Source organism: Thermogutta hypogea, from assembly GCF_055386265.1.
On record NZ_AP042425.1, the window covers coordinates 3,114,263 to 3,171,933 of the forward strand.

General features: G+C 64.3%; 43 protein-coding genes and 1 riboswitch (2 of these 44 running past the window's edge). Of the genes, 30 read left to right on the forward strand and 13 right to left on the reverse strand.

Annotation, left to right across the window (positions count from 1 at the left end; all coding sequences use genetic code 11):
• A protein-coding gene (locus ACZ5B4_RS11205; protein ID WP_464911317.1) for a DNA topoisomerase VI subunit B crosses the window boundary here: on the reverse strand, positions 1-1,949 show its 5' portion. Its footprint begins 172 nt before the window's first position; 1,949 of the gene's 2,121 nt are visible here — the first part of the coding sequence; it begins with the start codon at positions 1,947-1,949; the stop codon falls past the left edge of the window.
• 334 nt (positions 1,950-2,283) lie between these two features.
• On the opposite strand from ACZ5B4_RS11205, the gene ACZ5B4_RS11210 reads away from it, so the two are divergent.
• The 5 genes from ACZ5B4_RS11210 (at position 2,284) to ACZ5B4_RS11230 (ending at position 11,933) form a co-directional block, all read left to right on the forward strand.
• Positions 2,284-4,788: a S1C family serine protease gene (locus tag ACZ5B4_RS11210; RefSeq protein ID WP_464911318.1), complete on the forward strand. Its 2,505-nt coding sequence runs from the start codon at positions 2,284-2,286 to the stop codon at positions 4,786-4,788.
• 135 nt (positions 4,789-4,923) lie between these two features.
• Positions 4,924-6,291: a HEAT repeat domain-containing protein gene (locus ACZ5B4_RS11215; RefSeq protein WP_464911319.1), complete on the forward strand. Its 1,368-nt coding sequence runs from the start codon at positions 4,924-4,926 to the stop codon at positions 6,289-6,291.
• 237 nt (positions 6,292-6,528) lie between these two features.
• Positions 6,529-9,594 carry a secretin N-terminal domain-containing protein gene (locus ACZ5B4_RS11220; RefSeq protein ID WP_464911320.1) on the forward strand — a complete coding sequence of 1,022 codons (3,066 nt, stop codon included), beginning with the start codon at positions 6,529-6,531 and terminating at the stop codon, positions 9,592-9,594.
• Positions 9,595-9,903: 309 nt separating this feature from the next.
• Positions 9,904-10,803 (forward strand): acetyl-CoA carboxylase, carboxyltransferase subunit beta, encoded by a 900-nt coding sequence (gene accD, locus ACZ5B4_RS11225; protein WP_464911321.1) that lies wholly within the window; start codon positions 9,904-9,906, stop codon positions 10,801-10,803.
• Positions 10,804-11,036: 233 nt separating this feature from the next.
• Positions 11,037-11,933 carry a serine/threonine protein kinase gene (locus ACZ5B4_RS11230; RefSeq protein WP_464911322.1) on the forward strand — a complete coding sequence of 299 codons (897 nt, stop codon included), beginning with the start codon at positions 11,037-11,039 and terminating at the stop codon, positions 11,931-11,933.
• Between the two features lie 122 nt (positions 11,934-12,055).
• Here the strand turns inward: ACZ5B4_RS11230 and crcB are convergent, their stop codons facing one another.
• Positions 12,056-12,523, reverse strand: coding sequence for a fluoride efflux transporter CrcB (gene crcB / locus ACZ5B4_RS11235; RefSeq protein WP_464911323.1), 468 nt, complete (start codon positions 12,521-12,523; stop codon positions 12,056-12,058).
• Between the two features lie 122 nt (positions 12,524-12,645).
• Positions 12,646-12,712: riboswitch (Fluoride riboswitch) on the reverse strand.
• Positions 12,713-13,111: 399 nt separating this feature from the next.
• On the opposite strand from crcB, the gene rdgB reads away from it, so the two are divergent.
• The 6 genes from rdgB to ACZ5B4_RS11265 all read left to right on the forward strand — a co-directional run bounded on the left by rdgB (position 13,112) and on the right by ACZ5B4_RS11265 (position 19,577).
• Positions 13,112-13,750, forward strand: a complete 639-nt coding sequence (gene rdgB, locus ACZ5B4_RS11240) for an RdgB/HAM1 family non-canonical purine NTP pyrophosphatase (RefSeq protein ID WP_464911324.1) — start codon at positions 13,112-13,114, stop codon at positions 13,748-13,750.
• Between the two features lie 80 nt (positions 13,751-13,830).
• Positions 13,831-14,391, forward strand: a complete 561-nt coding sequence (locus tag ACZ5B4_RS11245) for an HIT family protein (protein WP_464911325.1) — start codon at positions 13,831-13,833, stop codon at positions 14,389-14,391.
• A gap of 126 nt (positions 14,392-14,517) precedes the next feature.
• Positions 14,518-16,050: a phytoene desaturase family protein gene (crtI, locus tag ACZ5B4_RS11250; protein ID WP_464911326.1), complete on the forward strand. Its 1,533-nt coding sequence runs from the start codon at positions 14,518-14,520 to the stop codon at positions 16,048-16,050.
• Between the two features lie 74 nt (positions 16,051-16,124).
• Positions 16,125-17,645 (forward strand): phytoene desaturase family protein, encoded by a 1,521-nt coding sequence (locus ACZ5B4_RS11255; RefSeq protein ID WP_464911327.1) that lies wholly within the window; start codon positions 16,125-16,127, stop codon positions 17,643-17,645.
• Positions 17,646-17,649: 4 nt separating this feature from the next.
• Entirely contained in the window at positions 17,650-18,435 is a 786-nt protein-coding gene (locus ACZ5B4_RS11260; protein WP_464911328.1) for a lysophospholipid acyltransferase family protein, read from the forward strand.
• Complete coding sequence (locus ACZ5B4_RS11265) at positions 18,432-19,577, forward strand: glycosyltransferase family 2 protein (protein ID WP_464911329.1); 1,146 nt, start codon at positions 18,432-18,434, stop codon at positions 19,575-19,577. Before ACZ5B4_RS11260 ends, ACZ5B4_RS11265 begins: the two co-directional genes overlap by 4 nt.
• Positions 19,578-19,641: 64 nt before the next feature.
• On the opposite strand, the gene trpC is transcribed toward ACZ5B4_RS11265, so the two are convergent.
• The 5 genes from trpC to queF all read right to left on the reverse strand — a co-directional run bounded on the left by trpC (position 19,642) and on the right by queF (position 24,241).
• Positions 19,642-20,457, reverse strand: a complete 816-nt coding sequence (trpC, locus tag ACZ5B4_RS11270; RefSeq protein ID WP_464911330.1) for an indole-3-glycerol phosphate synthase TrpC — start codon at positions 20,455-20,457, stop codon at positions 19,642-19,644.
• A gap of 59 nt (positions 20,458-20,516) precedes the next feature.
• The gene (locus ACZ5B4_RS11275) at positions 20,517-21,281 is read right to left on the reverse strand and encodes a DUF434 domain-containing protein (protein WP_464911331.1); all 765 of its coding nucleotides are present in this window, start codon (positions 21,279-21,281) and stop codon (positions 20,517-20,519) included.
• A 13-nt stretch (positions 21,282-21,294) separates the two neighbouring features.
• Positions 21,295-22,125, reverse strand: a complete 831-nt coding sequence (locus ACZ5B4_RS11280) for a YbhB/YbcL family Raf kinase inhibitor-like protein (RefSeq protein WP_464911332.1) — start codon at positions 22,123-22,125, stop codon at positions 21,295-21,297.
• Positions 22,126-22,165: 40 nt separating this feature from the next.
• Positions 22,166-23,629, reverse strand: coding sequence for an RtcB family protein (locus ACZ5B4_RS11285; RefSeq protein WP_464911333.1), 1,464 nt, complete (start codon positions 23,627-23,629; stop codon positions 22,166-22,168).
• Positions 23,630-23,863: 234 nt separating this feature from the next.
• On the reverse strand, positions 23,864-24,241 hold the full coding sequence (gene queF, locus ACZ5B4_RS11290) for a preQ(1) synthase (protein WP_464911334.1): 378 nt from the start codon (positions 24,239-24,241) through the stop codon (positions 23,864-23,866).
• A gap of 63 nt (positions 24,242-24,304) precedes the next feature.
• Here queF and queC point away from each other — a divergent pair, with 63 nt between their 5' ends.
• On the forward strand, positions 24,305-25,066 hold the full coding sequence (queC, locus tag ACZ5B4_RS11295) for a 7-cyano-7-deazaguanine synthase QueC (protein ID WP_464911335.1): 762 nt from the start codon (positions 24,305-24,307) through the stop codon (positions 25,064-25,066).
• Positions 25,067-25,198: 132 nt separating this feature from the next.
• On the forward strand, positions 25,199-25,954 hold the full coding sequence (locus ACZ5B4_RS11300; protein WP_464911336.1) for a 7-carboxy-7-deazaguanine synthase QueE: 756 nt from the start codon (positions 25,199-25,201) through the stop codon (positions 25,952-25,954).
• Positions 25,955-26,054: 100 nt separating this feature from the next.
• Here the strand turns inward: ACZ5B4_RS11300 and ACZ5B4_RS11305 are convergent, their stop codons facing one another.
• Positions 26,055-27,548, reverse strand: a complete 1,494-nt coding sequence (locus ACZ5B4_RS11305; protein ID WP_464911337.1) for a sulfatase — start codon at positions 27,546-27,548, stop codon at positions 26,055-26,057.
• Between the two features lie 354 nt (positions 27,549-27,902).
• Between ACZ5B4_RS11305 and nrfH the strand changes: the two genes are divergently transcribed.
• From nrfH to ACZ5B4_RS11330, 5 genes are all read left to right on the forward strand, one after another.
• On the forward strand, positions 27,903-28,370 hold the full coding sequence (nrfH, locus tag ACZ5B4_RS11310) for a cytochrome c nitrite reductase small subunit (protein ID WP_464911338.1): 468 nt from the start codon (positions 27,903-27,905) through the stop codon (positions 28,368-28,370).
• A gap of 12 nt (positions 28,371-28,382) precedes the next feature.
• A complete protein-coding gene (locus ACZ5B4_RS11315; RefSeq protein WP_464911339.1) occupies positions 28,383-29,882 on the forward strand; it encodes an ammonia-forming cytochrome c nitrite reductase subunit c552 in 1,500 nt (499 codons plus the stop codon).
• 362 nt (positions 29,883-30,244) lie between these two features.
• On the forward strand, positions 30,245-31,642 hold the full coding sequence (locus ACZ5B4_RS11320) for a DUF1598 domain-containing protein (protein WP_464911340.1): 1,398 nt from the start codon (positions 30,245-30,247) through the stop codon (positions 31,640-31,642).
• Positions 31,643-32,059: 417 nt separating this feature from the next.
• Positions 32,060-33,187 carry a DUF1559 domain-containing protein gene (locus ACZ5B4_RS11325; RefSeq protein WP_464911341.1) on the forward strand — a complete coding sequence of 376 codons (1,128 nt, stop codon included), beginning with the start codon at positions 32,060-32,062 and terminating at the stop codon, positions 33,185-33,187.
• 63 nt (positions 33,188-33,250) lie between these two features.
• On the forward strand, positions 33,251-33,718 hold the full coding sequence (locus ACZ5B4_RS11330) for a hypothetical protein (protein ID WP_464911342.1): 468 nt from the start codon (positions 33,251-33,253) through the stop codon (positions 33,716-33,718).
• Between the two features lie 166 nt (positions 33,719-33,884).
• Here the strand turns inward: ACZ5B4_RS11330 and ACZ5B4_RS11335 are convergent, their stop codons facing one another.
• Complete coding sequence (locus ACZ5B4_RS11335) at positions 33,885-34,994, reverse strand: glycosyltransferase (RefSeq protein WP_464911343.1); 1,110 nt, start codon at positions 34,992-34,994, stop codon at positions 33,885-33,887.
• 175 nt (positions 34,995-35,169) lie between these two features.
• On the opposite strand from ACZ5B4_RS11335, the gene ACZ5B4_RS11340 reads away from it, so the two are divergent.
• From ACZ5B4_RS11340 to ACZ5B4_RS11355, 4 genes are all read left to right on the forward strand, one after another.
• Positions 35,170-36,546: an MgtC/SapB family protein gene (locus tag ACZ5B4_RS11340; RefSeq protein ID WP_464911344.1), complete on the forward strand. Its 1,377-nt coding sequence runs from the start codon at positions 35,170-35,172 to the stop codon at positions 36,544-36,546.
• Positions 36,547-36,768: 222 nt separating this feature from the next.
• Entirely contained in the window at positions 36,769-37,896 is a 1,128-nt protein-coding gene (amrS, locus tag ACZ5B4_RS11345; protein WP_464911345.1) for an AmmeMemoRadiSam system radical SAM enzyme, read from the forward strand.
• Positions 37,897-38,043: 147 nt separating this feature from the next.
• The gene (gene amrB, locus ACZ5B4_RS11350) at positions 38,044-40,113 is read left to right on the forward strand and encodes an AmmeMemoRadiSam system protein B (protein WP_464911346.1); all 2,070 of its coding nucleotides are present in this window, start codon (positions 38,044-38,046) and stop codon (positions 40,111-40,113) included.
• Positions 40,114-40,197: 84 nt separating this feature from the next.
• The gene (locus tag ACZ5B4_RS11355) at positions 40,198-40,827 is read left to right on the forward strand and encodes a J domain-containing protein (protein WP_464911347.1); all 630 of its coding nucleotides are present in this window, start codon (positions 40,198-40,200) and stop codon (positions 40,825-40,827) included.
• Here ACZ5B4_RS11355 and ACZ5B4_RS11360 read toward each other — a convergent pair.
• Both ACZ5B4_RS11360 and ACZ5B4_RS11365 read right to left on the reverse strand, forming a co-directional pair.
• On the reverse strand, positions 40,799-42,352 hold the full coding sequence (locus ACZ5B4_RS11360; protein ID WP_464911348.1) for an O-antigen ligase family protein: 1,554 nt from the start codon (positions 42,350-42,352) through the stop codon (positions 40,799-40,801). The genes ACZ5B4_RS11355 and ACZ5B4_RS11360 overlap by 29 nt on opposite strands.
• A complete protein-coding gene (locus tag ACZ5B4_RS11365; protein WP_464911349.1) occupies positions 42,321-44,006 on the reverse strand; it encodes a GumC family protein in 1,686 nt (561 codons plus the stop codon). Before ACZ5B4_RS11365 ends, ACZ5B4_RS11360 begins: the two co-directional genes overlap by 32 nt.
• A gap of 417 nt (positions 44,007-44,423) precedes the next feature.
• Here ACZ5B4_RS11365 and ACZ5B4_RS11370 point away from each other — a divergent pair, with 417 nt between their 5' ends.
• The 4 genes from ACZ5B4_RS11370 to ACZ5B4_RS11385 all read left to right on the forward strand — a co-directional run bounded on the left by ACZ5B4_RS11370 (position 44,424) and on the right by ACZ5B4_RS11385 (position 51,753).
• Entirely contained in the window at positions 44,424-45,785 is a 1,362-nt protein-coding gene (locus ACZ5B4_RS11370) for a GNAT family N-acetyltransferase (protein ID WP_464911350.1), read from the forward strand.
• 58 nt (positions 45,786-45,843) lie between these two features.
• Positions 45,844-46,851, forward strand: a complete 1,008-nt coding sequence (locus tag ACZ5B4_RS11375) for a polysaccharide deacetylase family protein (protein ID WP_464911351.1) — start codon at positions 45,844-45,846, stop codon at positions 46,849-46,851.
• Between the two features lie 22 nt (positions 46,852-46,873).
• Positions 46,874-49,909 carry a glycosyltransferase gene (locus ACZ5B4_RS11380; protein ID WP_464911352.1) on the forward strand — a complete coding sequence of 1,012 codons (3,036 nt, stop codon included), beginning with the start codon at positions 46,874-46,876 and terminating at the stop codon, positions 49,907-49,909.
• A gap of 203 nt (positions 49,910-50,112) precedes the next feature.
• Complete coding sequence (locus tag ACZ5B4_RS11385) at positions 50,113-51,753, forward strand: GGDEF domain-containing protein (RefSeq protein ID WP_464911353.1); 1,641 nt, start codon at positions 50,113-50,115, stop codon at positions 51,751-51,753.
• Here the strand turns inward: ACZ5B4_RS11385 and ACZ5B4_RS11390 are convergent.
• Together ACZ5B4_RS11390 and ACZ5B4_RS11395 are read right to left on the reverse strand one after the other, a co-directional pair.
• Positions 51,708-52,451 (reverse strand): CPBP family glutamic-type intramembrane protease, encoded by a 744-nt coding sequence (locus ACZ5B4_RS11390; protein WP_464911354.1) that lies wholly within the window; start codon positions 52,449-52,451, stop codon positions 51,708-51,710. The genes ACZ5B4_RS11385 and ACZ5B4_RS11390 overlap by 46 nt on opposite strands.
• A 90-nt stretch (positions 52,452-52,541) precedes the next feature.
• Positions 52,542-53,549: an alpha/beta hydrolase family protein gene (locus tag ACZ5B4_RS11395; protein WP_464911355.1), complete on the reverse strand. Its 1,008-nt coding sequence runs from the start codon at positions 53,547-53,549 to the stop codon at positions 52,542-52,544.
• Between the two features lie 268 nt (positions 53,550-53,817).
• Here ACZ5B4_RS11395 and rpmG point away from each other — a divergent pair, with 268 nt between their 5' ends.
• The 4 genes from rpmG to ACZ5B4_RS11415 all read left to right on the forward strand — a co-directional run.
• Positions 53,818-53,988 (forward strand): 50S ribosomal protein L33, encoded by a 171-nt coding sequence (gene rpmG, locus ACZ5B4_RS11400; protein ID WP_460185476.1) that lies wholly within the window; start codon positions 53,818-53,820, stop codon positions 53,986-53,988.
• 58 nt (positions 53,989-54,046) lie between these two features.
• Positions 54,047-55,789 (forward strand): single-stranded-DNA-specific exonuclease RecJ, encoded by a 1,743-nt coding sequence (gene recJ, locus ACZ5B4_RS11405; protein ID WP_464911356.1) that lies wholly within the window; start codon positions 54,047-54,049, stop codon positions 55,787-55,789.
• Positions 55,790-55,919: 130 nt separating this feature from the next.
• Positions 55,920-57,383: a sulfatase gene (locus ACZ5B4_RS11410; protein WP_464911357.1), complete on the forward strand. Its 1,464-nt coding sequence runs from the start codon at positions 55,920-55,922 to the stop codon at positions 57,381-57,383.
• 140 nt (positions 57,384-57,523) lie between these two features.
• Positions 57,524-57,671, forward strand: the 5' end (the start) of a protein-coding gene (locus ACZ5B4_RS11415) for a sulfatase family protein (RefSeq protein WP_464911358.1). It continues 1,313 nt past the right edge of the window; only the first 148 of its 1,461 coding nucleotides appear in the window; its start codon is at positions 57,524-57,526; the stop codon falls past the right edge of the window.

Sequence of the window (57,671 nt, forward strand, 5' to 3'; positions counted from 1 at the left end):
ACGCGCTTGGCCACTTGCATCAAATGGGCATGGATTTCGTCGCGATCCACGCCGCGGATGACGGCCACGGCATCGGCGACTTCGCGGAGATAGCGGAGGAAGATGTTGCGGCGTTCGCCCTGCGTCTTTACCCGGTCTCGCCGGCGGAGATACATTCCCAGCCGCCGTCCCACCGCCTGAAAAGCCAAACGCAGTTCCTTTTGAATCTCGGGATAGCCGGCCACGGCCTCCTTGGATTCGCTGGTGAAGGGAACCCAGACGCTGGCGATGTGGACCATCAGGGTGACCGGACCGGAGGGCAAGGCATTGCGCGACTGCGTCAGCCCGTAGGCCCGCCAATTCGTGCTCATCACCGTTTGCGTAATGGCGCACGCGCCGGCCTGGAACAGCAGCGGCACCCGATTGGCGTAGCGCAAGACGTTCATGGTCTGGCCTTCGCTGAGGTTGACCCGCCGCAGGGCCTCGAGGAGTTGCTCCCGTTCCCGTGCCTTGAGCCGGCCGGGCGACATCCTGGCCCGCAGCCGCGCCTCCCGCAAAAGTTTGTCGGCTCCCTCCGGACCCACGCCGTCGAAGGTGGTGGTAAGGAATTGCCGCAGCGTGCGGGCATCGGTCTCCGCCAAAAGTTCCTCCAGCAGTTCCTTGGAAACGCGGTAGGTCGCCGGTCCGCCCCCGTAGCTCAGCCCGACCTCCACTTGGAAGGGGTTACCGCGATAGACGGCGGGCGGCCGCGTCACCGCCGTGTAGAACTCCCCCGGCACCATCTGCCGCATACCCCGCAGAATCAGCTCCTCGCCGATGGGCGACAGGCAGTCCACGGCGGGCGACTGCACCTTCTCATTCTGGAGGGCCTGGAATAGCGATTCCGCCTGGGCGCGTCCCAGCCGTTTGGGGTTCGTGCGAATGCTCAGCGACGCCGCCTGGGCGATTCGCTTGGCGACGGCGGGGCTGATGCGTGAGAAAGACTCCGTCAAGAACCGCCCCAGCGTTCCCGACTTGGAGTCCTTCAGCATCGTGATCAGCGTGCCCAACTCCACGCCGTAAGGGTGCGGTTTGATTTCCTTCGGCTCGGCGGGAAGGACCTCCGCCACCCGAGGATAATCGTGCACCCTGCCCTCAGGATCGAGATAGTGCAAGGTCACGTGCGGGTTGGCGATGGCGGTCTGTTCCAGGTACTCGTCCACGCTCCCCCGGCCGCGCTGGTACTTGGCCTCCAGCTCGATGGCCACGAGTGTGCCGTGATCGACGTCCTGCCAATGGAGCTGATGCTCGCGGAGGAATTCGGCGGCCCCGTCGTTGGGAGGAATGTCCACGCCCTCGCCCTTGCCGTTGACGATTTCGGGCCGATTGTGCTTGGTGTCGATCTGGATCTGATAGAAGTGCACGGGCTTTTTGGAGCCGGTGCGGCTGACAATACTCACCGGTCGGCCGGTGGTAAGCAGGCCGTACATCCCCGCCGCGCTGATGCCGATCCCTTGTTGACCGCGGCTTTGACGCAGCCGGTGAAACTTGGAGCCGTAAAGGAGCTTGCCGAAAATCAGGGGAATCTGCTTTTTGACGATGCCCGGTCCGTTGTCTTGGACGCTGACGCGGAATCGATTCTCGGCCAGGGCCTCGATTCGGACCCAAATCTCCGGCAACAGGCCCGCCTCTTCGCAAGCGTCCAACGCGTTGTCCACCGCCTCCTTGACCGTGGTCAGCAGCGCCTTGCGGGGGTTATCGAATCCCAAGAGATGCCGGTTCTTGGCGAAGAATTCGCTGACCGAGATTTCCCGTTGCTTGGAAGCCATGGACTCCGCGGTGACGCGGATCCGCCGCGGCGTACCGTTACCGCCGTCGGCACGCGGCACGGCTGCGGCTTCTCCTTCGCTCGGCAAGGATGACGTTGCGTCTTGATTCTCAAAGATCAGTGTGGCCAAGGTGGGTAACTCCCAGCAAACATCCGTGCCCACGAACGGGCCGCCTCATCCGGACGCCGCTGCGCCCGTTAAACCATGCAAAACGACGGCAGGCGATGTGGCAACGATACCGGCGAACCAACCGTCGGCGAGGGTCCGGACGCCGATCGGCGGGCGCATCACCCCGGCGTCCAGGTCTCCCGCCGTTGCCGGCCGCCTTCCTTGCGAAGGTACCAGATAGCCGCACGCGGGAAAAGGTCGCCCGAAATCGTGCTCCCCTTCCCACGCCGCCTTTGAACTGCTTGCACGGTGATTCACGGTGTCATAATATGTAGGGGCGCACCGAGAGACGCACCAAGGGGCAAGCCTCGGGAAGAGGATGCGTCGTTTGCCGCGACCCAAATCGCAGTCGCTCAAGCGCTTCGCCGACGACCGAGGCCGCCTTATCGAAGATCTCATTTGGGGAATTCGCCTGTTTCAGTCGGGCATTTCAAGCTACGTCCTGCTTGAACCCGCAAGACTGGAGGGCGTTATGATGGTCCGGTTCGCGATTTGTAGGCTCTTCGCGGCTGTTTTGGCACTTGGGGGCGTGATCGGTTGCAACCCCGGGGCCGGTTCCGGGGGGAATTCCCGGACGGTCGACCGGTTCATCGTCCAAGAGAACGCTTCCCCGAACCCGGGCGGCGAGACGCCGGCGGCGGCGGAAAGCACGCCTGCGGAGAGCAGCGTTCCGGCCCAACAAGCGTCTCCCACGGCCGGCGGGAGCGGCGGCGCGGCAGAACCGCCGACGCAAGGCACGGCCTCGTCCGGCCCCGCTTCGCCCGTGCAAGGCGCGAACACACAGGCCGTCGGCGGTCTGAACGTTCCGATATCCAATCCGATGACGGCGACGCCGCCCGCGGCGCCGGTGACCCAGCCCGCCGATGCTTCTCCGGAAACGATTCCCACCGGTACGACGGCGTCCGCGCCGACCGACCAAGTCGTCGATTTGCTGGCGATGGTGGTTCCGGAACGCGATTCCCGAAACGGTGTCTGGCAGCGAGAAGGGAATGCGCTCGTCTCTCCCCCTCAGGCATTGACCGTACTGACGTTTCCGCATCGCGTGCAAGGCCGATATAGAGTGACCATCACGGCCGAGCGCATCCAGGGAAACGAGGCCCTGAATTTGGTGGTGCCGTATTTCGGGCGACCGGCCATGTTCGTTCTCGAAGGGTTCGGCAAGAAGGTCATCGGGCTGAATCTCATCGAGGGAAGAACGGCCGACCAGCATCCCAGCTCGGTTCGGGGAGACGTGTTCGTGTCGGGACGGGCCACCGAAATCGCCTGTTCCGTGCACGGTTTCGGGCTGACGCTATCGTGTGACGGCAGCCGGATCCGTTGGTCGTGGAGCGGATCGCCCGCCGTGGTTCGAATCGATTCCCGCTTCTGGACCGATATTCCCGGCGATCGAATCTCGCTGGCGGTGTACTCGGCGGAGACGCGCTTTCGGGTTTCCCGGGCGGTGCTGGAACCGTTGTCGAGCGACGAAATCGCGGCCTCGCGGATGCCGCCGCCGCAGAGAGCCCCGGGGTTTTTCGACGAGCGATCCTGGCCGGGCGGTTTCGGCGGACCTCCGCCGGCAAATGCGTCGCCGGGAAGCCCCGGCGGTCCCGACCGCGGGTCCGTGCCCCGGCCGGGCGAGCAATCCGGGGCCGCGGAGGATTTCCCCCCGCCCCGATTCGCTCCCGCGGAACCCGCCCCGGAAGAGGCGCAACGGCGTAAAGAATCGGTTTGTCTGGTCGAATCGCCGCTGATATCCGGTTCGGGGTTCGTGCTGGGAGAAAACATCATCGCGACCAACGCCCATGTCACGGCCGAGGCCTTCGTGGATGAGATCAAATTGGTCTTCGGCTCGCAGCGATCCCAGACCTTTCGTCCGAAGCGGATCTTGTATGAGGACGGCTTGCGAGATATCTGCCTGATGGAGGCCGACGTCGCCGCGCCGCCGATCCCCTTCTTGCCCGATTACGAACTGCAAAAGGGGGACAAAGTCGTGGTCATCGGGAACCCGTCGTTGGGCGAAACGGGGTTCGTTCTGCGGGACGCCGTGACGACCGGCCGGATCAGCGCGCTGGTCCACACGGGCGGCTGCGATTTCTATCAAATCCATGCCGAAATCAGCCCGGGAAGCAGCGGCGGCCCGGTCCTCAATTGGGCGGGCGAGGTGATCGGCATCATCGCCATGAAGGCCACCGCCAAGGGCGAGGACGAGATACGCAAGGCGATGATGCGGTTGGATCGGAGCGTCGTCGCGCAGGCCGGCTTCAGCACCGGTCGCGGGATTGCCTTCGCGGTACCCGCCCCGGTAGTCGCCGAGGCGCTCACGCACGCCCGGTCGCCCAACCCGACCGAATTGCAAAAAATCGCGGATTGGCACGATGCCCGCGTGATCCTGCGGCGGTCCGCCGCCCTTTGGGCGATTCACTTTCTCAAGTTTTGCGCCAACGTGCCGTCCGCGGTGCGGGAACAAGAGATGAATATCCGTTTGCGGCGCCTGCCGGCCGCGACTCTGCGGCAAATCAAACAGGTGGACCTCATGCCGCCTACGGAAGCATGGGCCTTGCTGTCCGTTTTGGAAGGCCCCGAGGTTTCGCGGATGGTGCGGGCGTGCTCCAATCAATTGGACGAACGGTTCGAGGCACTCCGTGGGAGCAGCCACCTGCCGCAAGATGCCCTCAAGTCGCTGGACGAACTGCGCCGGGCCGTCACCCGGGCCAAAGGTCTGGCCGAAAACCCGCCCAACAATTATCAGTACTACGCGAAGGCTTTCTACGATCAGAAGGACTCCGTGAAACAGTTGGTGGAACGGCTGGCCGAGCAGCTTCAGGTCGAAGAGGCCGGCTACGGCGATTGAGTTTCTCGGAGGGGGGGCGGGCGTACGAGTCGCGGAGGGCTTGCCCTTTCGCTACGATGAGACTGCGTGGCGTCGGTGCCGCGCGGCGGTGCCTTTTTCACCCCACCCGTTCCTCGTTCACGGAGAACTGCCATCGTGCCTTATCACCCGACGTATCTAGATCGACCGTCCTCACGTCTTTCGGCAGCCCGAGCTTTTCCCAAGGGCATGTTCATCGGGAAACTCGTCTTCGGCGTGGTTGCGTGCTGTGTGGGCTTAGGGCTGCTCGTTCCGCCCCTCCGAGTTCCGGTTGCGGCGGCCGCGGAGCCGGCTCCGCCCGAGACGGCGGACGCAACGGAGACTCCCGCCCCGGCCGAAGACCCACGCACGGAGGCCGAGCGGCAAGCGGCGGCGCGGCGGGCTGCCGCCGTGGCGGAGCTGGCAAAAAAGGGGGCCGACGCCGTGCCCGAACTGGTCCAGTCCCTGGCAGATGAGGACCCGGACGTCCGCCGCGCGGCGATTCAAGGCTTGGCGGCGACGGCCCCGGCCCACGCCGATGTCGCCGTGCCGGCCTTGATCCAGGCTATGGACGACGACGGCGGGCGGTGGCAAAAGCCGAATTGGATCCTGGCCTCGCAGGCCTTGGGACGGTACAAGGAGGCCGCGGTGCCCGCCTTGATGGATTTGTTGAAGGCGGAGGACCCCAAGCAGGCGGCCTACGGTTGCCTGGGAATCTATGAGATCGGCCCGGCCGGTGCTCCGGCGGTACCTCGCTTGATCGAGCTGTTGGAAAAGGACGATCCCCGCTATCGCCGGGCGGTAATTGGGGCGCTGATGAGCATCGGGCCGGCCTCCGCTCCCGCCGTGCCGCTGCTCCGCAAGCACCTTTTCTCGGAAGACTTCCACACGCAGTACTGGTCGTGCCGTGCGCTGGGCGCGATCGGCGCCCCTGCCGCGCTGGAGGCGGTCCCCGACCTCATTGATCGGCTGAAAAACGGGGCGGCCTCGGTCAAACGCAACGCGGCGGCGGCCCTGGGAAGGCTGGGACCGGACATCGGCACCGGCGCCGTCCAGGCCCTGATCGAAGCCGTGGACGATCCGGTCCAGCCCGTCCGCGAACAGGCCGTCCAGGCCCTGGGGCGAATCGGTCCGGCGGCGGGTGAGGGGGCGGCAACCGCCATCCTCGAGTCCCATCAGAAGCGACCGGTCTTTCCGGCCTCGGTCGTCTACTGGGCCTTGTGGCGCATGCGGGGAGAAGCGGAGCCGGCCGTCGACGCCATTCTCCGAGACCTCCGCGAGGGCACGTACCGCGATGAAGCCATGGCGTTGCTGCTCGAAATGGGACCCGCCGCGGAGGCTGCCATACCCGCCCTCCGCGCCGCACTGAGCGAGCAACCGCAGGACTTCCCGGACTGGCCGGGCCGCGCCGCCTGGGCCTTGCGCAAACTCCAGGCCGCCGGTTTCCCGAATACCGACTTGCCGCCCGAGTTGAAGCTCCCGCTGGAAGAGGAAGAAGAAGAGTAACCCAGGGGAACCGCGCGGCGTCGGTGGAATCGGGATGCCCAGTCTCGGCATCATTTTGCCGAAGAAAATTCGCTTTTCACGTGGACAACCCCTCTTCACCGGTTGACAATGAAATGAAGGGGCGAAGACTCGGAAGCCGCGATGATGCGGATTGCCGTATCTTGACGTGCCCGGCGAGGCCGGACGCGATCAGCGGCTTTGCCTTCGATGCATAGCGGGGGTTGCGGAAGCAAAACCATGGGCACGGCTGAAATCGACATTTTGGCCGGCGATTTTTGCGGACGGCGAAAGCTGAGGCCGCTTTTGTTGCGGCTGGTGCTGGCGGGCGCGACTTGGGCGGCAGGGCAAACGGCGTTCGCACAGGCGGCGGTCGACGCGCCGTCCGAGGAAAAGCGTGAAGTCGCCGTCGCCGGCCCCGGCGGATCCGCCGGTCCCGCAACGGTCGTCCAGGGGCTGGAAATCAAGGCCGCCCCGTTGTCAGGCGAAGCGAAGCCCGCGGTCGCCCCCGGCTCGCAGCCCTCGTCCCAGCCGCCCACTGCAAGTTCCCAGGAGGCATCGCCGGGAGGTCCCGCCAAACCGCCGGAGCAGTCGGGCAAGAAACCGGAAGAACCTGCTCCCGGAGGCGTCGTCAATCGGCCGACGGAGCCGGAAACCCCGCCGGACCCCGAGGAATTGAACGTCCGCCCGGATGAGATCGGCAGGGTCCGCGTCAACTTCCGCAACCAGCCTTGGCCCAAGATCATGGAGTGGCTGGCCGACATCTCCGGGATGAGTCTGGATTGGCGGGAGCTGCCCGGCGACTATCTCAACCTGGTAACGCGCGAAAGCTATTCCGTCGAGGAAATGCGCAACCTCATCAATCAGCACCTTTTCCAACGCGGTTTCACCATGATCCGCCGCGGCGAGGTGCTGATGGTGGTGAATCTGGAAAAGGTGGATCCCGGTTTGGTGCCGCGCGTCACCCTTGAGGACCTGGATCGTCTGCCGGACTTCGATTTCGTGCGGGTATCATTCGCTCTGGATTGGATTTTGGCCGACAAGGCGGCGGAAGAATTCAAACCGTATCTCAGCCCGCGCGGAAAGCTCGTCCCGCTCCCGACCACCAACCGATTGGAGGCCATGGACGCGGTGGTCAACCTGCGAGACTTGGCTCGCCTGCTGCGCGAGGAGCAATCGCCCAAGGGACAGGAGCGGCTGGTTCGCGAGTTCGTCTTGCAGTATGCCCGGGCGGAAGAGACGGCCGAACAACTCAAGGACCTCATGGGGCTGAAGCAGAGCGGCTTTCCGATACCGCCCGGCATGAACCCGCAGCAGATCCAGCAGATGCAACAGGCCATGATGGCGGCCCAACAACAGATGCAGCAGATGCAGGGAGGCCCCGGCGGACCGCAACCGGGCGGCAAGGGACCGCCGGGTTTCAAGACTTCCTCCGACGTCAACTTCGTGGTCAACAAACGTCGCAACTCGATCGTGGCACAGGCCCCGCCCGACAAAATGGCCGTCATCGAACAGGCCGTGAAAATCCTGGACGTGCCTTCGGAGACCGGGGCGTTTCTCGCCGGGATGTCGCGCTGGCAGGTGTATCGCCTGGCGGCCGTCGATCCCGAACCCCTGGCCAAGACGCTGCAAGAGCTGGGCGGGCTGGACCCCTCCGCGCGGATCGAGGTCGACAAGGCCAACAACGCCTTGATCGTCTACGCCCCCTTGGCCGATCACGTGACGATTCGGGCGGTGATCGAGCGTTTGGACGGCAGCGGCCGACGCTTCGAGGTGATCCAGCTACGCCGCCTGCCCGCCGATTACGTGGCCGGGACGATCGACTTCATGATGGGAGGCCAGCGCGAGACGGCCTCCTCCACGCCTTCCTGGCTGCCGCCCTGGGAGCGGGATCGCCAGAGGCAGCCGAAGAAAAACCCCAACGAATTCCGCGTGGACGCCGACGTGGAGAACAATCGCCTGCTGCTGTGGGCGAATGAGATCGAGATTCAGGAGGTGCAAAACCTGTTGGTGAAACTGGGAGAGATGCCGATCGGCGAGACGGCATCCAATCGCGTCCGCATCCTCGAGGGTCTCTCTCCCGAAGATGCGGCGGCGGTCTTGGATGCTCTGCGTCGCCAATGGCCGGCGATGGCGCCCAACCCCATCCGCATCGAGCAGGCGCCGGGGCCGACCGCGCCCCATGCTCCCGACAAGGACGAACAGGAATCCCGGCCGGAGAGCGATCGGCCTATGGAGTTGCGGCGGCAGATCGACGCCGAAGCGAGCGTGCCCCGGCCGCTTTGGGCGCCCCGCGGCGAGCCGGGTGCGAAAATCCCGGCTTCGACGGCGGTTCTCACCCTGACCGAGCCCTCGGCGACGGAACCACTGCCGCCCGCCCCCGATGCCGGTCCGCCCCCGCCCGAAGCACCGCCGCTGATCGTCACGCAAACCCCGGACGGAAGGATTGTGATTACCAGTCAAGACCCGCGGGCGATGGAGCTGGTGGATTTTCTGCTCCGCGACGTGGTGCCGCCGAAGCCCGATTACCGCATTTTTCGCCTTCGCTATGCCTGGGCCGACAACGTCGTAAAGGTCCTGGAAACGCTGTTTTCGGAGAAGAAGACGGAGTCTCGATTCCCGTCTTGGTTTTATTACGATCCGTGGATGTCTTCCCAGAACGAGACGAAGGAACCGTCCCGCCTGTCCAGCCGCCGACCCGTGAAATTCGTGGCGGATTTGGACACGAATTCGGTCCTGGTCCAAAATGCCGACGCCCGGCAATTGGCTCAAATCGAGCAGATCATCCAGTTCTACGATCAGCCGCCGCCGCAAGATTCCGAATCGGTACGGGTAACCGAGATATTCCGGATTCGCTATTCGAAGGCGTCCCAAGTGGCCGCCGCCGTAAAGGAGGTCTATCGCGACCTGCTCAGTCCGGAAGAAAACCGCCGCGACGGTCGGGGTGGAATTCTCCTCTTTCTGGACGGCGGTCAGGGTGACGCTAGAACCCCTCGATTTAAGGGTTTGCTTTCCATCGGGGTGGACGATCTCTCCAACACGCTGCTGGTGTCGGCTCCCGTGTACCTGATGAACGACATCCGCAAGTTGATCCAGGAATTGGACCAGGCGGCGGAACCGGTTCAGGAGACCGTGGAGGTCATCCAGCTCGGTCCGGGCATCAGCGCCGAAAGCGTGCGACGCTCGTTGGGCGATTTATTGGGGGCGGGAGGAGGCGGAAAAGGAAAGCCGGGAGAGGGCAAGCCGGGCCCTGCGACCACACCCCCTGCAAGCGGTAACCAAAGGGGTGCGGCAACGCCCCGTTAGCCGGTTCAAGAACGCCGTTTATTTTTTCTCATTCAGCGCATTTTATCACCGAGACGCGCGGAAGTCTGGGAAAGATACCCAAGAAGATAGCCAATCTGGCAGGCTGAAATCCGGCGCAATTTCACTCTAATGGGTGGTGTGAGGCTATTTTGTGCCTAGACTTAAGCTGCGAAGTCGGGCAGAATAGAGCTAAATTCATCGTTGATGCCTGACCGAAACGAGTAAGACGGGCGTCTGCGCCGAATCCTTCTGGTTATTCAAGCCCACGCAACATCCCCACCCGTCCAATTGACCATTTTGAGGCGACACATGAGCGAAGGCAAACTGGAAAGCCCTGCGGGTTCCGCCGCTCAAGAGAAGTCCTCTCCCTCCGGAGAATACAACGGCTGGCAAAATGTCGCGAAGCGTCCCAAACGCGGCGTGCCCGCCGGATTGTGGATTCGCTGTCCCGGCTGCAACAGTACGGTCTTTCGCAAAGACGTCGACCGGTTGATGGGCGTTTGCCCCGAGTGCGACTACCATTGGTACGTTTCGGCTAGGGATCGCATCGCGCAGCTTTTGGACGACGGGACCTTCGAAGAGTGGTTCGCCGATCTGGAACCGTGCGATCCCATCGAGTTCGTGGACAAGATTTCGTACAAGGAGCGAATCCGGCGGGAACAGCAGCGGACCGGCTTGAAGGATGCCGTGCTGGTGGGGATGGGCATGATTCGCGCTCGCCGCGTGGCCATCGGTGTTACCGACTCGGCCTACATGATGGGGAGCATGGGCTCCGTGGTGGGGGAGAAATTGGCCCGGCTGACGGAACGCGCGCAAGATTTGGGGCTGCCCCTGATCATCGTCTCCGGTTCCGGCGGCGGCGCTCGCATGCAGGAGGGCATGCTTTCCCTCATGCAGATGGCGAAGACCTCGGCGGCGCTAGCGCGGTATAGCGCAGCGGGCGGGCTGTATATCTCGGTCCTTACCAATCCCACCATGGGCGGTGTGGCCGCCAGTTTCGCCTCCCTCGGCGACATCGTGATCGCGGAGCCGAAGGCCCTGATCGGGTTCGCCGGGCCGCGGACCATCATGGCCACCATCCGCATCGAACTGCCCAAGGGATTCCAAACCAGCGAGTTCTTGCTGGAGCACGGGTTCATCGACCGGATCGTCCGCCGGCCCGATTTGAAGAGCGAGCTTGCCCGGCTGATCGACTATTGCGGCAAATGACGGAGGGCGGTCGGCATTCGCCGCTCGCTCCTCGGATGGGCGACGGCCGGGAGCGTTCCCGCGGCGGCCTGCCCGCGGCTCGGGGCGGCTTCCTCGCCGCACAACGCCGGACGCGGCGGTCATCGCCGGGTCTTGCCGGTCGACCTTAGGATTGGGAGAAGAGTGCGGCCGAGCGACGCTTCTCTCACGTGAAGGGGCAAGGGGACGAGCCTGCGGCAGCGGCGAGAGCAACCATGGTATGGCAATTCTGGCAGTCTCTCTTCGGCGGCAAATCCGTCGCGCGCGGCGCGGCTCGCCGCAAATTGGACGTCCGCAAGCGATTCGAAATCCTGCGGGAAGGCGTGGCCGGGACGATGTCGAAGTTCTACGTCGCCCGGGACCGCGAACGCGGCCAAGTGGTGGGCCTGAAGATCGCGGATCCCGCCAAGTTGGCCGCCCACGAAGCCCGCTTCCGCGGACTCCACAAGCCCAGCGAGGGCGAGATCGCCACGCAATTGATCCATCCCTTCATCGTGGAAACCTACGAGTACGGTTGGACCACCGCGGATGAGCCGTATTTGGTGATGGAGTATCTGTCGGGCGGGATTTTGAACGCCCACATCGTGTCGAACAGCCCCGTGTTGCACGAGCGGCCGCTGTTGCCGTACATTCGCCAATCCGCGGAGGCGGTGGCGGCGGTCCACGAGATGGGTTACATCCATCACGACATTTGCCCGCGCAACCTCATGTTCACGGGCGATATGCGGATTCTGAAACTGACGGATTTCGGCCTGACGGTCCCCGCCACGCCGCCCTTCATGCAACCAGGCAATCGCTCCGGAACACCCAATTACATGGCCCCGGAAGTGGTGCGACGCTATCCCAAGGACCAACGGCTGGACGTCTTTTCCTACGGCGTCTCGATGTACGAGCTGCTGACGCAGGAGTTGCCGTGGGAGCGCGGTACGACGGGCATGGCGGCCATGAGCCACAACACCCCGCCCGCCGATATCCGGCGCCGCCGCCCGCAAATTCATCCCGATCTGGCTGCGGCGATCCATGCCTGCATCGAGCCGGATAAGGAAAAACGCTGCCCGTCGATGCGGGAATTCTTGGCTCGTATCAGCCAATTGCAATCGACGGATCTTTGACGTACGGTAGGCCTGCGGAGGCGGTCGGCGCTCGCTAACGGCTCGCGCCGGGGCTTCACCTGCGATCAAATCCGATCACCAAGGAAGCCGTGCTCGGCTCCCTCGCGGGGCGTGGGCGGCCGTCATCGAACAGGCCGCAGCCAAATTCCCAAGGCCACCCCCAGTGCGATGCCCACAAACCCCACCGCGATGCTCCCCCCGACGTTGACCAGGGCGACCATGTGTTGACCCCGCCGAGCCAAATCGAGCGTCTCCCATTGCAACGTCGAAAAGGTGGTAAAACCGCCGCAAAAGCCGGTCCCCAAGAAGCTGAACCAGCCGGCCACGGAGTGGGGCTGCCGCTCCCAGACCAGGCCCATCAGAACGCCCAGCAGGAACGACCCGAGGAAATTGACGACGAAGGTGCCCAGCGGAAAATGGTGGGTCCAACCGTTTTCGTGAATCGCGCGACCGATGACGTATCGTGCGGCGGAGCCGAGTCCGCCCCCGAAGCCGATCAGCGTGACATGGCTGGTGACAAAACCCCAGACCAACGCGGAAGCGATTTGCAGCATGCCCATGGCCTCTTGGCGTCTCCGTAAAGCCTTCATGGTGCCGACTCACAAGCGGAACGAGTTCCAGGATCGCCTTGGGGGGGGGAGACTCAAAGAAAAAACCCCGCCCTAGCCGGAGCCAGGCGAGGTCTTCATAAGGAAAGACCCCTACCCGGCTGAACCAAGTAGGGGTCATTAGCAGCATCACAACTGCGGTTTGAGGCGAACCCCATCGCCTTTGAACCAAATTCTAGTTTACTATCGACCCGAAGTCAAGCGGCACTTGAGTTTCACGGCCGCGATCTTCCGTGCCGCCTTTCCGCCTCGCCGAAGGGTGCTGGGGGCTTCCGCCTGCTAACCCCGTTGGATCGGACGGCGCCAGCGGGGACGCGGCTTAAGGCCAGGAGGCTCGGTCGGCGAACCGACGACCTCATGATCGGAATCCGGAGCCTCCACGAGCCGAACGAACGTGAGCAAGCCTGAGCGACCGCGTCGGGCGACCCTGACACCGCCGCCCGGTCGGTCTATACTGAGAAAATGGCAAAGAGAAAACGGCAACGGCCGGCGGGGACCGCCTACGCCCGTATTGTCGCTCCTGTTTTTCAACTCGTGAATTTTTCAATTCCCGAAAAGCTCATATCGGCGATGGAACCGTTCGCGATCGTCTTGGGAACGAAGAATCGAAAGAAGGTCCGCGAGCTGGCCGACCTGCTGGGCCTGGGCGGGATCGCGTGGCGCTCGCTGGACGATTTCCCCGGCCTCCCGGCCGTCGCGGAGACGGGGGCGACTTTCGCCGAAAATGCCCGGTTGAAGGCCCAAACTTATGCTCAGGCAATCGGCCGCTGGGTTCTGGCCGAAGACAGCGGCTTGGAGGTGGACGCCCTGGGCGGGGAACCGGGGGTGCGGTCGTCCCGGTTCGCGGGCGAGCCTGCCGATGACGCGCGGAATAACGCCCTCTTGCTGGAACGGCTCCGCGACGTGCCTGACGATCGACGCGGGGCGCGGTTCGTGTGCCACATGGTGTTGGCTCGGCCGGACGGCACAACGGCCGCTGCGACCTCCGGATCCTGCCGCGGCGTTATCCTGCGCGAATTGCGCGGAACGGGCGGCTTCGGCTATGACCCGCTGTTCGAAATTCGCGAATATCACCGCACGTTGGCGGAACTGGGACCGGCCGTGAAGAGCTGCATCAGCCACCGCGCCAGGGCGGCGCGGGCGATGGCGCCGCACCTATGGAGTCTCGCGGCCGATGCCCCCGCGATCGCCGGCAAAGACGGCGCTTAGAAAAACGGCCGGAATGTCGCGGCCGTTTTTCCGCGAGGCTTCGGCCAAGGGCACACCGCGGAGGTCAACGAGGAATCCCTATGAGCACGGAAAGGATTTGGGCGCCGTGGCGACTCGGTTACATCCAGTCGGCGGACCGGCCGAGCGAAGAACCCTTCCCCGCCGAAAAGCTGCTTCCCGGCGGTGATCCCGGCTGTTTCCTGTGCAGGGCGGCGGCGGACCCCGATCCGGCCGAGCGACTGGCGGTGATCTCCGATCCGCTGACGGTCACGGTTCTCAATCGCTATCCCTACAACAACGGCCATCTGCTGGTGGCCCCTCGCCGTCATGTGGGCGACTTGACCGAGCTCACCCCCGAAGAACACCAGGCCCTGATGCTCAGCATCGGCCGGATGGTGGAATTGCTCCGCCGGGTCATGAATCCGGACGGGTTCAATATCGGTCTGAATCTAGGGCGGGCGGCCGGGGCGGGCCTGCCCGGTCACCTGCACTGGCACATCGTGCCGCGCTGGAACGGCGACACGAACTTCATGCCCGTCTTGGCCGACGTCAAAGTCATCCCCCAGTCGCTGGAATCGCTCCGCGAACAGCTCCGATCACATCTGGCCCGGGGTGCCGGCGCCCTCTCCTCGCCGCATTGACGCCGCCTGAGACCCGCCGGAAGAATAACCCCGTCCCAAGGGATGCCTTTCTTGTCCCCGGGCCGAAGTCTTCCGGGAGCGACGGCTCGGCCGACCACCTGACCGTCACCGATTGGCTGTGTCTTCATGGAACGTCGCAAGGTCGTGATCGTGGGAGCCGGGCCGGGCGGTCTTGCCGCCGCCATGCTGTTGGCGCGGGCCGGCATGCAAGCCACCGTTTTGGAACGCTTGCCCCACGTCGGCGGCCGCAACTCCCAGGTCGTGCTGGACGGCTTTCGCTTTGATCGCGGCCCGACCTTTCTCCATTACCCGTGCGCCCTGCGCGAGATTTTTACGGCCGTGGGACGCAGTTGGGATGAAGAAGTCCCGTCGGTGCCGCTCGACCCGCTGTACCGTTTGATCCTGGGCGACCGCGGCACGTTGGATACGACGCCGGACGTGTCGCGGATGGAAGAGCAGATTCGCCGCCTGGCCCCCGGTGACGTGAGCGGATTCCGCCGCTATTTGACGGCGAATCGGGCGAAGCTGCGGGCGGCCTTGCCTTGTTTGCAACGCCCCTTCATGCGATGGGCGGACTTTCTGGAACCGCAAGTCCTGGGCGTCCTTCCGTACCTGCGTCCCTGGGCGTCCCTGCATGCCGAGTTGGGTCGCTTCTTCCGCGATCCTCTCTTGCGTCTGGCGTTCACGTTCCAGTCCAAGTACCTGGGGATGTCGCCGTTTCGTTGCCCCAGCCTGTTTTCGATTCTGTCGTACCTAGAATACGCCTATGGGATTTTCCACCCCATCGGCGGCTGCAACGCCGTGCCGAGGAAGATGGCCGCCCTTGCCGAAGAATTCGGCGCGGAGATTCGCACCGCGGAGGAGGTGCAGGAACTGCGTTTTCAGGGACGGCGGGTGGTCGCCGCGCGGACCCAAGCCGGCGAATATCCCTGCGATGCCTTGGTCCTCAACGCCGATTTCGCCGCCGCCATGTCGCGCCTGGTCCCCAATCACCTGCGCCGCCGCTGGAGCAACGAACAATTGGCGAAAAAGCGATTCTCGTGCTCGACGTTCATGCTCTATCTGGGCATCGAGGGGCGACTGGATTCCCTCGCTCATCACAACATTTACGTCCCGAATCATTACTTCGAACATTTGGAAGACGTGGAGGTGCGTCACGTCTTGTCCGAGGAACCGGCCTTTTACATCCAAAATGCCTGCGTTACGGACGCCTCGTTGGCGCCCCCGGGCATGAGTACCCTGTATGTCTTGGTCCCGGTGAGCCATCGGCACCCCAACATCGACTGGTCGCGCGAGCGCGACGGCTACCGGAAACGCGTCCTGAGCGAAATACGCCGGGTCCTCGGCATCGACCTCGAACCGCGGATTCGCGTGGAGCAGGTTTGGACTCCCGACGATTGGGAGGCCATGCAAATCTACAAAGGGGCCACGTTCAATCTGGCCCACAGCCTGGATCAAATGCTGATCTTCCGGCCGCACAATCGTTTCGAGGAGTTGGAGGGCGTCTATTTGGTCGGCGGCGGTACCCATCCCGGCAGCGGCCTACCGACGATCTTCGAATCCTCGCGGATCGCGGCGCGTCTGGTGCTGCAAGACTTGGGTCAAGACGTCGGTTTTCTGCGTCCCGCTCCGCTCAGCCCGTCACCGTACGGCCTTTGAAATACCAAGCTGAACGGCGTCGGAACGCAGCGTATCGAGGCGACTCGGCATCTTCGGAATCTCGGGGAAAAGCCATGGCGGATCAGGCGAGAGTGGGCATCATCGGAGGCGGACTCGGCGGTTTGGCCGCCGCTTGCACCCTGGCGGCGCGGGGACATCGCGTGCTGCTGCTGGAACGCAATCCCTTCCTCGGCGGTAAGGCCTGCGTGCTGGAAGAGGCCGGTTTTCGGTTCGACATGGGACCTACGATCCTCACGCTCCCCTCCGTGCTGCGGCGGATTTTCGCCGAGGCAAGCGTTCCCTTGGAGGCCGGCCTCGAACTGATCGAACTCGACCCCCAATGGCGATGCTTTTTCGAGGATGGCAGCCGGTTGGATCTGGTCAGCAACGTGGACGATATGGCCGACCGCCTGCGCGACTTCTGCGGCAGCGGCGAAATCGGCGACGGTTACCGGCGCTTCATCGAACTGTCCCGGCGTCTGCACGACATCTCGGAACGCTATTTCTTTTGGCGCAGCGTCGGTTCCGTCCGGGATACCTTTCGTTTCGGGGGCACGTTCCAGCCCGGCGTCCTCCGCGACCTGTGGAGTCTTCGCTTCGGGCGGAGCGTGGCGGGCACGGTTCGCGCTCACGTGCCCGAGGGCCGCGCCGCGCAGATGCTGGACCACTTTACGCAGTACGTCGGCTCGTCTCCCTTCCTGGCCCCCGCCGTGCTCTGCGGCATCGCCCACATGCAGGTGGCGGAAAAGGTGTGGTATCCCCGCGGAGGAACCGGCGCCGTGCCCCGGGCCTTGGCCGAATTGGCCCGGAAGCTGGGCGCCGAATTGCGGACGGAGTGCCCCGCCCGCCGCATCCTCACGGAGAACGGTCGCGTGCAGGGCGTGGAAACCGAGTCCGGCGAGCGAATCGCGCTGGACGCGGTGATCTCCAACGCCGACAGCGTTCGGACGCATCGGGAACTGTTGGCCGACCAAGCGGCAGCCCGATTCTTGGGTCGTCGCCGCTACGAACCGGCCTGCTCCGGTGTGGTGCTGTATCTCGGATTATCGAAGAAGTACGATCATCTCCTGCATCACAACTTCGTATTCTCTCGGGACGCGGAGGAGGAATTTCAGGCGATCTACGGCGAGGGTCGGCCGGCGCCGGACCCCACGTGTTATCTGGCCGCGCCGTCCGTCACCGAGCCGGAGGTCGCGCCCCCCGGCGGCGAGGCCCTGTACGTGCTGGTCCACACGCCGTACCAGCGCCCGCAACATCGCTGGTCGGAGATGCTGCCGGAATATCGGAAGACGATCCTGGCCAAGCTGGCGCGAACCGGCGGCATGCCCGATATCGAAAGCCGGATCGTCGTGGAACGATTCCTGACGCCGGAGGATATCGATCGCCGCTACGCCGTCCTCCAGGGGGCGATTTACGGCCTGGCCAGCCACGGTCGCTGGGCGGGGGCGTTCAAGCCCGCCAACCGCAGCCCGGATATCCGCGGACTCTATCTCGCCGGGGGTTCCGCTCATCCCGGCCCCGGCATGCCGATGGCGCTGATGTCCGGCTGGATTGCCGCCGACGCACTGCACCACGACCTTCACGCCGGTTCTTAAAGCCATGGACCGTCCCGTCGTCTCACCTTGGCTTCGGCGTTGGTTTTGTTGGTACGTCCGGGGATATCTTCGCAAGCATTTCCACGCCGTGCGAGTCGCACCGCCGCCCGCCGGCTTTCCCGACGCCCGAAACGCCTCCCAACCGTTGATCGTGTTCATGAACCACGCCTCCTGGTGGGATCCTCTGACGGCCTTGCTCTTGGCCGAGCGTTTTTGGCCGGGGCGACCGGTGTATGCCCCGATGGACGCCGCGGCCCTCCGTCGCTACCCCTTTTTCCGGCGCTTGGGCATCTTCGGCGTCGAGCCGGGCTCCCCCGCCGGGGCGTTGGTCTTCTTGCGCACCGCCGCCGGGGTCCTCCGTGAGCCGGAGTCGATCCTATGGTTGACGCCGCAAGGCCGGTTTGCGGACGTCCGCGAGCGGCCCGTCACATTCGCGCCCGGCCTGTCGCACCTCGTGCGCCGCCTGGAACGCGGCCTGCTCTTGCCGCTGGCCGTGGAGTACGTTTTTTGGGAGGAGCGGACGCCCGAGATTTTGGCCCGATTCGGAACCGTTCTCTCCGTGGCGGAACTTCGCGGGAGTTCTGCGGCAGCCGTCCAAGGGCGACTCGAATCGGCCCTGCAAACGACGATGGATGAGCTGTCCGGCGACGCCGTCGCGCGGAAAATCGCCGACTTCGAGACGGTGCTTGCGGGCCGGGCCGGCGTCGGCGGAATCTACGATCTGTGGCGTCGCTTGCGCGCCGCGGTGATGGGCACCCGCTTCGAGCCTCATCACGGGAGGCCGGCATGATCGTCCAAGCGACGGCAATCCTCTGCTTTTTGGCCGCACTCCTTCCCGCCCTGATGCTCCTGGCGAATTGGCGTCGCTTCCGTCTCGCCCCGGCCGCCGAGCGCGCGACTCCGGGCGATCCGCCGCCGAGCGTCTCCGTGCTGATTCCGGCCCGGAACGAGGCCGCCAACATCCGCACAACCCTGGAGCACGTCTTGGCCAGCCGGGGTGTCGATTTGGAGGTTATCGTCCTCGACGACGCCTCGGAAGATACCACGGCCGCCGTGGTGCAAGAGATAGCGGATCGCGACCGGCGGGTGCGATTGGCCGCCGCTCCCCCGCTCCCGGACGGCTGGTGCGGCAAGCAACACGCCTGCCAGATCCTGGCGGAGTCGGCCGACCGCGAGACTCTTATCTTCCTCGACGCCGACGTCCGGCTCGCCCGCGACGCCTTGCAGCGCATCACCATGTTCCTGCACCAATCCGGGGCGCAATTGGTGAGCGGTTTTCCCCATCAAGAGACGGGCAGCCTCGCGGAAGAACTGATCGTCCCTTTGATCCACTTCGTCCTGCTCGGCTTCTTGCCCCTGGGGCGGATGCGGGCAAGCTCGCACCCGGCCTACGGATCGGGTTGCGGCCAGCTCTTCGCCACACGCAAGAGCGATTACCGGCGCGCGGGAGGTCACGCCGCCGTTCGCGCGTCGCTGCACGACGGGCTGCAACTTCCTCGGGCATACCGTCGGGCCGGAATGATGACCGACGTGTTCGACGCTTCCGACATCGCAACCTGCCGCATGTACCGCGGCTTGGGAGAGGTCTGGCGGGGTTTCGCCAAAAACGCGACCGAGGGCTTGGCTGCCCCTGCGACGATTTTGCCCGCCACCTTGCTGCTCGGTTTGGGGCACGTGCTGCCGCCGGTCTTGCTCCTGCTCGAGTTGCCGCAGGGCCTGTGGCGTCCGGCCGGACTTTGGGCCGTCGCCGCCCTTGCGACGAGCTATCTCCCTCGGATCGCCCTGGCCCTTCGCTTCCGTCACCCCTGGCGGGGAACGATGCTGCATCCCCTGGGCATCGCCCTATTCTTGGGAATCCAATGGTGGGCATGGCTCCGCGCCCGACTCGGCTACAAGGCCGGCTGGAAAGACCGCGGATACATCCCGAACTGACTTCCGGAGGATTCGGCATCGCGGCCGGAGCGGTCTCGCGGCGGATGCGTGCGACACGGCCCGATCACGCCCCGGACGACGCCCCCGGTGGAAGCGGCTCTCGGCCCAGCAGGCGGTCCACGGCGGCGCCGATATCGGGTTCGCGCATCAGGCTTTCGCCGACCAGCACGGCTTGCACGCCGCAAGCGGCCAACCGGCGAAGGTCGGCGTGGGTTTGAATGCCGCTCTCGCCGACGACGCAGCGATCGGCGGGAATCTCCGCCCGCAAACGGATGGTGTGCTCCAAGTCCACTTCGAAGGTCCGCAGATTGCGGTTGTTGATCCCGATCAATTGAGCGCCCAAGGCCGCCACGCGAGGCAAGTTGCTCGCCTCGTACAGTTCCACCAGCGGCGTCATGTGCCAGCGCAACACGGCCTCGTACAAGGCGGCCAAGGCAGCGTCATCCAGGCATTCAGCGATGAGGAGCACGGCGTCGGCCCCGTGCACGCGGGCCTCCAAGACCTGGTACGGATCGAGGATGAAGTCCTTGCGAAGCACGGGGATAGAGACCGCCCGACTCACGCTCGCCAAGAATTCGAGTCGCCCTTGAAAATGCGGCTCATCCGTCAAAACGCTGATGCAGGCGGCACCGTGACGCTCGTAGGTCCGGGCGATTTCCACGGGCTGAAAGTCCTCCCGAATCAACCCCTTGGACGGGCTGGCCTTCTTGACCTCGGCGATCAGGGCGATCGACGCGCTGTGCCGAACGGCTCCCAAGAAGTCGCGCGGCGGCGGAACATGCTCGATCCGGCGGAGCAGCTCCGCCTCCGGCACGTGGACTTTGGCACGTTCGATTTCTTCTCGCTTGGTGGCGACGATACGATCCAGGATGTTGCTCATGATTCGGTCCACGATCGCTGTAGGGAACGCCGCGACCGGCTCCTCGCCCAACCTTCGTTTCACGCCGGCGACGATGGCGGCGTCCGAACTTCAGGCGGCCGGGTCGCGCGGGAAAAATCCACGATCCACGCGCCGGGAACGCGGGACTCCACGACCTGCAACGCCAGATTCACCCACGCCGCGCAGCGATCCAACACGGCGCTGTCGGCCGAAGCCGCCGTTTCCGCCGCTTGTACCAAAAGCGTGTCCGGATTGAAGACCAACTCGACCGTCCAGCGCCATCCGCGGCAGGCGGCCGTCGTCTCGATCAGGCGTTTCAACCGTCCGCTATTGGAGACCGGTCGATCCAGGTACCATCGGCACGAGCGGACGGCATGTTGTTCGAGGGTGCTTCCGATCGCCTCCAAGGCGGCGGCGGTTTCCGCGACCTTGCGGTACGACCCGTGCATACTCGCCATGTCGCGGAGGGCTCCGTCGCGGCCGAGCAGCAACACTCCCCCGCCGAGCGCCGCTTCGACCGTGGTCAGGACGTTGTAGCCGTCCAGGGCGAGGGCACCTTGCGCCAAATCCGCGAGCGCGACTTGACGCTCTCGGCGATGCCGCGCCTCCGCCTCGGTACAGGCGCAGCGTTCCAAGGCGATTCTTTGCCGCGCGGTCAGGCCGTAGCGGTCACCCACCAATTTCAGCGACGACGGCACCGCGTAGCCGCGATCCAGCAACCAGCAAAGGTCCGCGAAAGCCCCGGCCAGACGCGGAAGCTGATCGGCGGCGAAGAGCCGCTCGTCCTCGGGATGCGGGCCGCGATGGCGGCGTGAATCGGGCACGGCCGAACTTCCGCTAGCGCTCATAAGTCCCCATCAATTCGGCCTGACCCACGATGTGGTCCTTCATGTTCATCCACAGGACCGCCTTCGTGACTCCCGGCTCGATCACCAGCTTGGCATCCAGCGCGTAAAGTCGGAAGTAGTACCGGTGTCGTCCGTGGCCGGGCGGGGGCATCGGGCCGCGATAGCCGATCGTCTGACCGCTGGGCCAGGAATTCTTGCCTTGCAAGGCGCCCTCCGGATGCGCGAGCCGCGACGTCTTGGCCACATTTTCCGGCAAGGAGGTCGTTTGGGGCGGGATCTTGTAGATCACCCAGTGGACCCACGGCTCCTTCGTCGGCGCATCGGGATCCTCGCAAATTAGGGCCAGCTCCCGGGCCCCCTCCGGCACGCCCTTCCATTCCAAGGGCGGCGAGACGTCCGCGCCCTCGCCCGTGTACTTCTTGGGGATGGGCTTCCCGTTCTCGAAAGCCGAACTCGTCAGTGTGAAGGCCATGACCTCACCTCCTTCCGCCTTCGAGGCGCGCGAATCGGGCGACGTCGGAGCCGCCGTTTCGCCGTCCTCCGCCTTTGCCCCCAAGTCTTCCCCGGTCGGCCCCAGCCCCTCCGCCGCGGCCCGCGATGCGTCGGGAAGAGCTGCGGCGTCGGCTGTTACCGCTTCCCGTTCCGCCGCCGACTCGGCCGCGTCGCCTCGGCAGCAAGGCGGTACGTCACCGACGATTTGAAAGGCTCGGCCCGACTTATCGTTCGGCGACGTCTTACCGCAACCGCCTGCTAGAAGAATCACCGCGAGGACCGTCCCGATCGCCGGTCCCACGAGGCCGCACGCCGCACGCTGCCGCATGGCATCCCCTCCCGATCCGTTGCCCGTCGCGAGATCGGCGTCACCCTTTTACGACGCCGAGCGGGCGTAAGCGGGCGACTTTCTTGGCCAACCCCGCCCGTTCCACCACATCCACCACCACGCTGACATCTTTATACGCCTCGGGGTGCTCCTCCGCGAGACCTTCCCGGCTGTGTGCCTTGGCCACAATGCCCTTTTCGGCGAGTTCGCGTTCGATGCGCCGCCCTTTTGCACGAGCCGAGGCCGCCGTGCGACTGAGGACGCGGCCCGCCCCGTGGCAGGTCGTGCCGAAGGTCTTCTCCATGGCGTCGGGCAGGCCCGCCAGGACCCAGCTCTCCCGGCCCATGTCCCCGGGAATGATGACCGGCTGGCCGACGTGCCGGTAACGGTCGGGGACCTCGGGGTGTCCGGCGGGAAACGCCCGCGTGGCGCCCTTGCGGTGCACGCAAAGCAGCTTCTCTTTGCCGTCCACGACGTGCCGCTCCAGTTTGGCGATGTTGTGGGCGACGTCGTACACCAAGCCCAGCCCCAACTCCTCCCACGATTTGCCGAAGAACTCCTGAAAGGCCTCGCGGGTCTGCCACATCAAGAGTTGGCGGTTGGCCCAGGCGAAATTGGCTGCCGCCCGCATTCCCGCCAAGTACCGCCGCCCTTCCGGACTATCCACGGGCGCGCAAACCAATTGCCGGTCGGGCAACTCGATCCCGTATCGTTCGGGACATCGGCGCATGGCTTTCAATGCATCGTCGCAGACCTGATAGCCCAGCCCCCGCGATCCGGAGTGGATCATGACGCAAACCTGCCCCACCTCCAGCCCAAAGGCCTCGGCCGCTCGGCGGTCCAGGATTTCATCGACGACTTGCACTTCCAGGAAGTGATTGCCGGCTCCCAAGGTGCCGCATTGATCTCCGCCCCGCTCCTTGGCGACCGGGCTGACGCAATCGGGATCGGCATCGGGCAAAGCCCCCTCGGCCTCGGTCAGCGCGACGTCGCTCTCCGTCGCCAGTCCGAGCCTCGCCAAATACTTGACGCCGTCGGCCAGGAGGGCGTCCATTTCAGCCCCGGCGAAGAGATAGGGACCGCCTTTGCCCACCCCGGCCGGCACGCGGCGAAAGAGGACGTGGATCAACTCCGGCAAGCGAGCGCGGATGTCCTCCGCCCGAATATGGCTGCGCATCAACCGCACGCCGCAGTTGATGTCGTAGCCGACGCCCCCCGGCGAGATGACGCCGCCCTCGGCGGGGTCGGTCGCCGCGACGCCCCCGATGCAGAAACCGTAGCCCCAATGGATGTCCGGCATGGCTAGACTGGCCCCCTGGATCCCCGGCAGATGGGCCACGTTGGCAACTTGCTCCGGCGCTTGGTCCGAGCGAATCTGGTCGAGCAGGCGCTCATCGGCGAAAATCCGCCCCTCGACCCGCATCCCGGGTTTGTAACCCCGGGGAATGCGCCAGGTAGTCTCATCCACGCGTTGGAGCGGTCCCCGGAATCCGTCTTTGCCCATCCCACGAATCCCCCGACAATCCGTTTCCCGAGATCAAATACAGGGCGGTAATCCGCAGCACCTCGAAAGCCGGCCGCCTCGCGCCGGTGCCGAAACCCGCTCCTTCCGTGGCAGGAAACTTGCCCGACGGCAAAAAGCGGTCACGACGACGAACCGGCCGTCCCCGCCCCACGCTTCGGAGAAAGAAGGCGGCCTTCGGCATCCCAATTCTATACCAAGCTCGATACCGAGGCTCTATACCGAGCGGAGAGTCTCCGCGCGGTATTCGGCGGTGACTTTGGTCGTGATCCCCCCGCGGGGTCTGAAATCCGCGACTACCTGCATCCAGCGGGGTTTCAAAATCCCTGCGAGGTCGTCCAGAATGCGATTCGTCACGTGCTCGTAGAAGATCCCCATGTTGCGGTAGGCTTGGAGATACAGCTTCAGGCTCTTCAGCTCCACACAAAGCTGACTCGGGATATACACGATGGTCATCGTCCCGAAGTCCGGTTGGCCGGTCTTGGGGCAGACCGACGTAAACTCCGGGCAAACGATCTCGATCGTGTACTCGCGCTCGGGGTACTGGTTTTGGAAGGTTTCGAGGATGTCGCGAAGATTCTCAGTCACCGGCAATACTCCTTTCTCAAAGATTACCATTGTGGCATGATGGGAGAAAGGCGGGAAGGAAACTCGACCATGGCGCGGGGCCCGACGCCCGCATTCTCGCCCCCGCCTCATTCAAATCCCATGTCTGGCAAGGCCGTAGTGCTACTATCCGGAGGTTTGGATTCCGCGACGGCGGCGGCCGAGGCGCGCCGGGCCGGATTCGACCTGTACGCGCTGACCGTGGACTACGGGCAACGGCATCGATTCGAGCTGGAAGCCGCCCGGCGGGTGGCCGAGTCCCTCGGCGTAAAACGGCACGTCTTTTTGCAAGTGGACTTGACCCTTTTCGGCGGCAGTGCCCTGACGGATCGCCTGGCCGTTCCAAAAGACCGCGTCGGCGAATCCGTACCGCAAGATATTCCGGTCACGTATGTTCCGGCGAGGAACACCATCCTGTTGGCACTCGCCCTGGCGTATGCCGAAACAGCAGGATCGGGCGATATTTACCTCGGAATCAACGCCTTGGACTACAGCGGTTATCCCGACTGCCGGCCCGAGTTCTTGCAGACCTTCCAGCAGTTGGCCAACCTGGCCACCAAGGCGGGCGTCGAGGGGACGACCGCCTTTCGCATTCACGCCCCCTTGATCCGCATGAGCAAGGCCGAGATCATCCGCCGCGGCCTAGAGCTGGGCGTAGATTACGGCTTGACACACAGTTGCTACGACCCTTTGCCGGACGGTAGAAGTTGCGGACGATGCGACGCCTGCCGGCTCCGTCGCCGCGGTTTCGCCCAGGTCGGCATCCCGGACCCCATCCCGTATGCCGATGACGCGACCGCTCCCCCGCCGTAACGCGGCTCCGCCGGACGCCGGTAACCGCGTTGCGTACCGCGGGAAGAATCCCCGGCCCGATTACGAAACCGGCGAATCCGACGAATACAATAGAGGGATTACCGATATCCCGCCGACCGAGGTACCCGACTCGTGAACCAAGGCGCATCCACACCGACGATCTTGGCCCCCCCAAGAACGGGGGAAGCGGCCGGACTGTCGTTTCGGGTGGCGGAAGTGTTTCCATCGCTGCAAGGCGAAGGACTGCTGACCGGCACCCCAAGCGTCTTCATCCGATTGAGCGGCTGCAACTTGCGGTGCCGCTTTTGCGATACGCCTTACGCCTCCTGGCATCCCGAAGGGGAACGACTGACGCTGGAGGACCTGGTATCGCGTCTGAAGCAATACCCGGCCCGGCATGTGGTCATCACGGGCGGGGAGCCGATGCTGTTTTCCCGGTTGCCCCGGCTGTGCGAGGCCTTGGACCGGCTGGGCCGCCACATCACGATCGAGACCGCCGGCACGCGGTATCTATCCCTTGCCTGCCACCTGATGTCGATCAGTCCCAAACTGAGCAATTCCACGCCCGATCCCGCGCAACATCCCCGCTGGTCGGCCGTCCACGATCACCGAAGGTGGCAACCGGAGATCGTGCGGCGGTTGACGGCGGAGTATGACTACCAACTCAAATTCGTCGTGGACCGGCCCGAGGACTGCGACGAAGTGGCGGCGTATCTACGGCGTTTTCCCGCGGTTCGGAAGGATCGCGTACTCTTGATGCCTCAGGGAACGGACCCGGCGGAACTGGAGCGCAAACGCCGGTGGCTGGAACCGTACTGCGCACAGCACGGGCTGGTCTTCTGTCCGCGGAAGCAGATCGAGTGGTTCGGCTGCCGCCGCGGCACGTGAGCGAAAACCGATCCCGGCTCGCGGCGCAAACGGGCGGCGGGTGCTAGGCGTTGCAGCGTCCCGCGATCGGTCGCAAGGCCGCGCGACGGGGCTGCGCCGCCTACCGTCCCGGCGGCAAGGCCGCCTGCCAACCGGCGTGCAGCAGCTCCGCCAGTTCCCGGCGAACCTCGGCATAGGCGGGGTCGTCCACCAAATTCACCGTCTCCCAAGGGTCCTTTTCCAGGTCGTACAGCGCGGCGGGGATGGGCGCCTTCTTGCTGAACTCCATGTAGCGGTAACGTTTGGTCCGAACCGCTTGACCGAATGCGTCGCCGTCGTCTTCCACGATAAAGGCCGCTTTCTTCCACGGCCGCCCCGGATCCTCCAGTAAAGGCACGAAGCTGGTCGCTTCGACGTTCTTCGGCACTTCCATCTTCAGCAATTCCCCTAGGGTCGGCACCAAGTCCACGAATTCGACGATCTCGTCGCAGACCTTACCGTTACCGGCAGCGCCGGGCACCCGAACGATCAGCGGCGCGCGATGCGTCGCCTCCAGCATCGAGTATTTGGACCAGAAGCCGTGGTCGCCCAGGTGAAAGCCGTGATCGCCCAGGAAGATCACGATCGTGTTCTCGGCCAGTCCGGTCTTCTCCAACGTTTCCAGGACCATGCCGATGTTATCGTCCACCATCGTCAGGCAGGCATAGTAGGCTGCCAAGGCGGCTTTGGCCTGTTCCAAGGTCGGTTGTTGCTGAGTGAAAATGTCGGGATTGCCCCCTGTCGCACGCTTGGGATAGGGAAAATTGACCAGCGAGTCGGGCGGGGCCGGAAAGTCGGGCAGCGCGGCCGGATCGTACAGGGCCACGTACTCCTTCGGCGCGATCAGCGGTGTATGCGGGCGCGATTGGGAGAGCGCCAGGAAGAATTGCCGATCACTCTTGGCGAATTCCTCGAGTAGCGCCGCGGCGGTGGCCGCCATGCGATAGTCGCCCTCCTGCTCCCGTGTCAGTCCCGAGTCGCCGTAGCGATCGGAATGCCGCCGTCGCCACTCGACGTATTCGCGGCTGCTCTGATCTTTCGGCGCCGGTTCCCAGCCTGCCGGACGCGGCACGGGGGGAAACTTCAAAACCGGTTCCGGCCCGCTCCAGCCCGTCGGCCGTTGGTAGTGCTCGATGCGATCGAAGGCCGCGATCTGTTTCTCCGCGTAGTCCAGGCGATGGAAGAACTTGCCCACCACGGCGGTATAGATTCCCCGAGCCTTCAGCATCTCGGGCAACGTCGACACGTCGGGAGGCATGACCTCGTCCATGACATGGCCGTTGGCCGTGACGCCGGTGGTCAACGGTCGCAGCCCGGTCAAGAAGGCCGTCCGCGAGGGATTGCAACAGACCGCCTGGACGTAGGCCCGATCGAAACGAATGCCGGTCTCGGCCAAACGGCTGAGATGCGGCGTGCGGCAAACGGGATTGCCGTAGCAGCCCAAGGCGGCGGCATTGCAATCCTCGATATTGATGAACAACACGTTCATCTTGGACGTGTCCGGGCCGGTCGCCCCCGCGATCGTGCCCGCCCAAACGATTCCCACCACAACGGCCAAGGTGTGCCACAGTCGCATGTTCGCGCCTCCCCTGATGACGCCGTACTCCGGCAGATTGCTCCGGCGGATGATGTTATCGAGCCTCGGGGACCGTTCCCCTAAGCCGACCGGCTGCCGTAACCGAAACCGCCTGACATCTTAAACCGCGCGGACCGAATTTGCGAGCCGACGTCGAGGGCAATGCGTGGTTGCTGCATCCGCCACGGGGTCGGACCAAAGATTCCGACCGAGGATTCCGCCCACCGCCGACGCGCGCCCGTGCCTCCGGCCGGAGCGTCGGTTGAAATAGCCTCTGAAATAAACTAATTTAATATGCAAGTCGGTTCCCGCGATGACGCCGGATCGCTGCCGTGAAATGCTTTTGGCTTCGGTATGAAATCCTTCATCTCGTCTTCCTGGCCGCTGATCTTCCTCTCCGTTCTGCTTGGGATCCTTCTCGGCTCGGGAGCCTATACGGCGTATTACGCCAACGGGCTTTCGTATCTGAGCAACGATCCCCAGGCCTGCGTCAACTGCCACATCATGCGCGAGCACTACGACGGCTGGCAAAAGGCGGGGCACCACGCCGTCGCAACCTGTAACGACTGCCACGTTCCCCATGCCCTAATCCCCAAGTACCTGGCTAAGGCCGAAAACGGCTACCGCCATTCCAAGGCCTTCACCTTGCAGGACTTTCACGAGCCGATTCGGATTCGCCCGAGCAATTCCGAAATGCTCCGCCGAAATTGCATCGAGTGCCACCAAGAGATGGTCAGTTGGATCGTCGCCTTGGACGACGAAGAACATTCGCTGAGTTGCGTCCACTGTCACGCCGACGTGGGTCATGGTCCGACGAAGTAGGAAACCGCTTTCATGAGCCGGCCGCAACAATCGCCTTCTCCCTTCCGTCGCGTCGCCGTTGCGCTTTACGTGGTCGTGATCCTCGTCACGGCCGTTGCAACCGCGGGCGTGATGGCCCTATGGCAAAACATCTCGCTCCGCAAGCAGGAGTCCCTGCAAACCGTCTTCGAAGTAGTCAAGCTGACGGAAGACACCGTCGATCCGGCGGAATGGGGCAAGAACTTCCCACGACAATACGACAGCTACAAACGGACCGTGGATACCGAGCGGACCCGGTTCGGCGGCAGCGAGGCCTTCCAAAAGCTCGACGAAGACCCACGCTGGCGCGTCCTCTTCCAAGGTTACGCCTTCAGCGTCGATTACCGCGAAGAGCGGGGACACGCCTACATGCTGCAAGACCAAGAGGAGACCGAGCGGGTGCGGCAGTTCAAGCAGCCGGGCGCCTGCCTGCACTGCCATGCGGCCGTGCTGCCGGCCTACCGTGAGATGGGCCGCCGCGCCGGCATCCCCGACGACCGCCGTCAAGAGCAGATCATGAAGGGTTTTGAGGTCGTTTGCGCCATGCCTTGGAACGAGGCCCGCAACTTGACGGATGACCAAGGCCGCAAGCTCATCGATCACCCCGTGACCTGCCTGGATTGCCACGATCCGGCGACCATGCAATTGCGGGTCACGCGGCCGGGATTCCTCAACGGCATTCAGCGCTTGGCCGAGTCCGAGGACGAGGTCCCGCATTTCCCCAGCATTGCCCGCTGGCGCAAAGGTTCCCGAGACAAACCCTACGACCCCAACCGCGAGGCATCGCGACAGGAGATGCGTTCCATGGTTTGTGGGCAGTGCCACGTGGAATACTATTTCAAGGGTCCGGAAAAGCTGCTGACCTATCCTTGGCACAACGGGCTGAAGATGGAGCAGGAAGAGGCCTATTATGACGAAGTCGGGTTCACCGACTGGAAGCACGCCGTTTCGCAAGCCCCGATGCTCAAGGCCCAGCATCCCGAATTCGAGATGTGGAGCCAGGGAATTCACGCCCGAAGCGGCGTGGCCTGCGCCGACTGCCACATGCCCTACGTCCGCGTGGGCGCCGTCAAAATCAGCGACCATCACGTCCGCAGCCCGCTCTTGAATATCTCCCGGGCATGCCAGACCTGCCACCGCTACCCGGAGGACGAAATCTTGGCGCGCGCCGAGGCGATCCAAACCCGCACCAAGGGATTGATGGAGCGGGCCGAAATCGCCGTGATGGACCTGATCGACGCCATCGTTGCGGCGGAAAAGTCGGGTGCCGACGCCGCGGCCCTCGACGCGGCGCGACAGTTGCACCGGCGATCCCAATGGCGATTGGATTACGTGGCGGCCGAAAACTCGATGGGTTTTCACGCACCGCAGGAAGCCGCCCGCATCCTGGCCGAGGCGATCGACCTGGCGCGGCAGGGACAGGTTTCCCTACCCCGAGTAGAAAAGGCCGCCGATCAGCAGGGGCCCATCCAGCCAGATACCTCGCCGCAGTGAGGTCAGGACCGAAAAGCCGATCCGCACCGGCTCAGCCCTGGGTTACTTTTCCGCAAAACTCGCGGCACTTGCTTGCTTTGTCCAATTTGCCTAATTAAGATCGAGGTGTGTCGTCATCCCGCTGCAATCCACCCCGGCGGTGGCGCGGCCGAGGGTCCCGCAGTCGGCGACGGCACGCATCGCGTTTTCGCGGTTTGCCGCCGGGTGTACCGACGACGGCGATTTCCGTGTATTTCGGGTGAGTGTAGTTCCATTGCCGAGGCGATAACGCAATGCGGCTGCACCGTCTTGACGGCCCGGCCAAGGCCTGCGAGTCGGTCGAGCGAAAACGGTCCCGAGACGTTCCGATGGAGAGGCTCCTCATGAATCGATCTGGTTCTTTGCGTCGATGGCTGGGCGGCCTGCTGCCCGCCGTACTTTGGGCGGTGACTTTGGTTTCTCCGCTATGGGCGGAGGATCAAAACATCCCCCCGAACGCCCCGGCCGGCGTGCTCGTCAGCCCGGACGGCGTGCTCCGTTTGCAGACGGCGGCAGACCCCATGGGCACGGTGATGCGGGAGCGTGTCGCGGCGGCTCGCCAGGCTCTGCCCCCGGATATCATTCGGTACAGCCGCCTCCGCAAGGTCTCGCTCCCGCGATTGGAGCGGGCCATCATTGCCGCCAACGGTGTGGTCTCGGACGAGATGCGCTACATGGCGGGATTGCTTCGCGTCCGGTACGTGTTCGTCTATCCCGAGAGCGGGGACATCGTCCTCGCCGGACCGGCCGAAGGCTGGGTTCCGGATCCGGCCGGCCGCGTGGTGGGGATTACCAGCGGCAAACCGGTCATTCAGTTGCAGGACGTGGTGACCGCCCTGCGGGCGTATCCCTCCGGCAAGGAAGGCCCCGCCGTCATCGGCTGCTCGATCGATCCCACCCAGGAAGGGCTGGCCAAGATGCAGGAATTCTTGCGGCGGATGGGCGGAACCTTCCCCCGCGGCCAGGAACTCCAGACCGCCCGATACATGAGCACCGGCGTCAAGAATAGTCTGGGCCTGCAAGAGATCACGATCGAGGGCATTCCGGCCGACACCCACTTCGCCCGCATCCTCGTGGAAGCCGACTACCGTATGAAGCTGATCGGCATCGGCCTGGAGACGCCGCCCGTCCGCTTGACCAGTTTTGTGGAAAAAGCCGCCTCGTCGGCCGTCTCGGCGAACGCCCTGTTCCGCTGGTACTTCGTGCCGGATTATCAATGCCTCCGCGTGACTGAGGACGGAGCCGGCCTGGAGTTGGTGGGCGACGGTGTAAAATTGGTGGGCGAAGACGAAGTCGTCATGGCCGGCGGCGCCCGAGCGCAAGCGGCGACCTCGAATGCGGCGAGCCGGGCCTTCACCACCAGCTTCACCAAGAAATATCCCGAGCTGGCCGCCCGATCCCCGGTTTATGCCGAACTCAGGAACGTGATCGACTTGGCCGTCGTCGCGGCCTACATCCAAAAGCAAGACTTCTACACGCAAGCCGGCTGGAAGATGGAGTTCCTCGGCGACGAGTCGAAGTTCCCCGTCCGCACGTATCCCGCCCCGAAGCAAGTGGAATCGGCGGTGAACGCCATCATCAAGGGCAGCCGGATCATGACCCCCATTGGCGGGGGAGTACAAATCGAGGCCGAAGAGGCCCTGCAAGCCGAGAACCTCTTGCCGGACGAAGGCGATCAGGTCCGCAAGTTGCGAGAGGAAGTCAAAGTCTCCCTGCCCGCCGATACCTGGTGGTGGGATTGACGGTGACCTGACCGCAGGGTTCCACCCGACGGTACACGGTACGTCTTGAGCCGCGAACTCTAAGGACACCATATAACCGCCGACGTCTTGTCGGCGGTTTTGTTTTGCGCCCCCGCGCGATAGCGCCGCATGGCCGGCTCGATCGCACGCGCGACAGCTATTCCGTTCTTCTCATCGCCAGCTCCTCGCCCCATCCGGATGGCCCCCCCTTTGGTGTCCGCGCGGATCGGTTTCCACCTTCTCCTGATTGGTTAGCACTACACACTCACAGAATGATTCTTCAGCAAAAAACCACAACCGATGATTTGTCACAAAATCATTGACACAGATGATTGCTTCACTTATACTCCACACAACAGTGTGGTTCGCTGATGCGGTCCCTGGTTTTCCTCTTTTCATCTTATTGGAGGACTCACAATGGCGAGGCGAATGTCGATTCTCAGAAAAGGCGGCGGCTCGATAGGGCAAGCGCGAGGTTTTACCCTCGTCGAACTGTTGGTAGTCATTGCGATCATTGGAATCTTAATCGCGCTTTTGCTCCCTGCGGTACAAGCGGCTCGGGAAGCCGCTCGACGAGCGCAATGCACCAACAACATGAAACAATTGGTGTTGGCCGCCCACACGTATCACGACACGTTTACTCGGCTCCCGGCACGACAAGCCGGAACAGGCACGATTCCCACGGGCGGGTTGCGATTACGCATGAGCGGCTTCGTGGCCATGGCGCCCTATTTTGAACAAAAGGCACTCTACGACCAGATTATCGCCGCCAACAATGCCCCTTGGAGCAACAACACCTGGTGGAATACGGTTCTGCCGGTGTTAAACTGCCCCAGCGATACGGGCACCGTGCCTCCTTACGGTACGGCGAGAGGGAGGATTAGTTACGGTTTTTGCGCGGGCGACACCTACGTATCTTCGGTCGTCAGTCCCACGGAAAGAACGGATCAGGCGCTCGCGGACCAACGGCGCTCCATTCCCAACCGCGGCATTTTCGGCCGGTTGGACTTTACGCCGATGGCGCACATCACCGACGGTACAAGTAATACCATCGCCTTTGCGGAACGTTCGCGTCCCAACAACAATCGCAGCCGCGGCATGGTGGTCGTGGACGCCTCGGGCGATCCCGCCACCTATATTCCCTTCACGTGCCGCGCTTATTGGGTGGGGAACCAATACTCTGCGGCGGCCGTGCCCTTCAGTCAGGATACCTCTCCGGGCTATCGCTGGGGCGACGGCGCAGCGTTTTTCCACGCCGTGGTAACGATCCTGCCGCCGAATACGTCGGTGTGCCTCATCGGTGACCCCGCGTGGCAAAGCGGTGGAGGGCACTACGCGCCGGGAATTTGGAATTCCACCAGCGACCACCCAGGCGGCGTCAACGTCGCCATGGCCGACGGCAGCGTGCGGTTCATTAGCGAGACCATCAACACGGGAAATCTCGCGTTGGTTCCCCCGGCGGCGACCTCCACGGGTCCCAGCCCTTACGGAGTCTGGGGCGCCCTCGGCACCAAAGCCGGCGGCGAAACGCTCACCAGTTTTTAGCCGCATGTAGTTGCATGTCACGGCGGGTTTGAGTTTTCTCATGAACCGGGAGAGGGTTCCAGCATGCGTGGTCTTCTCGTCGTTGGGTGTGCCTTGACTACCGCGATGTTGTTCGTGAACGGCTGCGGCGGCGGGGATTCGCGAAATCTCCCCGCGACGGTCCCGGCTTCGGGATATGTCTATCTCGACGGAAACCCGGTGGAGGGGGCGGCCGTCGTGTTCATCCCGGAGGATATCCAATCCGGGAATCCGGCCCAAGGCATGACGAATGCTGCGGGATACTTCGATTTGCAAATCGAGGGCAAGAAAGGGGCGGTGCCGGGACGCTACATCGTCCAGGTCGCCAAGACGTTGGAGGTGCCCATGGAAGGGGGCCCGCAAGCGGCCGGCGAGAGCGAAGACTTCCGCGCGGTCACCTATAAGAATGTGCTCCCTGCGAAGTACGCCAACATCGCGACTTCCGGTTTGAAGGTGGAAGTTCCGGAAAGCGGAATCAAGGACATCAAACTGGAGCTCAGCTCCCAACCTTGAAAGGATTCGTTCCGCCCGAAAAAACGGTTGAACAATCGCAACCGACTTCGTAATCGATGCCGCGGTCTTACCTGGCCGCGGCATCTTTGCGTTGGGCTTCAAACAAGTATTGGTTTCGCGACCGCGCCGTGCGCCGCCGGACGATTGCAGCATCGTGTGCGGTCCATCAAGCCGACGGCATCGGCTCGGCGGCGTACCATGCCTCCGCGTCGCAAACAGGGATCGCAGGGGAGGTCGGCGGCGGCGTCGAACGGGAAAGGCAAATCACTTCGCCGATGAACCAGCGGTAGTCGCGGATGGGAAGGAACGTCGTGCCTTGCCGTCCTGCCAACGTCATGAAGCAAAACAGCAAGGACAAGAGGAATCCCTGGACGATCAACACGCAGGCCAAGCCGGCCGCCGACGTGGCCCAGCCGGGAATCGCCCAGGGGGTGAACAATCGCACGGCGATCACAACCATCAAGGCGGCGAAGGCCGCCGCGATGCAGGCCGTGGCGGCGAGCAACAATCGAATGCCGACGGTTTCGGCATGCACGGACAGGGCGGAAAGCCCATGCTGGATCAGCCCCGTCAGCCCCATGCCCGACCTGCCGAACGAGCGCCGCACGCGATCGGCGGGCACCTCGCAGCAGGGAAGACGCGTCTTGAACACCGCTGCCGCGTAGTGATTCCAGATCTCCCAAGCGGCGGTGAGGCTTTGGAGGTGCCGGCGCGGAATGACGCTGAAATTGCCCACGCGCCAGGAACGCCCCGTCAATACCCGATACAGTGCCCGGTATGCCAAGTAGCCTAGGCGAAAGGTCACTCCTTCGGCACGCCGCCGTCGCCGCGCGAAGACGATCTTCGTCATCCCTTCTTCCTCAGCGCGGTCTATCAGGCGGGGTACGTCGGCGGGGTTGTCCTCGCCGTCGCAATCCATGACCACCACGCCGCGGCAGGGAATGTTTTCAGCGATGTACGCCAACCCCACCGCGATGGCCCGTTGATGCCCCAAGTTCCGACGCAGTCGGAGCACGCGGATTTCGTCGATTACGGACGCTGGAGGGAGGTTCGGCGGGACCAGCGGCTCCGAGGATCCGTCGTCGGCCAAAACGACGATGACGCGGTGATTCCGCCTGCCGGCCGCGGCCTCATCGCTAAGTACTGTGTGCAAGGCGGTGACGGTGCTCTCCGCCGCCGACCGGTCGTTGAAAACCGGCATCAGCACGACCCACGGATCGCAGGCCGCGATGGCAACGCCGGTGTTCGAGGATGAATCGCGAGCGACGGCGGACACGCCGGACCTTTCTCGTATAGACCCACAGGAATCGCCGGACGATGCTCCGTGCGGCGCATCGAAAGCTCCATGGAAATCTACCTTGCGGAAGAGGGCCGTTCGATCCGCGCGAAGATTTGGAATCGAGTCGGTTGGGCGGTGTTCCCGGCACGGGCTATACTTGGATGATCCCGGCATGCGTCGTTGCAAGAGCGCCGCTCCCTGCCGCATGATCGGAACGACCGATACCAACCGTCCGGCAAGCGCAAATTCGCCCATGCCTCCCCAGGAATTCGTACCCCGCTGGCTCGCGCCCCTGCTTTCCGCGGAAAGCACGGATTTGACCGGGGTCTTTTTGCGTCTGGGCATGTGTGTGCTGCTGGGCTTTCTGGTCGGCCTGCAACGGGAGCGGACGGAGACGGGGATGCCCGGCCTGCGGACGTTTCCCCTCATCACCTTGGCAGGCGGCGTGTTCGCGATCCTCGGCAAGATGCTGGGGGCCTGGGTTCCCGCGGCCGCCTTGCTGGCCTTGGTCGGACTGCTATTCTTCCCGCAATGGCTGAGAATGCGTCAGAAGGAACCCGATCCCGGCATTACGACCAGCATGGCGGCACTGCTGATGTACGGCGTAGGGGCCTTACTCGTCTTGGCGCGGATGGAGATCGGCGTGGTGGTAGGCGGCGTGATCGCGGTGCTCCTGCAATTCAAGCCCGAGATGCACCGCCTCTCCGATCAATTGGGCGCGGACGACCTCCGCGCCATCATGCAGTTCGTGCTCATTTCCTGCATCATCCTGCCGGTCCTGCCCAACACGCCGGTCGATCCCTATGGAGTCATTCGGCCGTTCAATGTGTGGATGATGGTAGTGCTCATCGTGGCCATCAGCCTGGGCGGCTACATCGTTTACAAGTTCATGGGGCGGGGCGCGGGGGTGCTCCTCAGCGGATTGCTGGGCGGCGCGGTCTCCAGCACCGCCGCCACCATCAGCGCCGCGCGGCAGGTCAAAGAGAATGCCGATCTTCTCCCGGCGGGCGCGGTGATCATCCTTTTGGCGTCCACGGTCATGTTCGCGAGGATATTCTTGGAAATGCTGGTGGTGAACCAAGATTTCTTGCTGCGATCGGCGGCCCCCCTGCTGATCATGGCCGCGGCCACGTTGCTGCCGGCGCTCGCGTATTGGCGGCGCGCCCGGCAATCGCCGCCTCTCATCGCTCACGCCAAGAACCCCACGCAAATGCGCACGGCAATCCTCTTTGCGGCGGCCTACGCCGTGGTCTTGTTCCTCTTGGCCGCCGTCCGTCAGGGCCTGGGAGATCGCGGATTGTTCGCGTTGGCCTTTCTGTCCGGCTTGCACGACATGGACGCGATTACGCTGTCGCTCGCTCGGACGGCCTCCACCGATACCGCCATTCTGAACAACGGCTGGCGCTATCTTGTGGTCGCGGTGATCGCCAACATGCTGGCGAAGTCGGTCTTCGCGGGCATCCTGGGCGGTTGGAAGCTCGGCCGCGACGTCGCTCAGGCCTTCGCCGTTTCCACAGCCGTAGGCATCTTCCTGATCCTGCTCTTTTAGAATTCCTGATCCTGCTCTTTTAGAAGCGGCGCCCGTTCACACTTGCGGGTTGAATCCTCGGCGGTCTCGCCGGCGACATGGTAGGCCGATCCGGAACTTCGCTCTACAATGAAAGTAGCGAAGGCGAGCGAAGGCGGCGGAAATGCAGGCTCTCACGGATCGGCGGCGACCGTGGCTTTCGCCCTTGCCGCCGTCTGCCGAAGGGGCTGCGGAGGTCTTGTCATGAACCGACGCATCAGCGATCCTCCCCAAGCTCCGCCGGACGATCAGGGAATCAAACCCGGCGGTTGGTGGCACGAGGAAAATGGGAGGCTGGTCTGCGACCTTTGTCCCCGGGCTTGCGCCTTGGCCGAAGGACAGCGCGGCTTCTGTTTCGTGCGACAAAACCAAGGCGGCCGAATCGTTCTCACCACCTACGGCCGCAGCACCGGTTTCTGCATCGACCCGATCGAGAAGAAACCGCTCAATCACTTCTATCCCGGAACGGCCGTGCTCTCGTTCGGCACGGCGGGCTGCAATTTGGGATGCAAGTTCTGCCAGAACTGGTCCATCTCCAAGTCTCGCGAAGTGCGGCGATTGAGTGAAAGGGCATCGCCGGAGGCGATTGCCCGTGCCGCCCTAGCCCTCGGTTGCCGCAGTGCGGCCTACACCTACAACGACCCTATCATCTTCGCGGAATACGCCATCGACACGGCCGAGGCCTGCCGGGAAGCGGGGGTCGCGAACGTAGCGGTTACGTCGGGCTACATCAGCGAGGCGGCGCGGCCCGCCTTTTTCCGCTACATGGATGCCGCCAATGTCGATCTCAAGGGATTCACCGAGGATTTCTACTGGGGGCTTTGCAGCGGGCACTTGCAACCCGTGCTCGATACCCTACGCTACCTCGTCCGCGAGACCGCGGTCTGGGTCGAGATTACGACCCTGCTGATCCCCAAGGCGAACGACTCGGGCGACGAACTCAAGAGGATGTGCGACTGGATCGCGGAGAACTTGGGCACGTACGTCCCGCTTCATTTCACGGCTTTTCATCCCGACTTTCGCCTGCGAGATCGCGGCCCTACGCCCATCGAGACCCTGAACGCGGCATACGATATCGCGTGCGATGCGGGTTTAAAGTATGTTTACACGGGCAATTGTTACGACCCTTTGCGGCAAAGCACTTATTGTCCCGTTTGCCGTCGCTGCGTCATCGAGCGGGAGGGATACACGATCGGCCGATACTTCCTGAAGGGCAATCGCTGCTCGCATTGCGGGGCGACGGTTCACGGACGTTTCGACCCGGCCGGCCGACCCGGCGATTGGGGTAGTCGCAGGCAACCGGTTTCGATCGCATTGTTCGAGCAGGCGTAGGCCCCGCGGCCGAAGGCCTCGGCCGCCGCGGTCGGGAGGCGGGCGACGATTCCCACTTTTTCGCCCGAGGGGATCCCAACGGACCCGGAACGCAAGGCGGCAACCTCGTGGAAAAGCGGTTTTCTCCAACAAGCAAGGACGTTTGCCATGAACTTCGATAGCAAATCGGGCTCGAGCGGAAACGCGGAAAGCGGCGGTGAGCGCGTGGTGCCGAATCCGCCCCAACTCTCGCCTTCGCAACGCGAGGCGGTATTGCGGGCGGCCGCCCGCTGGGTTGCGGAATTCGTCACCGGTCAAGCCGGAACGGAAGTCGCGACTTTGCCGGACGAAATTGCCTCACTGCCGGTTTGGGGCATTTTCGTCAGCCTCAAGCGCCAGGGCAAACTCCGCGCCTGCTGCGGCAGGTTGGGGGAAGGCATTCGCTTGGCCTCGGCCTTGCGCTCTGCGGCGGAACTTTCCGCCAAACACGATCTGCGTTTCCCGCCCATCCGGCCCGCGGAGCTGCGCGACCTCACGATCGAGGTCTGGCTGCTGTGGGGATTGGAAACGATTCGCGAAACGGGCGAGGATCGCGTGCGGGCGGTCGAGATCGGGCGCCACGGGCTGATGATTTCACGCGGAACGTCCTCCGGTCTCTTGCTGCCCGGTGTGGCGACGGAGCACCATTTCGACGCACGGACCTTTTTGGAGCAGGTCTGCGTGAAGGCCGGGCTGCCGCGGAACGCTTGGATCGACGACGATGTGGACTTGAAACGATTCGAAGGTTACTCCCTTACGGCAAGCCTCGGAGATTTTCTGGAGACGGATTCCGGCCAGGCCGACACGCCGGCTCGGCCCGGGCCCGGGCGCGGAGACTTGGACCGTCTGGCCGCCCTGGCACGGAACAATTTGGCGGCCGCGGCCTTCGGGGCCGTTCCCACCTGGTATGCGCCCAATCTCTACGACGGGGAGGTGCAAGGCGTGGTCCTCTCGATCAAGACCGTCGATCAAGGGGAGCGCGTGCTGGAGGCCGGCCGCGTGCAGCCCGCCGCCGAAATCCCGCTGCAAGCCACACTGGCCGATTTGGTGCAAAGCGCCCTTTCCAGCCTCCAGTCGGTGCGTCAAGACCCGCAGTCCGTGGCCGCGCTCCGCGTCGGGTTGACGATCCTCCGCAACCCGCGCCTGCTGGGCACCGGCTCGGCCTGCGAGCTGACGGCTTACGATCCGCAAGTGCACGCCCTGTGCGCTGTTTGGGAGGACCGTTGGGCCTTGGTTTATGATCCCCAGGCAAGCAGCGATGAGATCTTGCGCCGGGCTCTGGCTCGGCTTCGGTGCGCCGCCGTGGAGGACGCGGAGGTTTGGAGACTGGATTGCCTGAGTACCGAACCGAGCGTGGAAATGGGGAATGCGCGTCTGCCGCTCGCCGGGGCATCCGTCCGGCGCCCGGCCGTCGCCGGCCGATTCTATCCGGCCGACCTGGACCAAATGAACGAAATGCTCGATTCCATGGTGCCGAGGGAACGCGGCAACGAGACTTGGGCCGGGGCGCTGGTGCCGCACGCCGGCTGGATCTATTCCGGCAAGCTGGCCGCGCAAGTCTTCGCCCGAATCAAGATTCCGGCCAAAGTCCTGATCTTCGGGCCGAAGCACATGCCGCACGGTTCCGACTGGGCGGTGGCGCCGCACCGCACCTGGGCCTTGCCGGGACTGAGCTTGCACTCCGATCCCGATTTGGCGCGGCGGATCGCGGACTGCGTGCCGCCCTTCGAAGCCGACGCCATGGCCCACGCGGCCGAGCACTGCATCGAGGTGCAACTCCCGATCTTGGCGCGTTTGGCCCCGGCCGCGCAAGTGCTGGGGCTTGTGATTCGAGAAGGCGACTACAACATGCTGTGCCGGGCCGCCGACGCCTTGGCCAAGCTCTTGGAGTCGCTCCCGGAACCTCCGCTCTTAGTCGTTTCCACGGACATGCATCACTACTCCGACGACGCCACCACCCGCAAACTCGATGCGGAGGCCCTGGAGGCCCTGCGCCGTCCGGACCCGCGGCTATTGTGGGAAACGGTGCGGCGACGCGGCATCAAGATGTGCGGCTACCGCCCCGCCGTGCTGGTCATGGAGACCCTGCGGCGATTGGGAAGACTGAACCGCTGCGAACAGGTGGGCTATGCCACCAGCGCGGATGCCTCGGGCGACACGCGGGAGGTGGTCGGTTACGCGGGGCTGTTGTGGAATTGACGCCGCGGACTCTGAAACGGCCGCCCACGATCGCCTCCCTCCGACCGCTAGGAAAATTCCCCGCCGCGAGGGCATAATAGGCCTATGAGCGAGTCCTTTGATCCGTATCGAAAATGGTTGGGCATCCCGCCGCAGGAACAACCGCCGCATCACTACCGGCTGCTGGGAATTGCACCCTTTGAAACGGACAGGGAGGTGATTCAGAACGCGGCCGATCGACAGATGGGGCACGTTCGCCGCTTTCAGGCGGGGCCTTACGCCGAGGCTTGCCAGAAGCTGCTAAACGAGCTGGCAGCCGCCCGCGTGTGCTTGCTCGATCCCGTTCGCAAGCGCGAGTATGACCGACGCCTTTTCTCGGAGTTTCGCGCCGCGGGCAAGGAACTGCCGTATCCCGTCGCCGAGGTCTGGTCGCCCGACACCGAAGCGGACGATGACTCCAAGGGAGCCGCGGGCTTGCGAGTGCGTCCCATCCCTCCTGCCCCCGCGGCCGTTCGCTTCGCGGCCGAACTGGAGGACGAAACCGCGCCCTGGCATTTCGCGGAAAAGACCTCGCCGGCAGGCACCGGCAAACCGCAACCGGCACGCTTCATCTATCGCCGTCGCTCCGATCCCTGGAGAAGCCCGCTGACGCCGGCATTGCTGCTGGTGCTTTTTCTCATGACCGTGACGGGCGGAATCCTGCTGGTCATCTTTCGGGATGAGCTGTTCCGCTGATCGCGCTGCGAGAGAAGCCGGCCGCGGCGAAGAGCAAGAGATGGACTTGCGGAATGATCGACACGTCGTGAAACATTCCGTTCACGGCGTAAGCGAGGATCGTCGCCCCCAGGACCATCGCGGCCGCCCGTTCCGGCGGAGAGGAATCCGCGCCGAAGACGCGCTGCCAAGCGTCGCGGAACCACAGCGCGAGCATGAGCAGAAAGCCGGCCAGTCCCACGACGCCGGTTTCCACGAGGAGCGAAAGGAAGACGTTGTGCTGCGTGTACGGCCGTCCCCGCTCGAAGGGATACGGGCCGCTTCGTTCCGACAAGTAGGGCAACTTCGCGCGATCGTATTGCCCCAGCCCGAAGCCCAACAGAGGTCGGTCGCTCGCCATGCGAAGCGCGACCGCCGCCAAGATCGGTCGAAGCCGAACGGACTCGGCGGCCGCGGAGGCGCTCAGATCGCGGTCGCGTTTCAGCTCCAACACGCGTCCCGACAGTACGACGGCGGAGACGGCGGCGAGAGCAAGGAACGTCGCCGCGGTGCGACGCCGGAGCCGGGCCGGAACCATGGCCGCCAGCAACCACAAGGCCGCCGCGGCCGCCGCCATCCAGACGCTTCGCGTCAGCGTGCAGGCCGGCCCCACCGTTATCCAGCACCCCGCCGAAATCAGGATCACGCGGCCGCGCGGAGCGGCGTCCGGCCACAAGGCCCAGGCCGCGGACCAGGCGACGAGCAGCAACAAACCGTTGCCGATCGGATTGAGGAGCGGCCCACGCGCGCGGCCGAAAAATTCCGCGTATTCCGGCGATGCGATGTAGCGGGGCAAGATCCAGGCCCGCGCCCCCGCCGTCTCGAGAAGGGCCATGACCGTAAGATAGCCCCCCAACACGACGCAAGCGATCAGAACGCCGCGAACCTGCTTGCGACCGAATCTCGCGGTCCGCAAGGCCGCATACACGCCGAGAGGCAAGGCGTAGAAGAACAGCCATCGCGAAGCGGCGGCCTGGGCGTCGCCCCCCGCGGCTGCCGTCACGCCGGCCGAAACACCCAGATAAATCACCCACACGAAGGGGACCCAATCGGCGGCAGGAACCGTTGACAGGCTTCGGCGCACGCTCCATTGCGCGCGATGCTCGCTGGGAACCGCGCTACCGTAAGGCTGCACGTCGGACGACGCACGGCGCGTCTCTCCGATCGCAATCCCCAAGGTTGCATCATGGCAGGTCGCCGCGAACGCTCCCAGGCGGTGCGCCGGGCGAATCCACCACACCATCTGCACGACCATGACGGCCCACAGCAGTCGATCGATGGTCAAAGGAACCGGAGAGACGTCCCAATGGAAGAAGGGGTAGCCGAAGAAGACGGCCGTCAAAATCACGCCGGCGGCGGTCCAGGCGGGACCATGGCGCGCGGCGAACCGCCCGATCCAGACGGCGACCGTCATCGCCGCCAGGCCGGCCAGGAAGGCAACGTCGTATTCGGGAAAGGCATCCATCAGGGCTTGGTCAACGAGTTGCGGACTGTTCCGCCGCCGCACGGATCAAGGCCGCGCTGAAGCCGGCGACGGCCTCGTTCTTCGCATCCGGAAGGGGCCCCTCCGAAGCGGTCCAAATCGAAAGCATCTCCCGCCGACCTACGGCAGGCGCGATCCCGGTCGGCGGTTCGACGACGACCGGTGGTTCCGACGGCGTCTCTTTCGGGGACGGGGTCGCAACATCGGCGACCGGGCCGGCGTCCTCCACGGGTGTTTCGGCGAATCGACGTTCCGCGACCGACGGCATGCCGGGGCTTCCGCGCGCGACGGTCGATTCCTCGCGAATCACGGCATGCGGTGCGTCGCAAGTCGGCAAGCACCACGCCAGAACGCCGAATCCGAAGAGGATTCCCGCGACCAAGCCCGCCGCGAGGATCGTTGCTCGCCCCGGCCCGACCGGATCCAAGCCGGTCTCGGCACCCTCGATGGGAATGAGGAGCTGCGTCGATGTGACGGCGTCGGCGGCCAGCCGGGCATCGTCTTCTCGTTGCCGGGCGTTCTGCAAGACGGCCAACCGCTGCTCGCGCTCGCTCGATAGATTCGCATACTCCACCCGCTTCGCCGCCAGTTCGCGGATTTCCTCGTTCGTTGCGTTGATGCGCGCTTGCAAGACGCCGCATTTTTCGCGCAGGTCATCGCGCTCGCCCTCCAAGATCGATACGAAGGCGGACAACTCCTCGACCAGTCGGCCGTGGATTTCGCGCTCGGCCGCGGCGGCGGCCACGACCTCGGGGTGCCGATCCGTCATCCGTCCCCGCGCATCGGCCAATCGGACTTGGGCCTCCACCCAAGCCGTCTTCCATTGTTCGATACTCGGTTCGCGCTTGATCAGGGCGTTGGCGGCGTCGAGGAGTCGCGAGGAATCCGTCACGGCGGCCCGAACGTCCTGGAGAAGCCCCTCCGTGTCGGCCAGCTCGACCTCCGTCGCCCGCAACTCCGTGCTCAGCTCGGAAAGCCTTTTCGTCAGCGGGGTATCGCCGGCGGGACCGGCCGCCCAGGCCCTCAACTCGGGCAATCGCGGCCCCAAGTCGTTCTCCATGGCGGCCAGTCGTTCATTGACCCGCCGGAGTTCCAATTCCGCCGTACGAACCGCTTGCTCCCACTCCGCGGCCGCGGCACCGGCTTTCTCCCGACGCAGCGCCCGCCACTTTCGATCGGCCTGCCGGCAAAGAACCTCGGCCAATTTCACGGCGCGGGTCTTGTCGGTATCTCTCACATGCAGGCAAAGGATATCCGACGAGCCGAGGTCGGCCCCCTGCGGCGGTGTGACCTTGATGACGCGACGCAACCGGTCGATTCGCCGCGGATCGACGATCTCGTTCGTTCCGTCCGCCGTCGGCGGTTCCGCCGGGTGATCCACTTCGCGCAAGGCGGCTTCCAGAACTTCTCGGGAACGAAACAACTCCAAGAGCGTCTCCTGAAGCGACTTCCGCTGATCGCCGTCCAACCAACGCGCGTCTCCCTGAGCAGACGCCTCCTGCGCCCGCACACTGACCGCCTGCACGGCCTCCCATTCGGTCGGGCGGATCGCCACATAGGCCGCCGTCACCAACCATACGATTGCGGCTGGGATCAGCCATAAGGCGGGACGACGGATTGCCGACCGCCAAAAACCGGCCCGCGGTTCCGCCTCGGACGCCGCCCATGAACGGCCCACGCCTGCGCCCGCGCGATCCGAAAAATCCGGCGAAGACGTACTCCGGAATGAAAGCGACGACGATTCCATGAATGCGATCCTCAATTAACTCGCACGGGAAAACGCGGTCCGCGACCGTAATCCCGGACCCGGCCTTACGTAAACCTAGCTCACCCGCGAAGCGGCGGGCTGGGAAGCACACCGATTTCCGCGGCTCGACCGGACGCACGGGCGGAACGAATCTGCCGACTTTGTCGCCGACGCATTCCGCGAGCACGTAGCCGCATCGTCCGGCCGGGGAATATCTACAACTCAAACTTGCATTAGCAGCCGCGTAACCCACACTTTTCAAGGAATCCGCGGGGTTCGGCGGCCGAGACACCCCTCGACGGCCGTCGCCGTGATTCTCCGTTTTTCGTGGAAATCGGCGGAGCAACCATGAATATGCTCTTGGAATCTCCGGAGAGCGAAGCACCGCGCGGCGCTTCGGAACGGGTCGGGCATCGCGTGATGCGTTGGCGTTCGCGCGAAGAAGTGGAACGCCGCGCCCAGGCTTGGGACGACCTCGCCGGCGATCAGCCGTTTCGAAGTCGCATGTGGAATATGCATTGGTGGGACGTGTACGGGCGGGAGCGGCCGCGCGGCCGCCGTCCCGAGTTGTGCGTCCTGGCCTGGATCGATGATCGTAACTGCATTCGGGCTTTGGCGCCGTGGTACGTGCGCCGCCATCCGCTTTGGGGTCGAGTCGTGAGCTTTTTGGGCGAGGACGAGGTGTGCGGCGACTACCTGGGTCTGCTGTGCCGTCCGGGAGACGAAGACGCCGCCGCCCGACGCTTCGCACAGTATTTGCTCGAGGGCCGATCCGCATCGGGCGACCTCCCGTACCACGGCGACCTTGAACGGGAGTCGGGATACCGCCCATCGGCCCGGAAAAACCCCTGGTGGGACGCACTGGATCTGTCCGGCGTGGAGGTCGCGGAGCCTACCGTCCAATCCCTTGTGGATTACCTGAGACAGGCCGGTTGCCCGGTTGAGCGACGGCCCGCGCCCGGCGGTTGGCAGATCGCCTTGCCCAAAACTTGGCCCGACTACCTCGCGGGTCTGTCCTCCAACGCTCGGCGTCGCTTTCGACGCCTCGCGAAGCAGTGTTTTCACGATCCCCGCTTGAAGCTGCACCGCGTCCGTTCGCCGGCGGAATTGGCCGACGGATTCGCGATTCTAGAGCGATTGCATCAGGCCCTGTGGACGAGCCGCGGACGGCCCGGCTGCTTCGCCTCCCCGCGTTTTTGCGAGTTCCACCGGCGCTTTGCACGCGACATGTTGGCGCAAAACCGATTGAACATGGTCTGGGTGGAATGGGAAGGCCGACCGATCGTGGCCGAATACCAATTCCGCGCGGCCGGAACGCTCTACACCTATCAATCGGGCATGGATCCGGAGGCGATGCACCTCTCGCCGGGCAATCTGGGAAACCTGCTGTGCATTGAGGACGCGATTCGACAAGGATACCACCATTACGATTTTTGCCGCGGCGACGAGCCGTACAAGGCGTATTTGGGCGCCGAGCCGCGGCCCATGTGCCGATGGCGTGTTGCCGCCCCACATCTCGCCGCACGGTTGCGGTTCCGATTGTGGCGGTGGGCTAAATCCGCACGGCAATTTGGGCGGCAGCTCCTTGAAATGCGGCCTTTCTTCGATCGACGGCCGTCCCAAGAGTCCGCGCGAATATCCGAAAGCGGCGACGCCCCGCGCGACGGCGAAGACGGCCGCAGAGATCCGGCACCGTCGGCGGAGGAATGAAAGCGGCGACACGCTCACCGACCTCCGACGCGAACACTTCTTCACGAAAACACGAGCCATGTGGGAACACTGGAGATTGCCGGCTTTGGCGGCCTACTATTGGGCCACACTACCAAAACGAAAACGGCGGCTGCGAGAATGGGCGGCCGCCGGTGTCGCGCCCGTCACGGTCTTGTTCTATCACCGCATCCATGAGGATCGCGCTACGCCGTGGACGACGCATCCCCGGGCGTTTCTTCGCCAAATGCATTGGCTCCTGGAGCACGCCGATCTGATCTCCCTGCAAGAGGCCCGGGAGCGACTCGTCGCGGGCAATGGCAGCCATCGTCCCACGGTCGCCGTCACCTTCGACGACGGTTATGAGGACAACCTTCGCGTCGCCTTGCCGTTCTTAATAGAGCACGCCGTTCCCTGCACCTACTTTGTTACGGCGGAGAATGTGCTTCGCGGCAGCCCGTTCGAGCACGATCGTCTCTTCGGCGCGGCACCCCTGCCTCACACCCCGGAACAACTCCGGGCTTTGGCCGCATCCGGCGTGGAAATCGGCTCCCACGCCTGGAGTCATTGCGATTTCGGCGGATTGGACGACAACGAGACACGCCGGCAGTTGACCGAATCGCGGCGGGCGCTGGAGGACATGATTTCGGCCCCCGTCGTGCGATTCGCCTTCCCCTTCGGACGGCCCGAAAACTCCCCTCCGTTCGCGATCGCGGCGGCACGAGAGTGCGGTTACGTCGCCGTATGCACGGCCCACGGGGGTTACAACGTGCCGCCGTGCGAGGGCTTCGTGCTCCGCCGTTTTCACGGTGATGACCCGTGGATTCGAATGGTCAATCGGGTAACGGTGGACCGTCGCCTGATGGACTTGCCCACGCCGATCTCGCAAGTCGGCACCGTGGAATCGCGGCGTTCTTCGGAATCGTTCGCCGATCTCACGGATGCCCGGGCCGTCGCGGGAGCGGCCCCGTACGCGCCCCTTCCGCTGGTCGAAGCCGCTTCATCGGCGTGCGATCCGGAAGACCATGTATCGGCCCCGCCGTCTTCCTGGGATGTCGCCGTTCATTGAGAATATGGCATCGGATGGTTCCATGGATGATGCTACGACTACCTCCGTTCGGGAAGTGACGCCCGGCGTTCCGGCCCCGCCTCCGCCCGCGTCTCTCGGCCGAATCCCCGGTGGCGTCTGGAATACGCTAGCCGGCAGCGTCATGGTCGTGATGGCGGCGGCGGTGCTTCAACGAGCCGTGGGGTTTGTTCGTGCGACGTGGTTTTGCCGCCGGTTGGACCCGCAAGAGCTGGGCCTGTGGGACGCCTCGTTCGGCTTCTTGATGACGGCCGGTCCGCTTGTCGTCTTGGCCCTGGCCGGCTGTCTCGGACGGTATGTGGAGCACTATCGCAAGCGAGGGCGTCTGCGGACCTTCATTCGACGGACGGCGACGGCTTACGCGATCCTGGCCGTCTCGGGAACCGGCGTCGTCTTATTAGCCGCCGAACCGTTGGCCGGCCTGTTGTTCAACAATCCCGGCCAGGCGTCCACCGTCCGCCTCTTGGCCGGCGTCCTGTTGACCGTCACAGCCTTCAACTTCTTGTACGAATTGATGACCGCCCTCCGGCGCACGGCTTGGATCGCCGGTTTGCAACTGGCGAACAGCGTGCTTTTCGCGGCGGTGGGAGTGGGCCTGCTCTTGATCTGGAAGAATGCCGCCGTCAGCGTCATGCTGGCCTACGGCTCGGCGTGCGCCGTCACCGCGGCCGCGGCACTGTGGGGGCTGCGCGGCGCCCCCTTCGCCGATTCGGCCGGTGAAACACCGCTGGGCCATCGGGAGTTTTGGCCCAAGATTCTGGCTTTCAGCGCGTCCCTCTGGGCGGCATCGACCGTCTCGAACTTGTTCGAGACCGCCGATCGCTACATGATTTTGCATCTGTTGCCGGAGGGTCCCGCGGCGGCGCTGGCCCGCTTGGGAGACTATCACGCCTCGCGCTTGGTGCCCACCTTGATGGTCTCGCTGGCCGCCATGACGGCCGGGATCGCAGTGCCCCATTTGAGTCGCGAATGGGAGTCGGGCCGTCGCGCAGCGGTGGGATTGCAGACGCGCTTGTTGTTGAAGCTGTTCGGAGGGATGCTCTGCCTGGCTTCCGCGATTTTGCTGGCCGCCGCACCCTGGGTTTTCGGAGTCCTGTTCGCGGGCAAGTATCCGGCGGGGCTGGAGATTCTCCCCCTCACCGTTACCTACTGCCTATGGTACGCGATGTTCGTGATCTTGCAGAATTACCTGATCTGCTCGGAAAAGACCTGGCTCGCCGGAGCGGCCCTGGCGGCGGGATTGGGCGTCAATGTGGCCCTCAACGGCGTTTTGTTGCCGGTTTTCGGTTTGCCGGGCGCCGTGGCCGCCACCGCCGCCGCGAACTTGACCGCCCTCCTCATCCTCGCCGCCGTTTGCCGGCGTCTGGGCTGGCAGTCGGACCTCGGCGTCGCGGTCGTCGTTGCGCTACCGTTATTCGCTCTGGCAGGCCCGCTTTCGTTATCGGCGGCGCTGGCCGTGTCGGCCGCTTGGGCCTGGTACGGCAAGACGCTCTTCAGCGAGGACGAAAAGCAGGTCATCAGCAATTATCTGAAACAGGTCGTACCGCGGCGGAGTCGTGCCGGTGAAGCGACCGCGCCGAAGGTCGCTGCCGCCGCTGGACGATGCCCGGGCGCTCGATCCGTGCCGCCGGTCTGTTCCGGACGCCTGGCCGACGCTGTTCCGGCGGCCGGCTGCGAACAATCCATGGCCGCGGCTTGCGAAAGGAGAGCCATGTCGTTTCCTGTAACCGTTCCCATCCGGCACGCTCCGCGGAGCGTGTTTTGTCGTCGCCGCGCTCATCCGCCGCTGGGGAGCCGTGAGTCGCTCCGCGTGATGTTCGTCATCACGTGCATGCCGGTGGGAGGCGCCGAGACGCTGCTGGCCGAGATCGTGCGACGCCTGGACCGACGGCTCTTCGCGCCCGAATTGTGTTGCCTGAAATACCTGGGGCCGCTCGGGGAAACTTTGTCCCGGGAAGTGCCGACGTACACCGGCCTTTTGGCTCACAAGTACGATCTTCGCGTCCTGCCTCGCTTGACCCGGTTGATGCGGCGACGCCGGATCGATGCCGTGGTTACCGTGGGGACGGGCGGGGACAAGATGTTTTGGGGACGGTTGGCAGCCTACCTTGCGGGCGTGCCCGTGATCGCGTCCGCTTTGCACTCTACCGGGTTGCCGGACCGCGTTGAATTCCTGAATCGCTTGTTGGCCCCCATTACCGATGCCTTCATCGCGGTGGCCGAAAGCCATGGAAGATATCTGGCGAAGCACGAAGGCTGTCCCCCGTCGCGTGTGCAAGTGGTGGTCAACGGCGTGGATACCCGGCGGTTTCGCCTCATGCCGCCGGATCGGGAATTGCGACGCTCGCTCGGTGCGGAGGATGACGCCCATGTGGCGGCCATCGTGGCGGCCTTGCGTCCGGAAAAGAATCATGAGCTGTTCCTTCGGGCGGCCGTCCGTATCTTCGCCCAAGATCCCGCCGCGCGGTTCTGGATCATCGGCGATGGGCCGTGCCGCGCGGCCTTGGAACGATTGAGCGCCACGCTGCTACCACCGGGCATCGTTCGGTTTCTGGGTACGCGCAGCGACGTCCCCAACCTGCTGGCCTGCGCCGACCTGGTCGTGCTCAGTTCTCACATGGAAGCCAACCCGCTCGCCATTCTAGAGGCCATGGCCTGCGGCAAGCCCGTGGTCGCAACGCGCGTCGGTTCGATACCGGAAAACGTCATCGACGGCATCCACGGCTTCCTAGTACCGCCGGGAGATGCCGAAACGCTGGCCGAGCGCTGCCTGGAGCTGTTCCGCAATCCGCACTTGGCGCGCGTCATGGGATTGGCCGGCCATCAACGCGTGGCGGAACGTGCCTGCATCGAGCGGACCGTGCAGGGATACGAGGATCTGATCCTGCGGATCTACGCGGCGAAATGCGGCGGACGCGTCCCGGAACGCCGCTCGCCTGATCCGCCGTCCCCGCCCTGGAATGACGCGGAATCGGCAAATCCGGCGATTCCCCGCGGTGAGGAGTACCCCTCCGTCGAGACGGCGCCCGTCTCGGTTTAGCAAGCGTTTGCCGCGTGGGCCTCGCGAACCGTCTCGCATTCCGGCCGTGACGCGCAATTCTCAAGGATTCCCAATGGCAGAATAAGCTAGACTTGCTCAAGGGTGGAGGAAGTCGGCAAAGCGAGCACCACGGAGTGCGGCCGGACTTGGGAAATGGGCCGGGATAGCATCACCGGTCCGTTTGGGCAGGGAGAAGGTTTCTCATGGTGTGGCTGTTTTTCATCGTGGTCACCACGCTGAACCTTCTCTTGGGCATTGCCACGGCGATGTACCTGCGCCGCCAAATCGAGCTTATGCACCAGGCGGAGGCGGCGGAAGGGGCCGAGGAAGCGAAAGCCTCCGGCGGCAAAGCGGGTAAAGCCAAGGCCGACCGACTCACGGCAAAGCCCCCCGCCGAAAACCCTCAGGCCGCCCCACCTCCAAGTTCGCCGGCGAACGACGTCGAAGAGTTGCCGGCCGACCTCGCCGAGCTCCGCAATTCACTGGGACTGGGGGATCCCGCGGCTTCGCCTACAAGCAAAGCCGAGGCCGCGCCAACCGCCGATGGCGCATCGCCCTCCCCTGAGGCATCGCCCTCCCCTTCGGAGTTCGCGGCGAACAATTGGTCCGCAATCGCCGCCGATATCGCGAAAACGGCCGTGCCGCCGGACTTTCTGCCACAGCCGAGCGACGAAGAAGCTTCGGCGGACGGGCAAGGAGAATCGCTCCGGCCCGAACCGTCGGCCGCGTCCGAGGACTTGGCGGACGAAGCCTCGGCCTCGCCGAAGGAGCAAGACGGGGAATCGGCCGAGACTCCGTGCGAGGATCTTGAGTTTCTGGCGGTTGCCGAGGAACGCAATACGGCCTGGATCACCACGCTGGTCGATATGGACTGCGAGCTGCGCCGGGCCGAGATGACGGACCGACCCGAGGTTGCAGATCATTGGGACCGCGCGGTGCGACTCGGTCAAGATTACCTGAACGACTTGGCGGCGCTCCGTGAGCAGTTTCGGCGGGAAGACAGCCCGGCCCCGGACGTCGCCCTTGTGCGGGAGGATATCTGGGCCGATTGGGATGCCACGGTTGCCGACATGCAGGCCGCGGCACGGGAACTTTCGCAACTGGACGTACGCGGTGAACCGACCGCCGCGCGAAGACAACTCCGCCTCATCTTGAACCGCCTCTTATCCGCAGCGTATCAACTGCGAGATCACTTGCAAGCCGCCTATGCTGCCCGTGCCGTGTGCGAAGACATGGCTTCGGCCGCAATTCCCGGGCGACGCACCGATGAACGTATGGGATATCTGACGCCGCTCGGGTTGCAGATGCACCTCGCTCCCTGGTGGCAAGGGGCCGGCAGCCGACGCCGCGTCTTGGCTGCCGCCCTCTTGGATGTCGACCGCCTAAGCGATTGGAACGAGCGATTAGGTCACCCGGCCGTGAATGAGATCGCAGCCGGTCTGGCCCGCTTCATCCGCGAAATCCCCCGGCAAGAGACGGTCTTCGCGCGACTGGGAACCGCCAAATTCCTGTTGCTGAGCAGCGAGGTGGATTCCCGAGGTTGGAAGGATTTGGTCGAAAGGATCCGCCAATCGGTGGAAACGGCGACCTTCGAATATCAGGGACAACCCGTGCAGCTCACGATCGCGGCCGCGGTTACGGAACTCCAAGGCGACGATACCTCGCAGACCTTTTTCGAGCGTCTGCAACAGGCTTTGGCGGAGGCGAAGAGGGCCGGCGGAAATCGTACCTACTCCGATCACGGACGCGGCCCGTCGCCGGTCGTCCCGGCCAACATCCAAGTCCGTGAACAAACCATTCATGTGGAGTCCCCCGACGCGGAACCGGTAGCCGCGGGGTCCTGACCTCCGGTCGTATCCGCCGGACGGCCGATTCGACGATCGTCCCCTGGGTACTCACGGGCCTCTCGCGCCCTGGCCCGACGCACCAAGAACATCAGCACGAGAAAATCGTACCCGGCATGCGCTACGGCCGAAACGAAGAGATTGTTGCTCAGCTCGAAGCACAGCCCCAAATATGCCCCCAGGACGGTCGCCCCGACGACGTACAACCTGGTCAAAGGGTGGGCGAGGCCGAAGGCTAGCGCGGCAAGGAGAACGGCGACGGCGCTGGCGGCCGTAGAGGAAGCGCCCCCGGCGGCGACGACCGCCGCGATTCCCCGCTGCAAGAGACCGCGAAATAGCACTTCTTCGCCCCAGCCCGCCGCGAGGGAGAGGAGCAACAGGTGCCAAGCGTTACAGCGGCGGAACAAGGGGGCCACCACCACGTCCAAAAAGTCGCGGAGTTCGCGCCATGCTTTGCCCGGCGCGGCCAACGCCGCACCGGCCATCGCCAACATGGGCACGACGGCGACCCCGCCCCAGGCAAGCCCCTCCCACGTCCAATACCAGCGCGAGAAAGGATCGATTCCGACGAGAAGCCCGACCAGCCACGCCGAAAGCCCCAGCGCCACTTCGAAGCCGCCTCCCACGATCAAGATTCGCAGGGGAGCGGGCGCGGCGGCATACGTGGCAAGGGGCGGCATGAGGCAAGTCGGGCGCATGGGTCTATTGTGGGCGGTCCTAGTCGGCGGAAAAAGCGGGCCGCCGCAAGCACCGCCGACACGGCCCGGACACGATCACGCCGTTCCGCGTCAGGCTCCATTCTTGGGCGGAGAGGGCGACTTTCTTTCCAGCGTCCCGAGGTCGCCCAACCGGTCTTTCAATCCTCCCTCCGCCAGCCACCGCCGGGCTTCGCTGCTCTCTCGCAAATAGGCGTCCCAAAAGGCCAGACTCGCGGCACAGATCATGCGATGAAACTCGGCGTCCCCGGAGCGACGGGAGAACCGCTCCAGCATCCCGGACCGGCCGCCGAAGATCATGTGGTCGCCGTCGCGAAAGATGATCAGATATTGCTCGGCCTGCGAAATATGGTCGAAAGGTATGCGCCGGTCCGCCGCCCGGGTATTGCCGATCGGGCTGTCGTCCAGCGTGCCCGTCATGTGCATCAAGGGAACACGGATGCCGGCATAGTCTCGGTCGAGATCGAGCCGCCAAACCGGCACCGGGGCACTCATGGGAATCGCGGCCCGAATCCTTGCGTCGGAGTAATCCGCGCGCGGCACTCCCACCAACTGCCCGACCGCGGCCAACGTCGTCAGCGCGCCGAACGAATGGCCCGCCATGCCGATGCGGTCCAGATCCAACCGCCCGGCGAGCGGGTTGGAGGCTCCTTCGACCTGCGGCAAACGATCGAATTCGAAGAGCCGATCCAAGGCGAACCTTACGTCGATATAACGGTCCTGAGCGGCGCGGGGATTGCGTGATGCCTCTCGCAGGCGATCCCTGACCTCCGACGGCAGGCTCCCGCGCCAAATCGCGTCGTCGCTGCCGGGATGCTGAAGATGTACCGAGACGTAGCCGTGGCTCGCCCAATTCCGGCCCAAGTAGGCATAACCGTTTCGGGAACCCCCTAGTCCGTGGGAGAACAAGATGACCGGATGCCTGCCCTCCCCACCCGCTGGGTAGTAGATCTTGACGGGAAGACTTCGCGACCGAGCCGAGTCTTCCCAAGTTAACAAGATCGACCGGACTTCGTGCGGACCGTCTTCCCCGGAATAGCGTTCGTCGTCGAGAACATCTGCGTCAATTTGACTATCCATGGGAGATTGCGGCGACACGATTGTCAAAAAGAATGTCAAAAGGGCTGCCCTCGGCAATAGATTTCCCATTATTCCGCGTCCCTCCCGGGGTGAAGGGGAAACGCCGGCCGCCTCGTCAAGAACGAGCATCTCGGTGGCCTGGAGGTCTGGACGAGGAAACGGACTGGCAAAGCTCCCCGTTTGCAAAATGAGGCAAACGGATACAATAAATCTTTCCATGCTATGGGCGGCCGTGCAACCCGGTGGAACGTTTTCGAGGATCGCGAACATGGCAAAAGGCGGTAAAAAGAAAAAGGCGGAGACGGTTTTCCTGGTCTGCGAGGAAACCGGAGACATGAATTACGCGCTGCGGCGCAAACCGGGCGGCGAGAAACTGCGGCTGAAGAAGTATTGTCCGCGGCTTCGTCGGCATACCGTCCACGTCGAAAAGAAGAAATAGGCTCGATCCATCGGCTCGGCGTGATCCGATCGGGGTCCGTTGAACGAGGCGTCGAGGAATGAAGCGGTACTGGCGGATTGCCCCCCACCGGCGCGAGTTGATCGGGGCGGTCGCACGGGATTTGGGAGTCTCGGCGGTCGTTGCGCAAATCCTGGTCAATCGCGGTCTGCACGACGCCGCCTCCGCGCGGCGATTTCTCGATCCGCAGTTGCAAGCCCTTCATCCGCCGGAGACCCTGCCCGGCTGCGAAGAAGCCGCGGCCATGCTGTGCGACGACATCGCGGCGGGACGGCGGATCGTCATCTACGGCGACTACGACGCCGACGGCATTAGCGCGACGGCGATCCTCTGCAAATGCCTCAAACTGCTCGGCGCGGACGTCGGATACCACATCCCCAGCCGCCTCGACGACGGGTACGGCCTGCATGCGGATACCCTGCGAAATCTGGCTCAATCCGGTGCCCGAACCGTGGTCACCGTGGATTGCGGCATCTCGGGGATCGCGGAAGCGGCGATCGCCGAGGAACTGGGATTGCGGCTGATTATCTCCGATCACCACCAAGCGGGCGAATCGCTGCCGCGGGCGGCGGCGGTCGTTCATCCCCGGCTGCCCGGCCGCCTTGCGCCCTTCGATGCCCTGAGCGGCGCGGGAACCGCCTTCAAGTTGGCCTGGGCCTTGGCCAAACGCTCCGGCAACGGCGAGCGAGCGTCGCCGGCCCTCAAGCAATTCTTGGTGGAAGCGGTCGGTTGGGCGGCGATCGGCACCGTCGCCGACGTCGTCCCGCTGGTGGACGAAAACCGGATTTTGGTGCATTACGGCTGCACGCGGAGCCTGCCCGCCGCGACGGCCCCCGGTCTGCGACGCCTGATCGAGCTGGCGCAATCCGGCAACGGGAAAACCGACAGCGAATGGCTGGCCTTTCAACTGGCACCGCGATTGAACGCCGTGGGAAGGTTGGGACAAGCCGCCCTGGCCGTCGAGCTTTTGCTGACCGATCGCCCGGACCGCGGCGCGGAACTGGCTCAATACATCGACGAGTTGAATCGCCGGCGGAAGTCGATCGAGCAAAGCATCTACCTCAAGGCGGTCAAACAGCTCAAGGAGCGATTCGATCCGGACCACGCCCCGGCCTTCGTGCTGGCCGATCCCGATTGGCACCAGGGCGTGATCGGCATTGTCGCCGGTCGACTCACCGAAAAGTACCATCGCCCGACCGTCTTGATCGCCCTCAGCAAGACGGGAACGGGCGAGGGCGTGGGATCCGCCCGAAGCGTCCCCGGCTTGAATCTCTACCAGGCTCTCTCGGCCTGCGGCCACCGTTTGCGGCGGTACGGCGGTCACGAGTTGGCGGCCGGGCTGACCATCGACGAGTCGCAGATCGACGCTTTTCGGCACGAATTCTGCGAATACGTTCGCGAACACTTCGACCTCTCCGCGCACCCGCCCGAATTGGAAATCGACACCGAATTTCCCCTCAGCGTCTTTACGCTGGACGTAGTGCGGGAACTGGAAAAGCTGGCGCCTTTCGGGATGGGCAATCCGCGGCCGCTGATGTGCTGCGAGAACGTCGAGGTCGAGGAAAAGCGGGTGGTGGGCAAGGATTCCCGGCACGTTTCGTTGGCCTTGCGACAGCACGCCGCCAAGCTGCGAGGCGTGGCCTTCGGGGCCGCCGAGCGGATCGACGATTTGGTTCTGGGCCGACCGCTCGACGTAGCCTTTCGCCCGAAGATCAACGAATACAACGGGCGAGTCAACGTTCAACTCGAAATCGTCGATTGGCGATTGCCGGACGAACGCTGAGCGACTATTCTGGGAAGCGGTGTCCGGGAGGTGCACGGGAGGCGCCGCGCGGATCGCGTGTCGAGAAGGCCCGCCGCCCGGCGCGCCGCACGCCCCCCGCCGCCTGCGTCTTCATTTTGGGAGCCGCGTCATGCCGCCGATCCGTGTCCTGCGATCCTCTCTGCTTGTCTTGGCGTTCTTGGTTTTGGCCGATCGGCGGCCGGCCGCGTCGGCGGTCGCGGAATCGAGTTCGCCCCCGTCGCGCCCCAATGTGATTCTGATTCTGATCGACGACCTCGGCGCGACCGACTTGGGTTACGCGGGCAGCCGATTCTACGAGACGCCGCACATCGATCGCCTGGCGACCCAAGGCATGCGATTCACCGCCGCGTATTCGGCCTGCACGGTCTGTTCCCCCACTCGGGCGGCGTTGATGACCGGCAAGTATCCGGCTCGGTTGCACATCAGCGACTGGATCAAGGGCCATCGTCGCCCCAAGGCCAAGCTCCGCATTCCCGACTGGACCATGTACCTGCCGCTGGAGGAAACGACGATCGCGGAGCGTTTGCAAGCGGCGGGCTACGCCACGATCCACATCGGAAAGTGGCATCTCGGCGATCCGCCGTACTATCCGCAGCATCAAGGATTCGACGTCAACCTGGGCGGTACGTTCATGGGGCAGCCCGGCAGCTACTTCTTCCCCTACGGTGCCGGCGAGCGCCGCGTTCCCTTGGACGGCGGAGAGGAAGGCGAATACCTCACCGACCGGCTCGCGGAAGAGGCCGTCCGATGGATCGAGGCCAACCACGATCGCCCGTTCTTCATGCACTTCGCCCACTACGCGGTCCACACGCCGCTGCAAGCCAAACCGGAATTGATCGCCCGCTATCAGCGAAAGCTGGACGAGGCCACGGCCCGCGGCGACGATTTGGACGGCCAACAGTGCCCGGTCTACGCCGCCATGATCCACAGCATGGACGAGGCCGTGGGACGCGTGGCGGACGCGTTGGAACGCCTGGGGCTGGCGGACCGAACGATCATCGTGTTCACGTCGGATAACGGCGGCCTGACATTGCCCGCTTGCAAAGGAACCCCGGTGACCTGCAATATCGGCCTGAGGGCGGGAAAAGGTTCCGCTTACGAGGGCGGCGTCCGCGTGCCGCTGATCGTCAAATGGCCCGGCCGAACCCTATCCGGCGGAGTTACCGACGCACCGGTAATCACGCACGATTTGTATCCCACGATCTTGGAAATGACGGGCACGCCGGACGCACCGGACCACATCTGCGACGGCGAGAGCATCGTGCCGATTCTCAAGGATCCGGCGGCGATGCGGCGATCGCCTCTCTTCTGGCATTACCCGCACTATCACCCCGGCGGCGCCAACCCCTATAGCGCGGTCCGAGACGGCGATTGGAGACTCGTGCAATTCTTCGAGGACGATCGCGTGGAACTGTATAATCTTCGCCAAGATCCTCAAGAAAGCCGCGACCTGGCCGCGTTGCTGCCGGAAAAGGCAAACGAATTGAAGTCGAAGCTCGAAGCCTGGCGAGTTGCGGTAGGCGCTCAGTTGCCCACCGCCAATCCCGACTATGACCCTGGCTCGCAACCCTAGAGGCAAAGCCCCATTTTATCGGGGGCGGCGCTGCCGCCGCCTGAATCGCCGTGATCCCACTTTCCGAACCGCCTCGGACCCGGAGGGTCGTCCAGAACGCCTTCCGCTTTCACGCCCGCGAATGGGGGAATGCAATTCTCATGAACCGAACTAACATCAGGACCGGCCCGATGACGACGATGCAAGCGATACGGCTCCGTTGCGGTTGTCTTTTCGCAATCCTTGGGATGGCGGCGGTCGGGGCGGACCGCGTCGCCGCGGAATCGGCGCCGTCGCAAGCTCCGCCGC

Coding starts and splice junctions, on each gene's coding strand:
- ACZ5B4_RS11220 (WP_464911320.1), top strand. CDS start 6,529: ATGGGCACGGCTGAAATCGACATTTTGGCCGGCGATTTTTGCGGACGG.
- accD (WP_464911321.1), top strand. CDS start 9,904: ATGAGCGAAGGCAAACTGGAAAGCCCTGCGGGTTCCGCCGCTCAAGAG.
- ACZ5B4_RS11230 (WP_464911322.1), top strand. CDS start 11,037: ATGGTATGGCAATTCTGGCAGTCTCTCTTCGGCGGCAAATCCGTCGCG.
- crcB (WP_464911323.1), bottom strand. CDS start 12,523: ATGAAGGCTTTACGGAGACGCCAAGAGGCCATGGGCATGCTGCAAATC.
- rdgB (WP_464911324.1), top strand. CDS start 13,112: ATGGAACCGTTCGCGATCGTCTTGGGAACGAAGAATCGAAAGAAGGTC.
- ACZ5B4_RS11245 (WP_464911325.1), top strand. CDS start 13,831: ATGAGCACGGAAAGGATTTGGGCGCCGTGGCGACTCGGTTACATCCAG.
- crtI (WP_464911326.1), top strand. CDS start 14,518: ATGGAACGTCGCAAGGTCGTGATCGTGGGAGCCGGGCCGGGCGGTCTT.
- ACZ5B4_RS11255 (WP_464911327.1), top strand. CDS start 16,125: ATGGCGGATCAGGCGAGAGTGGGCATCATCGGAGGCGGACTCGGCGGT.
- ACZ5B4_RS11260 (WP_464911328.1), top strand. CDS start 17,650: ATGGACCGTCCCGTCGTCTCACCTTGGCTTCGGCGTTGGTTTTGTTGG.
- ACZ5B4_RS11265 (WP_464911329.1), top strand. CDS start 18,432: ATGATCGTCCAAGCGACGGCAATCCTCTGCTTTTTGGCCGCACTCCTT.
- trpC (WP_464911330.1), bottom strand. CDS start 20,457: ATGAGCAACATCCTGGATCGTATCGTCGCCACCAAGCGAGAAGAAATC.
- ACZ5B4_RS11280 (WP_464911332.1), bottom strand. CDS start 22,125: ATGCGGCAGCGTGCGGCGTGCGGCCTCGTGGGACCGGCGATCGGGACG.
- ACZ5B4_RS11285 (WP_464911333.1), bottom strand. CDS start 23,629: ATGGGCAAAGACGGATTCCGGGGACCGCTCCAACGCGTGGATGAGACT.
- queC (WP_464911335.1), top strand. CDS start 24,305: ATGGCGCGGGGCCCGACGCCCGCATTCTCGCCCCCGCCTCATTCAAAT.
- ACZ5B4_RS11305 (WP_464911337.1), bottom strand. CDS start 27,548: ATGCGACTGTGGCACACCTTGGCCGTTGTGGTGGGAATCGTTTGGGCG.
- nrfH (WP_464911338.1), top strand. CDS start 27,903: ATGAAATCCTTCATCTCGTCTTCCTGGCCGCTGATCTTCCTCTCCGTT.
- ACZ5B4_RS11315 (WP_464911339.1), top strand. CDS start 28,383: ATGAGCCGGCCGCAACAATCGCCTTCTCCCTTCCGTCGCGTCGCCGTT.
- ACZ5B4_RS11320 (WP_464911340.1), top strand. CDS start 30,245: ATGAATCGATCTGGTTCTTTGCGTCGATGGCTGGGCGGCCTGCTGCCC.
- ACZ5B4_RS11325 (WP_464911341.1), top strand. CDS start 32,060: ATGGCGAGGCGAATGTCGATTCTCAGAAAAGGCGGCGGCTCGATAGGG.
- ACZ5B4_RS11330 (WP_464911342.1), top strand. CDS start 33,251: ATGCGTGGTCTTCTCGTCGTTGGGTGTGCCTTGACTACCGCGATGTTG.
- ACZ5B4_RS11340 (WP_464911344.1), top strand. CDS start 35,170: ATGCGTCGTTGCAAGAGCGCCGCTCCCTGCCGCATGATCGGAACGACC.
- amrS (WP_464911345.1), top strand. CDS start 36,769: ATGAACCGACGCATCAGCGATCCTCCCCAAGCTCCGCCGGACGATCAG.
- amrB (WP_464911346.1), top strand. CDS start 38,044: ATGAACTTCGATAGCAAATCGGGCTCGAGCGGAAACGCGGAAAGCGGC.
- ACZ5B4_RS11355 (WP_464911347.1), top strand. CDS start 40,198: ATGAGCGAGTCCTTTGATCCGTATCGAAAATGGTTGGGCATCCCGCCG.
- ACZ5B4_RS11370 (WP_464911350.1), top strand. CDS start 44,424: ATGAATATGCTCTTGGAATCTCCGGAGAGCGAAGCACCGCGCGGCGCT.
- ACZ5B4_RS11375 (WP_464911351.1), top strand. CDS start 45,844: ATGTGGGAACACTGGAGATTGCCGGCTTTGGCGGCCTACTATTGGGCC.
- ACZ5B4_RS11380 (WP_464911352.1), top strand. CDS start 46,874: ATGGATGATGCTACGACTACCTCCGTTCGGGAAGTGACGCCCGGCGTT.
- ACZ5B4_RS11385 (WP_464911353.1), top strand. CDS start 50,113: ATGGTGTGGCTGTTTTTCATCGTGGTCACCACGCTGAACCTTCTCTTG.
- ACZ5B4_RS11390 (WP_464911354.1), bottom strand. CDS start 52,451: ATGCGCCCGACTTGCCTCATGCCGCCCCTTGCCACGTATGCCGCCGCG.
- ACZ5B4_RS11395 (WP_464911355.1), bottom strand. CDS start 53,549: ATGGATAGTCAAATTGACGCAGATGTTCTCGACGACGAACGCTATTCC.
- rpmG (WP_460185476.1), top strand. CDS start 53,818: ATGGCAAAAGGCGGTAAAAAGAAAAAGGCGGAGACGGTTTTCCTGGTC.
- recJ (WP_464911356.1), top strand. CDS start 54,047: ATGAAGCGGTACTGGCGGATTGCCCCCCACCGGCGCGAGTTGATCGGG.
- ACZ5B4_RS11410 (WP_464911357.1), top strand. CDS start 55,920: ATGCCGCCGATCCGTGTCCTGCGATCCTCTCTGCTTGTCTTGGCGTTC.